The following is a 56697-nucleotide window of genomic DNA, read 5'->3' as shown; positions in this document are numbered from 1 at the left end:
CCGGTCGATCTCGGTGAGGGCCTGCCGCACTCCCCGCTGCACCGTCAGCGCGGCATCGAACTGGTTCAGCTTGTTGTCGAGGCTCACGAGCGAGCGGTTGAGGGCCAGGCTCACGGTCTTCGGTCCGGGCGTTCCGGTCGGCGTCGCGCATCCCGCCGCGGATCCGAATGTGAGGCCGGCTCCGAGCAGGAGACCCGACCTGAGCAGCGTTCTCCTCGAAAAGCGCTGTTCGAAAAGAGAATTGGTCATCATCGACCTCTCGGGACTATGGGTATGGGGCGCAGCGATCAGGCACGGCGCGAGGTGGTTGCCCACCAGACGATGTGATCGCCGGCACATCCGAACTCTACTCAAAGTTGCTTGAGATGCGCAAGATGACGGCAATACTTGCGCACAACGCGCATTAGTGCGATTGTGAGCTGAGTTACAAACGAAGCTGCTGTACCCGACACGCCGCGGTGTCGACACCTCCATCGCCGGCGTTATCGAAAGGTCGACGATGACCCCTCACGCAGACACCGAACGGCCGGTGACCTCATGACGCAGCACGCCGCCGACACGGCATTTGCAGCCCAGCCCACCGGCTCGGCATCACCGGCTCCCCGCCGGACCCCGACCTCCCGTGTCCCGAGGGTGCTGACGGCGGCCATGCCCCGCTACGTCGCAAAACGCCTCGCACAGAGCGCGCTGGCCGTCTTCCTGACACTGACCACCGTGTTCGTCCTCATCCGGATGGCGCCCGGCGACCCCGCCTACTCGATGGCCGGGCCGCTGGCCAGCACCGAGGACCTCGCCCGCATCAGGGCGGACATGGGCCTCGACCAGTCCGTGTTCACCCAGTACCTGCTGTATCTCCGCGGCCTCCTCCACCTCGATCTCGGCACCTCGTACTCGTTCCAGGCACCCGCCTTCGACGTCGTCCTCGCTCGCCTGCCGTACACGATCACCCTGTCCGTCGCGGCGATCGTGCTCACCACACTGGTGGCCATCCCGCTCGGAGTGTGGATGGCGCGCCGCGCCGACACGAGGCGCGAACTCGGCGCCAACGTCGTCACGATCGCCGGTCAGTCCATGCCCGACTTCTGGACCGGACTGATGCTCATCACCGTGTTCGCGGTGCTGATCCCGATCTTTCCCGCGGCCGGATTCACGACCTGGTCCAGCCTGGTGCTGCCCACCGTGACCGTGGCCGTGCTGCAGATCGCCCTGATCTCCCGCATGGTCCGCCGCGAGATGGTCGGCGCGTTCTCCTCGCCGTACATGACCGTGGCCCGCTCGCGGGGCGTCCCGGAGCGCGAACTCATCTGGCGGTACGCCCTGCGGAATTCCGCGATCCCGGTGCTGACCGCTCTCGGTACCCGGTTCGCCTCGATGCTCAACGGCGTCGTCGTGGTCGAGGTCGTCTTCGCGTGGCCCGGCGTGGGATCGCTGGTCGTGCGTGCACTCGAGACGAGGGACTACCCCCTCATCCAGGCCACCGTCCTGGTGACCGCGGTTCTCGCCGTCCTCGTCCAGCTCCTCGTCGACCTCTGCTATCCGCTCCTCGACCCGCGCGTCCGACTCGGAAAGGGAACGACGAAATGACCACCGTCATCGATCCCCCGGCACAGGAGCGGCCGAGCGCCGTGACCACCCGGGACATCGCCCGGGCCGGTGCCACCCGGCGCGCCCGCGACAGCCGCGTGAAGATCTGGGTGGGCACCGTCTGCGCACTCGCCGTCATCATGCCCGTCGCACTGGCGCAACTACTTCCCCTGCCCTCCCCGGACGCCACCGACCTCGCCCAGCGCCGCCTGCCACCGCTGACGGACGGTCACCTCTTCGGGACCGACCAGCTCGGCCGGGACCTCCTCTCCCGCGTCCTCTACGGCGGACAGGTGTCGCTGACGATCGGAATTCTCGCGGTCGTCGTCTCCGGACTGATCGGCCTGTGCCTCGGCGCACTCGCCGGCTACCTCGGCGGCTGGACGGACACGGTCGTGAGCAGGCTGCTCGAGGCCCAGCTGTCGCTGCCGCTCCTCATGATGCTGCTGCTCGTCGTCGCCCTGTTCGGCCCGTCGATCCCGGTCATCACGTTCGTCATCGCGATCGCCCAGTGGCCGGAGATCGCGCGGCTGACCCGCTCACTCGTCCTCGTCGAACGCGAGAAGCCGTACGTGGCTGCCTCCCGGGTACTCGGACTCGGACGCACCGCCATCCTGTTGCGCCACGTGATCCCCAACATCATCAAGCAGGCATCCCTCGTCGTCCTGCTGCTGCTCGCGCAGGCCGTCCTCCTCGAGAGCGCACTGAGCTACCTCGGCGCCGGACCGCAACGCCCCTTCGCCACCTGGGGCCGGATCATCTCCGACGGCCAGGACTACATCACCACCTCGTGGTGGCTCGTGACCCTCCCCGGCCTCGTCATCGTGCTGCTCGTGATCGGCGTGAACCTGCTCGGCGACGGGCTCCGCGACCGCCCGGCTCGGTCGCCCGGGAAGCGACGCGGGCTCCTGCACCGACTCTCGTGGCGGAAGGAAGAGGTCTGACATGGGGAATCTCCTCAGAGTCGACGAACTGCAGATCGAACTCATCACCGCCCGGGGCGTCATCCGCGCAGTCGACGGCGTGTCCTTCTGCATCGACGCCGGCGAAACCGTGACCATCATCGGTGAGTCGGGGTCAGGTAAATCGACCACCGCGATGGGCATCCTCGGTCTGCTGCCCGACGACCTCGCCGTCCTCTCGGGCGCGGTCCGGTTCAAGGACTGCGACATCCTCGGACAGAAGAAGGCTCTCGCGAAGGTCCGGGGACGGCACATCGCCCTGATCCCGCAGGATCCGATGACGGCACTGAGCCCGGTGCACACCATCGGGTCCCAGCTGCGGGAGGCGGTGCGCCACAGCGGCATCACCGGAAAGGCGAAGGAAACCGCGCGGGCCGTGGAACTGCTCGAGCAGGTACGGATCCAGAATCCGGCGGGACAACTCGGGAAGTACCCCCACCAGCTGTCCGGCGGCATGCTGCAGCGTGTACTGATCGCCTGCTCGCTCGCGTCGGGTCCCGAACTGATCGTCGCCGACGAACCCACCAGCGCCCTCGACGTGACCGTGCAGGCGAGCATTCTCGACCTGCTGCTCGAACTGCAGGAGCGCACGGGCGTCGGACTGCTCGTCATCACCCACGACCTCGGCGTCGCCCGGTTGATGTCGGACCGCATCTACGTCATGAAGGACGGCCGGTTCGTCGAGAACGGCGGGGCCGAAGACCTCGTCCTCCATCCTCGCAGCGCCTACACCAAGAAGCTGCTCGACGCCGTGCCGCGGCTCGGCGACTACACCACGACCGTAGGAGCATCGACATGAGCGCACCGCTGCTGTCCGTCGAAGATCTCGTCGTCGAATACCCGGTCCCCGACGGTGTGTTCCGCGCGGTCGACACCGTCAGCTTCGCGGTGGACAAGGGGGCGACGCTCGCCGTCGTCGGCGAGTCCGGGTGCGGGAAATCGACCATCGCGAAGGCGATCGTCCGGCTCCTCACGCCCACGTCCGGCCGCATCCTCGTGGACGGTGCCGACATCGCGCAATTGTCGGAGAAGGCGCTGCGTCCCTTCCGGTCCCGCGTGCAGATGGTCTTCCAGGACCCGTACGGATCGCTGGACCCGCACTTGACCGCCGTCGACATCGTCGGCGAGCCGCTCCGCCTCCAAGGCGTCCGGAGCAAGTCCGAGCGAGCGCGCAGGGCGGCGGCGCTGATCGATCAGGTCGGCCTGCCCACCACGGCGCTCCACCGTCGACCCGCCGAGTTCTCCGGCGGTCAGCGGCAACGCATCGGTATCGCCCGGGCTCTGGCGAGCGGACCGGAACTCCTCGTGTGCGACGAGGCCACCAGCGCGCTCGACGTGTCGGTGCAGGCTCAGGGGCTCGACCTCCTCCGCGAGATCCAGCACGACACCGGCCTGACCTACGTCTTCATTTCCCACAACCTCGGCGTCGTCCGCGAGATCAGCGACACCGTGATCGTCATGTCGCGCGGACGGGTGGTCGAAAGCGGTTCCACCACCGATGTTCTCGAACGTCCCGCCGAGCCGTACACCCAGGCCCTCCGCGCCGCCGCGCTCGATCCCACCACCATGGTCGGGATCAAACCCCGTCACATCGTCTCGCGCCCACCCGGCGCAACCGAGGTTCCCCGAACCGTATCCCGAGGAGTAGCTTGATGCCCGAACTCGACCTGACCTCACTCGTTCTCGGCACGATGACCTTCGGCGACACCGTCGACTTCGACGGTGCCGCCGCAATGGTCGACGCCGCGCTCGACGCCGGCATCACCCATGTCGACACCGCCAACGGCTACGCCGGCGGAGAGTCCGAACGCATCCTCGCCCGACTGCTGGGCACGCGTCGCGACCGGATAACCCTCGCCACCAAAGCGGGAATGCCGCACCCCGACGCGGGCGACAACTCTCCGCTGTCTCCCGCGGGCCTCCGGGCGAGCGTCGAGGCGAGCCTGAAGAGACTGGACACCGACTACGTCGACCTGTTCTATCTCCATCAGCCCGACCGGGCCACACCCCTCGCCGACACTCTCTCCACCGTCGCCGATCTCGTGTCGGAGGGCAAGATCCGCGCCCTCGGTGTCTCCAACTTCGCGGCCTGGCAGATCGCGGAACTGAACCACACGGCCGACGCCGTCGGCGCACCCCGCCCGATCGTGGCCCAGCAGTTGTACAACCTGCTGGCCCGCCGGATCGAGGAGGAGTACGTCGAATTCGCCGCGGTCACCGGACTGGTCACAATGGTCTACAACCCACTCGGCGGCGGTCTCCTCACCGGGCGTCACTCATTCGACGCCCAGCCTGCCGATGGACGCTTCGGTGATTCACGATTGGCGCAGATGTACAAGGAGCGGTACTGGAACACCGCGATCTTCGATGCGATCACGCAGTTGTCCGTGATCGCCGACAAGGCCGGGATCCCGCTCACCGAACTGGCTCTGCGCTGGCTCGTGTCCAAGCCGGCGGCGGGCCCGATCCTCCTCGGTGGATCCAAGGTGGCACACCTGCAGTCGAACATCGCCGCCGTCGCGAAGGGCACACTCGACGACGAACTGATCGACGCGTGCGACGAAGTGGGCAGCGCCCTGCGCGGACCCATGCCCCACTACAACCGCTAGGAGAACGCCCTCATGAGCGCCCAGGAATTCGCCGCCCGATTCCGCGGCCGGGAACGGACCGTCGGCTATTGGTCCGTGATCGACAGCCCGGTGTCGACGGAATGGCTCGCCCACGTCGGCTGGGATTACATCGCCCTCGACCTCCAGCACGGCCTGATCGGATACTCCGGCATGGTCGCGGGACTCACCGCCATCGATGCCTCAGGCTCCACGGTCGGCATGATCCGGGTCGAGTCGAACGATCCGACACCGATCGGCCGGGCACTCGACGCCGGCGCGGCGGGCGTGATCGTTCCGCTGGTGAACACCGCCGAGGAAGCTGCCCGGGCCGTTGCGGCCGCGACATACCCGCCTGCCGGCGTTCGCTCGTACGGGCCGATGCGCTCCCAACTGCGGATCGGCCCGAACCCGGCGGACGCCAACCGCGACACGGTCGTCGTCGTGATGATCGAGACACCGCAGGGACTGGCGAACGTGGAAGAGATCTGCGCCGTCCCCGGACTCGACGGGGTCTACGTCGGGCCGTCCGATCTGCGCCTCGCCGTGGGCGGTGCGCACCCGAATGACCCGAGCGTGGACGACGAGTTCGAGGCGGCCCTGGTCCGCGTCCGTGAGGCTGCCGCGGCAGCAGGCATCGCGGCGGGCATCCACACCCCCGACGGTGCGGTGGCGGCTCGCCGACTCGCGGAGGGATACACGTTCGCGACGGTCGCGTCCGACCTCACCCATCTCAAAGCCGCCTCTGCCGCGCATCTCAAAGCCGCGACCGGGGAACGATAGGCGCTCCGCACCCGTGCGCCTTTTTGGTTGAAAACGCCTACCAAAAAGGCGCACGGGCGGCGAAGCCGCCTGATTCTGAATTCCTTGCCCGAGGAAGAGATGCAACGAAGGATCGAATCATGCCTGACATCATCGAGTTGATCTTCGACGACCACGAGTGGTTCCGACGACAGTTCGCCGCACTGGACGAATTGAAGGCTCGCCGCCGGGTGGATATCACTGCCGTCGAGGCGGTGTGGACACCGTTGGCGAAACGCCTGGATCTGCACGCGGCAGCCGAAGAGGAAATCTTCTATCCCCAGCTTCTCCGCGTCGGCGAGGAGGACGCCGAGGAGGAAACCCTCGACGCGATCGGGGACCACAACGACATCCGCGACGGCGTCCGAGCCGCGGCGGGATACCCCATCCTCTCCGAGGAGTGGTGGGCGGAAGTCGACCGGACGCGCCGGGCCAACGACGAGCACATGGCCGAGGAGGAACGCGAGGGCCTGGCTGACTTCCGGAGCGCATCGGGGGATCTTCGCGAGTCGCTCGGGCGGCGTTTCGCCGAATACTTCCTCGTTCACCGTTCGACGAAGGATGTGGACACCTCGGACAAAGATCCGCAGGAGTACGTCCGGGAGGTCGAGGAGGAACTCGACGAGGACAGCAGCGCGGGATCGCTTCGGATCGGAAGCTTGAAGGGCCGGTAACGACGCACTCCCCCACATCACAGACCGCGCGGTCTGTGTTCTATAGTTCGGCGGTCCGCGGCATCGGGCCGACCGGTTCTGTGGGGAGATGGGGTTGTGGCGCGAGTTTCCCGTCCGATGCCCGATGCGCTTCCTCCGATGTCGTTCGAGCGGACCGTGCCGCGCAGGTACGTCCATCGCCAATCCGTGGCCGAGGTCTTCCTCACCGACTGTGTGTCTCTACCGGGGCCGGATCGGTTCGTGGTCGCCGCGCAGTGGCCCCGCCTGCACGGCTTCTACCGCGCCCGGGGTGGGCGCTACGACACGATGCTGCTGGCGGAAACGCTCCGGCAGACCGCGATCTACCTGGGGCATACCCGCTTCTCCGTTCCGCTGCCGAACCGGTTCGTCATGCAGCACCTCCGGGTCCAGGCGGTGCCCGGCGCGCTCGAGGTGGGCGCGGCGGCAGCCGACGTGATCGTCGAGGTCGCTGTGTCCGAGCACGTGTACCGCGGTGGGGCGCTGTCCGCCTTCCGCGTGGACCTGCGGTTCCGGCTCGACGGACAGGACGTGGGCACAGCGACGGGTCATGCAGCAGTGTTTCCGCCGGCGGCGTACTCGCGGGCCCGGTGGGGTGAGCACGGACCGCGGTCGATCGGGGCGCCGTGGTGTCCCGCACCCGCCCCGGCGGGGCTGGTCGGTCACGTCGACGACGCGCACGTCGTCCTGGGTCCCCGGTGTTCCGAGAACGAGTGGGAGTTGCGGATCGACGACGCGCACCCCGTGCTGTTCGACCATCCGTGTGATCACATTCCCGGGATGCTGATGCTCGAGGTATTCCGGCAGGCCGCCTGCGCCCGGCTCGGCATGCCGGAAGCGCACCTCGTTTCGCTGGGCGCCACGTTCCACCGTTTCGCCGAACTCGACGAGCGGGCCACGATCCGGCTGGACGTGGTGGACGACGGCGCGCTGTCGATCCGCGGATCGTTGGTACAGAGCGGAGTGGCGGTCGTGCGAGGGACCGCGGCGCTGGCGCCTACCGCGGTGAGCGCATGCGCGCGCTAGTCGGCGTCGTCGGGTGTCCAGCGGGCCCGGCGGATCCGGGCGATGTCCTGATGCCGGGTCGCGGGCATGATCCCGGGGAGCAGGAAACCCCACATGTCGTCGACACGTTGTTCGAGGTCCGTGCGCTGTGTCAACACCTGGGAGACGGTCTGGACGCCGGTGAAGGCGCCGATGACGAACCGCGCCAACCTCGGCGGGTCGATGTCAGGGAGGAGATCTCCCTGCTCGACGGCCCGCGTGGCGAGCATCTCGCAACTGTTGATCCAGTCGAGATAGGGATCGGCGGGACCCTGGTCGTCGGCACTGAGTTCGAGGGTGATGCGGATACCGGCCCGCACGATCGGGTCGTTCACGATCTGCCGGGCCATCTCGTGACAGAGCATCACGATCTGCTCGATCGCCGACACCTGCTCGCGGCCGATCGCCTCGACCGACGCGATGGAGATCCGGTGTTGCTCACCGATGATGAATCGCGCCAGATCCTCTTTCGAGCGGAAATGGAAGTACAAGGCCCCCTTCGTGATTCCGGCGTTCTCGACGATGTTGCCGAGTCTGGCTCCTTCGAACCCCGACTTCTCGAACATCTCCGCCGCCCCGCGGACGATCTGCTGTCGGGTCGCCGCAGCACGCGCCTGCTGAACCACGTTCACACCTTTCCCTGCCGCACGAGAGAAGAACGATGACGATGAAAGCACGGACTACGCGCCCATTGCCCGGAGAGACGGTACCAGCGTCGACCGCGACCGACCGCGGTCGAACACGTTCCACGCCGGTCCGTGTCGCGGTGGTGGGAGCCACGGGCTTCGTCGGATCGGCCACCGTGACGGCACTGGCGTCGGCCGGGATCCCCTGCATCGCGGTCGCACGCGCACCTTCACGCTCGGACCTTCCGCACGTGGTGTCCGCCCGGGCGGATCTGACCGACCCGGCGAGCCTCGAAACGGCACTCACCGGCGCCGATGTCGTGATCCATGCCGCCTCCTACACCGGGACCGACCCGGCGCACTGCGCCGCCGTCAACATCGACGGCACCGAAAATCTGTTGGCCGCCGCGGCCCGGAACGGCATCGGCCGGGTGATCTACGTCAGCACCATCGGCGTGTACGGGTCCGGGCCGCACAGCGGAATCGGTGAGTTCGACACCACGCCCGCACCCGTCTCGACGCTGAGCGCGAGCAGGCTCGCCGCCGAACACCGCGTGCTCGAACGGGGCGGTTGCGTCGTCCGGCCCGGCTTCGTCCACGGCCCCGGCGACCGCTGGTTCGTTCCCGGCCTCATCCGGATCCTCGAGGCATTGGGGGCCTGGATCGACGAGGGACGATCCCGGATCTCGATCATCGCAGTGCACGATCTCGCCCGGCTCCTCGCCGCCCTCGCCGCGCAGCCTCCCGCTCGCCCCGGCGACGTGTTCCATGCCTGCCACCCCGACCCCGTGACCGTCCGCGAGCTCGGGGAGGCACTCGCGAACGCGGGCCGTCTCCGGCTGCCGGCCACGAGTCTCACCTTCGACGAAGCGACGACCGCCGGCGCCCGGCGCGGCCTCACCGACCGACACCTCGACCTGATCGGCCGCGACCACTGGTACGACCCGACCCGCCTGTGGACCGCCACGGGTGCGAGCGTCGGCCACGGTCCCCTGGAGCACTTCCCGGCGTGACGGGTTCCGGCCGCTTACAGGCGGAAGTCCGTCGACGCCCGCTCGACGAGTTCCGGAGCCAGCCGCTCGGACGTCACCTCGGCGCCGCCCAGCAGTTCGACGAGTTTCTGGACGCTGCGCCGGCCCATTGCGTGCATCGGTGACCGGATCGTCGTCAGGGCGACGGTGATCTCGGCGGACAGCGGAATGTCGTTGTAGCCGATCACCGCGACGTCCCGGCCCACTTCGCGTCCCGCGTCGCGCAGGGCGCCGTACGCACCGATCGCCGCGAAGTCGTTGGTCGCGAAGATCGCCGTCAGGCCGGGCTCGCGGGCGAGCAGTTCCACTGCGCCGAGGCGCCCGCCTGCCGCGTCGAATCCCGTGTAGACGATGTCCTCTTCGGGCACGGGACATCCTGCCGCCGCGAAGGTTTCGGCGAATCCGCCGGACCGGTCGACGGTCGTGCTGGCGAACGGCAGACCGGCGATGATGCCCACCCGTTCGTGGCCACGGTCGAGGAGGTGCCGGGCGGCGAGGCTGCCCCCTGTTCGATCGTCGCAGGTCACCGACGGGTACTCACCCGAACGCCGGGACACGAGCACGAACGGTGTTCCCCGTTCGGCGACGCTGTCGAGGAAGCGGTGGTCCATGTGCGCATCGCCGAAGATGAGTCCGTCCACTCGCCGCGCCAGGAGCATGTCGGTGCGTGCGGACTGATTGTCCGGTTCGTCGAGGGAGTTCGTGACGAACGTGGACAGGCCGGCCTCCTCGGCCGCTTCCTCGATCCCCTCGTACACGGTGGCGAGCACGTAGTCGGACAGCCTGGGGACGAGGACGCCGATGAGGTTGCTGCGGTTGGTGCGCAAACTCGCGGCGTGCGGGTTCGGCCGGTAGCCGAGACTGTCCGCCAGTGCGCGGATGCGTTCGGTGGTCGCGGCCGACGCGGCGCGTACTCCGGGTTCGGTGGTTCCGTTCAGCACACGCGACACCGTCGAGACATGGACGCCCAGCTCGTCCGCGATCAGGCGCAGTGTGGCGCGCGGCTTCTTCGGATTCCCCACGATGTCGATCCTTCCACGCCGTGTAAACGCTGTGAAACGTAACCCGGGCCCTCTTGACACGTGGCCGCCGTCACGAATCTAATGTACCCAAACGTTTGAGCCAAACGTTTGCGCAACCGAAGGGAAGTCATGAGCAAGGTTGTCGTGCTGGGCACGGGCGGGACCATCGCGTCCCGGAACGACCCGGCCGGAAAGGCCGTGGCCTCCGATCACGTTTCGGTGTTACTCGACGCCGCGGGCACGTCCGCTCCGACGGACGTCGAGATCGAGGGCCGCGACATTCTCACCACGGGTAGCTACCTGCTGACACCGGCCGATCAACTCGTCATCGTGCGCGAGATCGTGGCCGCACTCCGCGACCCGTCCGTGTCCGGCGTGGTGGTCACGCACGGAACGGACACGATGGAGGAGACCGCGTACCTGCACGAACTCCACCACGCCGATCCGCGTCCGGTCGTGTTCACCGGTGCGCAGATCACGGCGGGCGAGCCGGATTCCGACGGGCCGCGCAACGTGCGGGACGCGATCACCGTCGCCGCCGACCACCGCGCCCACGACCTCGGCACGACGATCGCGTTCGACGGCCGGCTCTTCACGGCCGCCGGGACGCGCAAGAGACACACCACCGCACTGGACGCGTTCGACAACGGCCCGAACGGACCTCTCGGCCGGATCGTCGACGGAGTCCTGACGCTCTTCGCCAGACCGGTTCGTCCCCAGCCTCTTCCGATACCGGACGCGCTCCCCCGGGTCGACATCGTGGCCGTGCACCCGGGCGCCGACCGGGCCCTGCTCGACGCCGCCGTCGACGCGGGTTCCCGGGGAATCGTGCTGGAGGCGACGGGGATCGGCAACGCGAACAAGACGTTCGTGGACGGAGCCCGCGACTGCATCGCGGCCGGTATCCCGGTGGTCGTCGCCACGCGCGTCGCCGACGGAGACATCGTTCCCCGCTACGGAAACGGTGGCGGCGCCGACCTCGCCGAGGTCGGCGCGCTCACTGCCGGTCTCCTGCGGCCGGCGCAGGCCCGGGTCCTGCTCGCCACGGCAGTCGCCGTGTCCTCCCCCTCGGACGTCGCCGACGTCGTCCGCACCCATACCCACCCCACCGTGGTGCCCCATGCCACGGCGAACCAGACCGACCAGTAGGAGAGGTACGCATGTCCAAGAAGATCTACGTCAACTTCGGAGTCGACGTCGACGCCGTCGCAGGATGGCTCGGCTCGTACGGCGGAGAAGACTCCCCCGGCGACATCTCCCGCGGCATGTTCGCCGGTGAGGTGGGCGTGCCTCGCCTGGTGAAGATGTTCGACAAGTACGACATCACCACCTCCTGGTTCGTGCCCGGCCACTCCATCGAAACGTTCCCCCGCGAAATCGAGCAGGTCGTCGCGGCCGGGCACGAGATCGGCATCCACGGATACAGCCACGAGAACCCGATCGCGATGACGCGCCAGCAGGAAACCGACATCCTCGATCGCAGCATCGAACTGATCGAATCGTTCACCGGCAGCAAGCCCACCGGATACACGGCCCCGTGGTGGGAATTCTCCAAGGTCACCAACGAACTGCTCATCGAGCGTGGCGTCAAGTACGACCACTCCCTCATGCACAACGACTTCACGCCGTACTACGTGCGCGTCGGCGATTCCTGGTCGAAGATCGACTACAGCCAGCCGGCCGAGACGTGGATGAAGCCGCTCGTGCGCGGCCAGGAGACCGATCTGGTGGAGATCCCGGCCAACTGGCTGCTCGACGATCTGCCGCCGCAGATGTTCATCAAGTCCAGCCCCAACAGCCACGGCTTCGTCAGCCCGCGGCACCTCGAGGAGATGTGGCGGGACCAGTTCGACTGGGTCTACCGCGAGATGGACTACGCGATCTTCCCCGTCACGATTCACCCCGACGTGTCGGGCCGGCCGCAGTCGCTGCTGATGCTCGAACGCCTCATCGAGTACATCAACCAGCACGACGGCGTCGAGTGGGTGACGTTCGACCACATGGTGAACGACTTCAAGGAACGCTTCCCGCGCCAGAGCTGACCCACCGAAAGGCGGTGGGGTGCAGGCCCGCACTCCCACCGCCGCCCCCAGCATCCGACATCATCAGTCCCGGAAGGACACCCATGAGCCAGACAGCCGAGGGAATCCCAGTATCGCAAACCGGCGGTCCCACCAAGCAACTCCCCCGCTTCAGCATCCGCGAAACCCGTAAGTCCACGATCATCGCGTTCCTCGCCTGGACGGTCGCGGTCTACGACTTCATCCTGTTCGGCACCCTGCTCCCCCGGGTCAAGGAGGACTTCGGCTGGAGTTCCTCGCACGCGCTACTCATCTCCACGTTCGTCAGCATCGGGACGGCGATCGTCGTGCTCGGCGTCGGCCCGCTCGTCGACCGGCTCGGACGACGCAAGGGCATGATGATCACCGTCGGCGGCACGGCGCTGTCCTCCGCCGCGACAGCCGCCTCGGGCGGTGCGTTCAGCCTCGTCGCCGCGAAGTCCATCGGCGGCATGGGACTGTCCGAACAGGCCGTCAACGCCACGTATCTCAACGAGATCTACGCGGTCTCCGAGAGTGACGCCGTGCGCAAGCACCGCGGGTTCATCTATTCGTTCGTCCAGACCGGATGGCCCCTCGGCGCACTCCTCGCCGCCGGATTCGTCGCCCTGATGGGTTCGATCGTGGGACCGGACGACTGGCGCATCGTCTTTCTCGTCGCCACCCTCCCCGCCCTGATCATCGCGTTCGTCTGCGCACGGCTGAAGGAGTCGCCGCAGTTCGATCTCCAGGACCGGATTCGCCGGCTGCGCAAGGCCGGAAAGTCCGACGAGGCCCGGGTCCTGGCCGAGGAGTACGGTATCGAGCACTCCGAATCGAGCTCGCTCGCCCGGATCTTCCACGGCGCCAACCGTCGCAATACGATCGTCCTGTCGCTCGCGTGGATGGTCAACTGGTTCGGCATCCAGACGTTCAGTGTGCTGGGCACGACGGTCCTCGAGGACGGCAAGGGCTTCTCGGGCAACTTCACACTGCTGCTCGTCGTGTTCGCCAACGTCGTCGGCATCTTCGGGTACCTCTTCCACGGCTGGGCGGGAGACCGATTCGGACGCCGCAACGCGATCGTGGGCGGCTGGATGGTCGGCGGAATCCTGTTCGCCCTCATGCTGCTCGGGCCGTCGTCCGCGGCATTCGTCCTGCCCACCTACATGTTCGGCCTGTTCTTCCTCCTCGGCCCGTACTCGGCGATGAACTTCTTCATGGCCGAGTGCTACACCACCGATTGCCGCGCCACCGGTGCCACGTTCATCGGCGCCATGAGCCAACCGGGAGCGATCATCGGCGGCTTCCTCCTCACCGCCATGGTGTCGGCCAACGTGGGATTCGGTACCGCGGCGTTCTGGGTCGGCGCTCTCGGCACCTTCGCGTCCGGCCTCGTGATGCTGTTCGCCAAGAAGGTCGCGATCACCGCCGGATAGCGGTGTACCCCGCACTACGACAGGAACTTTCATGCACAATCCGTACGACAATCTGAAGGACCGGGTCGCCGTCGTCACCGGCGCGGCCAGTGGTATCGGCCGCGAGACCGCGGTCGCGTTAGCCGAGGTGGGTGTCCGGGTGGTCATCGGCACCTTCCCCGGCGACCCCCACGACCCGAAGGAGACGCTGCGCCGCGTCGAGAGCGTCGGCGGCGACGGCGTGATCCACGACGTCGACGTGCGGTCCACCAGCGAGGTCGAGGAGTTCACCGACCGGGCACTGACGGAATGGGGGCGGCTCGACTTCGCCGTCGCGAACGCCGGTGTCCTACGCAAGAACGCGATCGCCGAACTCGACGACGCCGCCTGGTCCGACATGCTGCAGGTCGATCTCACCGGTGTGATGCGGACCCTGCGCGCCGCCGCCACCCGCATCGACGGGCCGGGCTCGCTGATCTCCATCTCCTCGATCGCGGGCGGCGTCTACGGGTGGGGCGAGCATGCGCACTACTCGGCCGCCAAGGCCGGCGTGCTCGGACTCAGCCGCGCCCTCGCCGTCGAACTCGCGCCGCGCGGGATCCGCTCCAACGCCATCGTTCCGGGACTGATCGAGACTCCGCAGTCGGCCGATCCGGTCAATTCACTCGGCCCCGACGGTCTGGTGGCGGCCGGGGCGAAGATTCCGTGTGGACGCGTCGGGACGGCCGCCGAGATCGCGACCGTCATCCGGTTCCTCGTCAGCGACGAATCACGCTATCTCACCGGGCAGTCCATCGTCGTCGACGGCGGCCTCACCACCAAGATGCAGGACTAGGAGAACGATCATGGGAGTTCTGGACGGTAGACGGGCGCTGGTCACGGGCGGAGCCAGCGGTATCGGCCGCGCGATCGCCGAGGCGTATCTCGCCGAGGGCGCAGACGTGGTGATCGCCGATGTCGACGAAGCGGCGACGCAGCTGACGGCGAAAGAACTCGGGGCCACGGCCGCCGTCCGAGTCGACGTCGCGGACGAGGAGTCGGTGCGCGCGGCCTTCGCCGGCGCCGTCGAAGCACTCGGACGCGTGGATGTGCTCGTCAACTCCGCGGGGATCCTCGAGGAATCCGAGCTCGCCGACATGTCACTCGACATGTGGCGCCGCACGATCGACATCGACCTGACCGGGATGTTCCTGATGTGCCGGGCCGCTGTTCCGGCGATGGTGGCCGCGGGCGAGGGGCGCATCGTCAACATCGCGTCGCAACTCGGGATCAAGGGCGGGGTGGGACTCGCGCACTACGCGGCCGCGAAAGCCGGGGCGATCGCGCTCACCAAATCGCTGGCACTCGAAGTGTCGCAGCACAACGTCCTGGTCAACGCCATCGCGCCGGGGCCGATCGAGACCCCGCTCGTCGACGGCATCACCGAGGACTGGAAGGTCGCCAAGCGGGCGGAACTGCCCCTGGGCCGATTCGGACTACCCCGGGAGGTGGCACCCACCGCCGTGCTCCTCGCGTCCGACCCCGGCGGGAACCTGTACGTGGGCCAGACCCTCGGCCCGAACAGTGGGGACGTGATGCCCTGATGTGTGGCGGATGCCCGGGAGCGAAGGCGGGCGACTGGCTGAGCCCGGTCATCCGCACACACACTCAGCGGGAGGCGGTGGCCAGGCTCGTCGGGTCGGCCGCGGCGCGGGTCCGCTCCACCCCCAGCGGCTGGACCGTGGCCTCGCCCACCGGGCGGACGATGGTCGCGGCGACGATGACCGAACTGTGGTCGGGCCTGCTGTCGTGCGGGCAGCCCGAGCCCGCCTGGGAAGACGTGCGTCTGCCGGAGTCGTTCGACGAGCCGGAGCCGCTCCCCGACCGGCGGACACCCCTGTCGGTAACCGCCGACACGCCTGCCCTGGCCCGGCAGCAGGTCGGGCAACATCTCGCCGCGCCCCACTGCTTCCACGTGCGAGTCGCCGAGGTGCACGACGGCACGGGAACATCCACCGCGGTCCTCGAATTCGACTCCGCCACCCGCGGCGCGATCGTGCTGTCCGGCATGCTGGCCCACGGCCGCGGAGACGGACGCGGCCTGGACGCCCGCATCACTCTGGCCGACTCGGTGGTCACCCTCCAGACCTGGGACGGGCACGGACTCGGATTCTCCGTCGAGCGGAACGTCCAGTCTTCGTCCGCCGTCCGCGAGCGGGGTGTATACCCGGAGAGAGGATGATGTTCCCCACCTGACGGAGTGTCGAGATGGCCCTTCTCGCCGAGATCGTCGTGGACACCGAAGGCGACAGCCGGGTTGTGGTCCTGTATCCCGTGATGTGGCTGTTCATCGCGGTCCTGGTCACGTTCGTCGTCACCCGGACCATCACCCGCCGTATCCGGTCGCGGTCGGGAGCGGCGCCCACGGACGACGCCACGGAGTCGGGGGGCGGGCTGATCAACGACATCACCGTCGGCGGAGTGCACCTGCACCACCAGGTTTTCGGCATCCTGTTCATGACGCTGGCCGGGCTGGCATTGATCGCCACCACCCCGGAGGGCACTGCACTCAACGTGTTCGCCGCCCTCTTCGGAGTGGGCCTCGCGCTCACCTTCGACGAGTTCGCGCTGTGGGTGCACCTCGACGATGTGTACTGGAGCACGTCCGGCCGGAAGTCGGTGGACGCGATCTTCTGCGCGCTCATGATCACCGGTCTGATGATCGGAGGCGCCGAACTCGTGACCGGCCGGATCGGCACCCCGGAGTGGTGGTCGTCGATCGGCTATCTGGCCATCTCTCTCGCCATCTCGGTGATCTGCATGCTCAAGGGCAAGTTCGTCACCGGGATCGTGGGGATCGTGTTCCAGCCGGTGGCGATCATCGGCGCCATCCGCCTCGCCAAACCCGACTCCTGGTGGGCGATGCGCCGCTACCCGAACAAACCGCGCCGGATGGCCCGTGCCCGGTCACGATTCGGCGAGCGCTACCACGCCCGCTGGAACCGGGCACGCGACTTCGTCGCCGGACCACCGGACGTCCGTGAGGCCGGGATGCGGTGATCTGCGCCGTCAGTCGTCGTCGGCCGTCCGCGACCGCCCCATCATCTCCAGCCCGGCCATCGCCTTCTCGGCGCCCGCCTGGTCCACCTTCTCCATGGCGAAACCCATGTGGATGACGATCCAGTCGCCCGGTTCCAGGCGGACGTCCTCGGGCAGCATGCCGACGTTCACCTTGCGCTGTTCGCCGACGACGTCGACGAGCGCGAGTTGGTTGCCGTAGCCCTCCAGCATGCGCACCACCTGACCGGGAATACCGAGACACATGATTCAGCCCTCCGTCCCGTCCGGTTGCAGCGTTGCCGCGGAGTCGGACTCCAGCAGTTGATCCACGATTTCGAACACCATGTCGACGGCCGGTCCGACGGCGGCCTCGACCCGCGGTGAGAGCCCGATTCCCTCGCCGGTGTTCTCCACCTGGCAGCCGAGGACCACGGTCCGCGGCAGGGTGCCACCGAGCGCGCGCAGACTCCCGAACACCGCCCCCGGATCCATGCTGTGCGCGTCCAGCGGCGCAACCGGGACGGAATCGGGTCCCACCTCGAACGCCCTCAGCGCCCCGGGCTCACCGCGGCCGGGCACCGCATCCACCAGCAGCAGGGCGCCCCACCCGTCGAGCAACTCGTAGGCCAGATGCGTTCCACGAATGCCGAAGTCGACGGCGCGGACGCCCGGCGGCAGCGACCTCGTCGCGACCCCGCGCAGCACCTCGGGTCCGAAACCGTCGTCGCCGAAGAAGATGTTGCCCACACCGGCAACCAGAACCCGCCTGCCCACCGTCACGCGCGTCTCACATTTTCCGGATACGCAGATATCGCCTGATGTCGGGTATCGCGATGACGGCGATCGCGACACCCGCGACCGCAACCAACGCCAGAGCCGCGGTGGTCATCTCTCCGAGAATCTTCATGGCTGTCCATCCTTTCCGGTGTCTGCCGAGACCGGCTCCACCTCGTCCGGGGCGAAATACAGATACCGTCCGTACCACTCGTGCAACTCCGACGCAGGGTCGTCCTCCAGCACGACGCCGACGTGGGTGCCACCGTCGACGTCGGCGTGCACGGTCACCACGCGAGCCAGCTGTCCCGCGAAGAACAGGTCCTGGGCGTCGGCGCGCCGCGACGGGTGGATCCGCACGACGGTGCCCTTCGCCACCCGGACGCCGTTCACGATCACGCCGTCGACGTCGGGGCGAACGGCGGTGTCGGCGTCCGGATCCCACCACGGCGTGTCGTCGGTCAGTTCCGGGACGAGACCCATGTCGGGGAGGCCCGAATCCGGGAGGTGCGGGTCCGGGAGGTGCGGATCTCGGAGGATGCCGTGCATCTGAGCGAGCGTCGCCGGCGACATCTGGTCGCACCGGTCGATGATCTGGGCGGCGAGTGGGTCGGTGGCGCGGGCCTGCCGCTTCTCCTCCTCGGTGAGGGTCATGACGCGGAGTGTGAGGATCTCGTCGATCTCGGTGGCGTCGAACAGTGCCCCGTCGCTCTGCTCGGCCACCTCGGGGTGGTCGTACAGGATGATCGGCGACACCAGGACGAGGTCCGTCTCCCCCGGCAAGCCGGCCAGCACGGGGTAGCACCGTTCGTGCGCGCACGTGCCCGCGAGTTGCTCCGCCTCCGCGGGGGGTTCGAGGAGTGAGACGAACTCGGTGTTCTCGGCCGCCAGGATCAGGTGGGCGCCGATCAGCGACTGCCGGATCGCCGAGTCCTTGTCCCAGCCGGTGACGTCCGGCGCGGCGGTCACGTTCTCGACCGATACCCGCACCCGGCTCAGCCCGTCGACGCTGTCGCTCCCCACCGTCACGACCGCGTGTGCGGGCCACCGGGTGCGCACCACGCGGCCGGCGAGGGATCCGTCCTCGCCCCGAAGTTCCTCCACCTCCGTGCCGCCGTCGATGTGGACGTCGAGTCGGCGTTCACCCGGCCACTCCGCGGGGTGCAGGATGCCGAGATCGAATTCGCGCTCCACCGCCTCGTCCCAGCTGAGCCAGCTCGCACCCGCGACGGTCAGTTCGTCGACGGGAACGAATTCCGCCGAGTCAGCGACCGCGCGTTCGATGCTGCGCACCTGGAGTTGCAGGAATCGGAGGGTGACGTTCACCCCCGCTCCGGTGCCGGCCCGCATCAGGGTCTGACAGGACATGCGCGGTTCCTCGCCGACCCCCGACTCCGCCGCACCCGACGGTCCGAGGACGCCGAACTGCCACCGCGACTGGTTCTTCGACGAACTCGCACGATACGGATACAGAAGGTAGCCCTCGTACAGGACCGCGTCGGCCACGGCACGCACTCGCTGCAGGGACGCCGGGGAGATCATGCGATCACCTCCCCGGCTCCCTGCAGCAGGTCCGAAATGGCGACGTCCAGTCCGATCAGACCGTGCGCCGCCTTGTAGCGCGCCAGCGCGGCGAGCGTGTCGTGGTCGAGGCGCACCCACCCCGTGTTCGGGTAGTGCGCCTGAACCAGTTCGCGCCACACGCCGACCGGCAGGTCGTAGGTCGACTCGCGGTCCCACGGGATCCGTTCCACCCCGAAACCGGCGACCCCGCGGGTGAAGACCGTCCCGCTGAACAGGAACACGAGCGGCACCGTCGACCCGGCCTCGTCCAGGGCGTGCAGATACTTCGATGCCGTCACCTCGAAGTCGTACGTGCACGGCAGCGGCAACTCCACCACACTCGACCCGGTGAACCCCTGGGCCACGGTGCTGGTCTGCATCCATTGGAAGGGTTTGAGCGTGGCCGTCCACCGCTCGCGGGGCCCGAACAGATCGAGGAGGCCCTCCGCCTCACCGTCCGTGTAGCGGCGGCGTTGCGGGTCGATGCGGACCTGGCACCGGACGGCCAGCGCGTGCACGGCCGCACCGCTCGACTCCGTCACCTCCACTCGCGCAGTGAGATTCGGCGCAACCGCGAACGGTTCCGGAAACACGTCCTCCACGTGGAACGACAACTCGGTCACGTCGGCTCCTTCGCGACGCGACTGCGCGCACGCACCGTCTCGAAGAACGTGTCGATGACCCGGCGAGCATCCTGGCCGCCGTCGAACCCCCGCCACACCTGCCGCAACTCGCCCACCAGCTGATAGCAGGCGTCGATGGGGACGAGGTAGCACTCGGGGTCCGCGCCACCGTGCTCCGGGACCCGCAGGAGCAACGCTTCCGTGTCTGCGGACAGCCGGCCGAGCGCCGGGTTGGCCGCGAGGACGCCGTCCCAGGCGTCGAGTGGCAGCTCCGATTCGGTGGCACCTGCCGGACCGGGATAGAAGGCGACGGTCTTGGCCAGCAGCGAGTTCCGGAACACGAAGGCGAGCCCGACGGGGATCTCCAGTTCGTCCCAGCGACCCGGTGCGAGTTCGAAGTCGGGAAACGACAGGTAGCGTTCCGGGACGGCCCGGAAACGCAGTTCAGCGCTCTCGTCGGTGAACAGCAGGTAGCACCCGCGGCACACGCACATCAGTTGCCGGTCCTGGACGTTCACGACGTGCTGATGGGCGTCGGCGATCGGCACGGCGCACATGTCGCACCGTTCCCCGACCACCGGTTTGGGTCGCTCGGACGCGATGCGCTGCAGGATGCGCAGTCCGTTCCCCGACGGGCTCATCACGCCACCTCCGCGGCGGGCACCGCGACGGAGACGACGCCGTCACGCACGAGGACCGGAAGCGGCGACAGCGTTTCGGCGTCCGCGTCACCGTCCAGACGGAGTCCTGCCCGGCGCGGGTCGAAGTGCGCCCGGCACGACGGACAGCGCAGCACCGCATCACCCACCTGCCCGCCCGCCTTTCGTTGCAGCGTGGCCCCGGCCAGCGAGTTGGTGCAGGCGGCGCAGCGGTCGCGGTAGGCGAACAACTGCTCCCCGATCCGGCACACCAGAATCGGGAGCCCGGCGACGGCGAACCCGGCCACCTCCCCGGGCGCGAGGTCCTCGAGTTCGGGCACCGAGATCCACGTCCCGGTGCCACTCGACCCGTCCGTTCCGTTCGGATGAACATGGGAGAACAGAGATTCCGCGGCAATCAGCCCGGAGCCGGCCGCGGGCGTGGCACCCACCACCTCGATGTCCACGGTCTCCGGTGCCGCCGCCAGTACGGCGTCCTTGACGGCGAGTTCCAACGTCACCGCCGAGGATGGGCAGCTCTGACAACTGCCGGTCAGCCGAAGCCGCACCACACCCTCCACCACGCCGAGCAGTTCGACGTCGCCGCCGTGGGAGCCCAGATAGGGGCGCACACTGTCGAGTGCTGTCGCGACCCTCGTCTCGACGTCGTGCGGATGGAGTCCGTTCACCAGCAGCAGACTGGCCACGAGTTCGTCGGCGGCGAGTCGTTCGACGAGATCGTCGTCGCGGTCGCCGATGATCTCGAGGACACGCTGCAGCCCGGCGCCGTAGAGTTCGACCACCTCGCGGACCAATTGCTCGGCGCGATCACGTGCCACCGAACCACCAGTCGAACTCGCGTCCAACAGGCTGTCGATCCTCTCGCCGGCCGTCCGCCACCGATCGGGGTCGTCTCCTACTTCGTCGCTCCCCCACGTCTCCGATCCGCCACTCTCCATGCGTACCCCGTCACTCGCCGGTCACGGACTGGGTGGGCGAATGCAGCTTCTCCAGCGTCTTCCCCTCACCGAGATACATGTGCACACCGCAGGGCAGGCAGGGATCGAAACTGCGGACGGTCCGCATGATGTCGATGCCCTTGAAGTGCTCCCGGTCGTTCTCCTCGAAGATCGGCTGACCCTGCACCGCATCCTCGTACGGCCCCGGTGTCCCGAAGCTGTCGCGGGGGTTGGCGTTCCACGGCGTCGGCGGATACGGGTGATAGTTCGCGATCTTGCCGTCGCGAATCACCATGTGGTGCGACAGGACTCCGCGCACCGCCTCCGTGAAGCCGCAGCCGATTCCCTCGTCGGGGACCTCGAACTTCTCCCACGTCTTCGTGTGCCCGGCCCGGATCTCGGCGAGCGCCTTCTCCGCGAAGTGCAGCGCACACGCCGCCGCGTACGCCTGGAAGTAGGTCCGCGCCCGGTCACGCTCGATGGTGTTGCTGCCGTACTGCGGGATCTTCCATTCGAACTCGACCGGGCCCTTCAGCGCGGTCTTCGGCAGGTTGATCTTCACGCTGTGACCGGTCGACTGCACGTACCCGATGTCGACGAGGCCCGCGAGGGCGGTACTCCAGAGCCGGGCCAGCGGCCCGCCGCCGGTGTCCAGCGCGAGGTGGTCGGTGCCGTCGAACCACCGCGGCGACATCACCCAGCTGTACTTGTCCTCCATGTCGCGTTTCTGCGGGTGCGGGTTGGTGTGCTGGTTCCACGGGTGCCTGCGGTCGACCGGGTTCCCGAGCGGATCGTTCTTCACGAACATCTCCTGGTCGGTCCAGTCGTCGTAATACGAACTGCCCAGCAGGATTCGGATGCCCAGATTGATGTCGACGAGGGACGTCGTGATCAGTTTGCCGTCCACCACGATGCCGGGCGTGACGAACATGGCCCGTCCCCACTTCTCCATGTCCTTGTAGGAGAAGTTGCACACCGCGGGATCCTGGAAGGACCCCCAGCAGCCGAGGAGAGTCCGGCGCAGGCCGACCTTCTCGTAGCCGGGCATGGCCTCGTAGAAGAAGTCGAACAGGTCGTCGTGCATGGGGACGACCTTCTTCATGAACTCCACGTAGCGCATCAGACGCGTCGTGTAGTCGGTCATCAACTGGATCGTCGCGACCGTGCCCACACCACCCGGATACAGGGTGGACGGATGGACGTGCCGACCTTCCATGAGGCAGAACATCTCTCGCGTCCACCGACTGACCTGCAACGCCTCCCGATAGAACTCACCGGTGAACGGGTTGAGCGAACGCATGATATCGGCGATGGTCTTGTAGCCGTGCTCACCGGCGTGCGGCGCCTCGGTCTTCTCGGCCTGCGCGAGCACCCCCGGATTGGTCTCGGAGACCATCTTCTCGCAGAAGTCCACACCGACGAGGTTCTCCTGAAAGATGTTGTGGTCGAACATGTATTCCGCGGCCTCGCCGAGGTTGACGATCCACTCGCCGATGTGCGGCGGCTGCACGCCGTAGGCCATGTTCTGGGTATAACACGAACACGTCGCATGGTTGTCACCACAGATACCGCAGATGCGGCTCGTGATGAAGTGGGCGTCGCGCGGGTCCTTACCCTTCATGAAGATCGAATAGCCGCGGAAGATCGACGAGGTGCTGTGGCACTCCACGACTTCCTTCTGCTTGAAGTCGATCTTCGTGTAGATGCCCAGGCTGCCCACGATGCGCGTAATCGGATCCCACGCCATCTCGACCAGGCCGTCGGATTCCGACTTGTGCGAAGGTTCCGGAATGATCGTTGTCATCGACGTACCTCTCAGTGTTCGAGGCCGGCGGACTACCGCCCGAGACCCCGAGCGGGACTACCAGGTGCGTGTGGCGCCCGTGGTCAGTTTCGTACCGCGACTGCGCCAGTGCGGCTCTTTGTCCAAGGTGGTCTTGGTGATCTTGCGGAGACTCCGAATGGCGGATCCGTACAGTCCGGACGCCGCGGTGGAGATCTTGCCGCCCGGGGGTTCGTCCATGAACGGCATGAACTTGTCCGGGAAGCCAGGCATCGTGCACCCGATGCAGATACCGCCCACATTCGGGCACCCACCGACACCGTTGATCCAGCCCCGCTTCGGGACGTTGCACTTGACGACGGGGCCCCAGCACCCCAGCTTCACGATGCACTTGGGTGAGCCGTACTCGGTGGCGAAATCACCCTGCTCGTAGTAGCCGGCGCGGTCGCAGCCCTCGTGCACCGTGGCACCGAACAGCCATTGCGGGCGCAAAGCGTCGTCGAGCGGGATCATGGGCGCCTGCTCGGTGGCCATGTAGAGGAGATACGTCAGAGTCTCCGACAGATTGTCCGGTTGGATCGGGCAGCCGGGAACGCAGACGATCGGGATGCCCGCCTTCGACTTCCAATCCCAGCCGAGATAGTCGGGAACACCCATCGCACCGGTCGGATTACCCGCCATCGCGTGAATACCGCCGTACGTGGCGCACGTCCCGGCCGCGACGATCGCCGTCGCCTTCGGAGCGAGACGATCGAGCCATTCACTCGTCGTCACCGGCTGACCGGTCTCGGGATTGTTGCCGAAACCGCACCAGTAACCCTCGTCGTGAAGTTGCTCGTTCGGGATCGAACCCTCCACCACCAGGACGAACGGTTCGAGCTCGCCGCGATCCGCCTTCCAGAACCACTCCAGGAAGTCGTCGGCGCCGCCCTCGGGGCCGTTCTCGAAGTCGATCAGCGGCCAGTGAACGGCCACTTTGGGCAGGCCCGGCAGGGCTCCCAGAGCAATCTCCTCGACACTGGGCTGCGTCGCAGCCGTCAAGGCCACCGAATCGCCGTCGCAACTGAGTCCCGCATTGATCCACAGCACGTGAATCAGGGTGTCCTCGGCGTTGATTGCTTCCTGTGTCGGCATATCAGGTCGCTTTCCGGAGTGAACACAACTCCTGTCGCCACCGGAGTCGACCGTCGGCCCACCTGCGTGGCGCTGATATTTATTTAGCTCCGCCGCCGAGCGGATGTCAACGGTCCTCGGCGCGTCGCACCGCGCGGCTCCGCCCGGTCGTGTAGGGGCGTCATTGCTTCGCAATCCAGTCGTACCACTGCGCAATGCCCTGGCCCGTCGTCGCCGACAACGTGATCATCTGCAGGTCGGGGTTCACGGACCGGGCGTATTTCGTGCAGAGATCGACGTCGAAGTCCACGTACGGCAACAGGTCCGCCTTGTTCACGATCACCAGGTTCGCCGCCGCGAACATGTGCGGATACTTGAGCGGCTTGTCCGTCCCCTCGGTCACCGAGATCACCACCACCCTGCTCTTCTCACCGAGATCGAACAGTGCCGGACAGACGAGGTTCCCCACGTTCTCGATGAACAGCAGCGAGTTCGGCTCGGGGTCGAGAGCGGTCAGCGCGTCCCGCATCATCTCGGCGTCGAGATGACACCCGGCACCCGTGTTCACCTGCACCACAGCACATCCCGTCGCCTTGATTCGGTTCGCGTCGAGCATCGTCTCCTGATCACCCTCCACCACCGAGACGCGCCGCTGCCCACCGATGTCGGCGATGGTGCGTTCGAGCAGCGTCGTCTTCCCCGACCCCGGCGAACTCATCACGTTCAGCGCGAGCACCCCACGTCCGGCCAGCCAGCCCCGGTTGCGCTCCGCCGTGAGGTCGTTCTTCGCCAGTACCTTCTGCTCGAGGGTCACCGTCTCGGTCGCGTGCTCGTGGGGGTGTTCGTGAGTGTGGGGGTGGCCGTGGTCGTGCGGGTGGTCGCGTGCGGGTGCTCGTGGTCGTGCGGGTGCTCGTGGGGCACCGTGATCCTGGTTCCGGTCTCGTCTCCGCATCCACAGGTGGCACACATTTGCGTCAGCTCACTTCCATCGAGAGGATTCGTAGTTCCCGACCCGACGTGACCTCCACGTCCGCACTTCCGCACGGGCACAGCAACACCAGGTCCGTGAGCGCGAAATCCTCGCCGCACTCACGGCAGTGCGCACCGCCCGGGGTGTGGTCGATGTCGAGACGGGCACCGTGCGCGACGGTCCCTTCGGTGACCAGTTCGAAACAGAACTGCATCGAATCGGCGACCACGGCCGTCAACGCCCCCACCTGTACGCGCACACTGTGGACCGTCCGTCCCGCGGCGGTCTCGCAGACGGCGTCGACGACGCTCTGGGTGATTGCCAACTCGTGCATCACGGCCCCGTTCAGGACTCGTCACCTGTGGATTCGAGCGTAGCGCTTCCCGCCCGTGAGTACTTATTAACCGCCCGCGGTTAATANNTTCCGCCATCCACTTCAGGGAGGGCGCATGGACGCCTGGACCATCCGAGACTTCGAACCGGAGGATCTCGAGGCTGTCGTGCGCATGGATAGCAGTTCCACCACCACGGACCAGCTGCCCCTGTTCGCGCTCTCGGACGTGGTCGGGAGTCTGCTGAATCGTCACCCCGCGGTCGTCGCGACGAGGGACGGGCACATCATCGGGACGGCGGTCGCTCGCGTCGACGAGGACCGCGCCTGGGTCATGCGGATCTCCCTCGATCCCGAATGGCGTGGGCAAGGGCTCGGCAGCGCCCTGTTGTCGCAGCTCGAGCACCGGCTCCTCGCCAGAGGAGTCCGGCGGGTGACCGCCCTCCTCCCCGAAGGGGAGACCGGTGCGACGGCGTTGACCAATTCGGGATTCACGGCCCGCACCGGAGTCACGTACTACGAGAAGCTCGGGACGGTGTCGCCCCGCACGGCCGGGCTTCTGGCGACGCTCGGCGGTGCGGTGCCGACCGCCGGACTGTGGAAACAGGTCGCCGGCATGACGCGGGAGAAGTCGCTGATCGAACGCAAGATCGTGCTCCCGCTGTCCCGGCCGGCGCTGGCCGCCGACCACGGGGTGGCAGCACCGCGCGCGGTGGTGCTGTTCGGCCCGCCGGGAACCGGGAAGACGACGTTCGCGCGTGCCATCGCCAGCCGGCTCGGCTGGCCGTTCGTCGAACTGTTCCCCTCGCGGCTCGCGGCCGCCGAGAGCGGTCTCGCCGCCGGCCTCGGGGAGGCGTTCGCGTCGATGGGCGAACTCGAGCACGTCGTCGTCTTCATCGACGAGGTGGAGGAGGTTGCGGCGCGGCGCCGGCCCGGGTCGCAGTCCGTCGGGGTGGTGAACGAACTGCTGAAGTCGATCGTCAACTTCCGTGAACGCGGCGGGCGGCTACTGGTGTGCGCCACCAATTCCGTTCGAGCACTGGATAATGCGTTCCTTCGACACGGACGTTTCGACTACGTGCTGCCGATCGGCGCGCCGGACGCGGAGGCCCGTCACGCCCTGTGGGAGCGCTATCTCGGCAACGAGCAGGTCGACGTGTCCGCCCTCGTCGCCGCGACCGAGGGCTACACGCCCGCCGATGTCGCGCACGCGGCACGGACCGTGGCGCAGGCGACCTTCGAGTGCAGCGTCGATTCGGGTGGACGCTGCCATGCCGGCACCCAGGACTATCTGGACGTGATCGACACGGTGCGTCCCACCCTCACCGCCGAGATGATGCAGGCGTTCACGGAGGACATCGCCGGTCATGCCCGCACCTGACCTGTGAGTACTTGTTAACCGCCCGCGGTTAACAAGTACTCACAGGCGTTCGATGATGGTGGCGTTGGCTGTGCCGCCGCCCTCGCAGATGGTCTGCAGACCGTAGCGGCCGCCGGTGCGCTCGAGTTCGTTGAGGAGTGTGGCCATCAGCTTCGTGCCGGTCGCGCCGAGTGGGTGGCCGAGGGCGATCGCGCCGCCGTTGACATTGACCTTCGCCGGATCGGCGCCGATCTCCTTGATCCATGCGAGGACGACCGGCGCGAAGGCCTCGTTGATCTCGATCAGGTCGATGTCGTCGATGCCCAGGCCCGTCTTCTCCAGCGCGTAGCGCGTGGCCGGGATCGGCGCGCTGAGCATGAAGATCGGGTCGGCGCCGCGGGCGCTCAGGTGGTGGATGCGGGCCCGGGAGGTCAGGCCGTACCTCTCGACCGCTTCCGGTGAGGCCAGCAGCACCGCGCTCGCGCCGTCGGAGATCTGGCTCGCGACCGCGGCCGTGAGACGTCCCCCGTCGGTGAGGGTCTTCAGCGCCGCCATCTTCTCGAGGCTGGTCTCGCGGGGACCCTCGTCCGTCGTCACGTCACCGAACGGGACGATCTCACGGTCGAAGCGACCTTCGGCGATGGCCGTCCGCGCCCGCTCGTGGCTCTGCAGCGCCCAGCGCTCGAGTTCCTCGCGGCTGATGTCCCACTTGTCCGCGATCAGTTCGGCGCCGTTGAACTGCGACACCTCCTGGTCGCCGTAGCGTTCCGTCCAGCCCGTCGATCCGCCGAACGGGGTGTCGAATCCGTACTGCTGACCGACCACCATCGCCGATGCGATCGGGATCTGGCTCATGTTCTGCACACCGCCGGCGACGATCAGGTCGGCGGTGCCGCTCAGGATCGCCTGCGCACCGAAGTGCACGGCCTGCTGACTGGACCCGCACTGCCGGTCGACGGTGACCCCCGGGACCTCTTCCGGGTAGCCGGCAGCCAGCCACGCGGTGCGGGCGATGTTGCCCGCCTGCCCGCCGATCGCGTCGACGCAACCGAAGACGACGTCGTCGACACCGGCCGGGTCGATGCCCGTGCGCTCGACGAGGGCCTTGATGACGTGCGCACCCAGGTCGGCGGGATGCACGCCGGACAGGCCGCCGTTCTTCTTGCCGATCGGTGTGCGGACGGCGTCGACGATGTAGGCCTCGGTCATGTGAAACTCCTAGTCAGTGATGGGGACTCGCAAGTCCGTCGAGGACGATCGAGAGGTATTGCTTGGCCACGGTGTCGACCGTGACCGAGCCACCGGGCCGGTACCAGCGGACGGCGACCCAGGCGGTGTCGCGGAGGAATCGGAAGGCGAGCTCGACGTCGATGTCGGACCGGAAGCTGCCGTCCTTCACACCCGCGTCGAGCACACCCATCCACAGCTCGCGGAATTCGGTGTTCAGTTCGGACAGGTACTCGAAACGCTCGTTGGCGACGAGGTGCTTCACCTCGTCCTGGTAGATCGCGACCGCGGAATGCGACGCGTCGATCGCCTCATACGACGTGGTGACCAGTGCTTCGAGGGTCGCGCGGCTGTCGAGTCCGGACGCGACGATCTCGCGGTACTTGCCGAACAGGTCGTCGAGGAAGCCCCGTAGGATCTCGTCGACCATCGACTCCTTCGAGTCGAAGTGGTGGTACAGGCTGCCCGACAGGATGCCCGCGGCGTCGGCGATGTCGCGGACGGTGGTGGCCCGCAGGCCGCGTTCGGCGAACAGGGTGGCCGCGATGTCGAGGAGTTCGGTCCGGCGTCCGGACTTGCCGGACGTGTCGTCGGCGGGGGGTGGCGTCATCGTCACATCCTATCAACCAAGCGCTTGTTAGGGCCTTTGGCCCCGTGCGCGGTTAAGGAGTCCAGACACTCGTTAACCACGCACAGGGCGGCTACGCCCTCTGCGACGAGATCGACACGACCTCACCGGTGAGGTAGGTGGTGTAGTCGCTGGCGAGCATGGCGATGGTGGCGGCGATTTCCCACACCTCGGCGGCGCGGCCGAACGCCTCGTCGGACGCCAGCTTGTCGAGGAGTTCCTCGCTGGTCACCTTCGCGAGGAAGGCGTGCCGCGCGATGGACGGCGCGACGGCGTTGATCCGGACGCCGTACTCGGCGGCCTCGATCGCGCTGCACCGGGTCAGCGCCATGACGCCGGCCTTCGCGGCCGCGTAGTGCGCCTGCGAGTGCTGCGCCCGCCACCCGAGGACGGACGCGTTGTTGACCAGTACTCCGTTGTGCTCGACCCCCTTGAAGTAGCGCAGCGCGGCGCGGGTGGCCCGGAACGTTCCGTTCAGCGTGATGTCGAGGACGCGGTCCCACTCCTCGTCCGTCATGTCGACGAGCGGGGTCTCGCCGCCGAGTCCGGCGTTGTTGACGAGCACGTCGATCCGACCCAGCGCGTCGGCGGCCCCGGAGATCAACGCGTCCACCTGTTCCGTACTGGACACGTCACACGTCAGCGCCTCGACCGCCTGCCCGGGGAACTCGGCGGCCAGTTTCTCCTTGGTCTCGAGGAGGCGACGCTCGTGCCAGTCGGACACCAGCACGTCGGCGCCCTCGAGCAGGGCGCGGCGCGCGGACGCGAATCCGATGCCGGTGCCCGCCGCGGCGGTGACGACGACCTTCTTGCCTTTCAACAGGTCGTGGCCCGGAGTCTCGACGGGCGCGGCGGCGAGCGGAGTAGTAGTCATGAACGGGCCTCTCGGGGAAGTCCGAGCACGCGCTCGGAGATGATGTTGCGCTGGATCTCGTTGGATCCGCCGTAGATGGTGTCGGCGCGGGTGAACAGGAACAGTCGCTGCCACTCGCCCAGTTCCAGATGTTCCGGGTCCGTGACGTCGGACGACGGATCGGCCGGGGCGAGCAGCGACGCCGCGCCCTGCACGTCCATGGCCAGCTGACCGAGGTCTCGATGCCAGTTGGCCCACAACAGCTTCGCGACGGACGCCTCCGCGCCGGAGGTCCCGGCGTCGACCGCTTCCAGGGTGCGCAGGGCGTGCGCCCGCATCACCCGCAGTCCGACCCACGCGCGGGAGATCTTCTCGCGGATGTTCGGGTCGGTCGCCGCACCGTTGGCCTTCGCGAGGTCGACGACGCCCTGCAGTTCGCGGGCGAAACCGATCTGCTGCCCGAGCGTGGACACGCCGCGCTCGAACGTCAGCAGACCCATCGCGACCCGCCAGCCGTCGCCGGGCTCCCCGACCACCAGATCCGCGTCCGTGACGGCGTCGTCGAAGAACACCTCGTTGAACTCGGACGTGCCGGTCAACTGCTGGATGGGCCGGACCGTGACGCCGGGCTGGTCGAGCGGGACGAGCAGGAAGCTCAGGCCCCGGTGCCGCTTGGATCCCGGTTCGGTGCGGCAGAGGACGAACGCCCACTGGGCGACGTGCGCGAGGGACGTCCAGACCTTCTGCCCGTTGATCACCCACTTGTCGCCGTCGCGGCGCGCGGTGGTGGCGACGTTGGCGAGGTCGGAACCGGCGCCCGGTTCGGAGTAGCCCTGTGCCCACAGTTCGGTCACGGTGTTGATCCCGGGAAGGAAGCGGCGCTTCTGCTCCTCGGTGCCGAACGCGATGAGCGTCGGCCCGAGCAGTTCCTCGCCGACGTGGCTGACCCGCGCCGGCGCCCCCGACTTCGCGTACTCCTGATGGAACACCACCTGTTGTGCCAGCGTGGCTCCGCGCCCGCCGTGCTCCTTCGGCCAGCCGAGGCACGTCCATCCCGCCGCGGCGAGATGACGGTCCCAGGCGAGCCGTTCCTCGAAGAACTCGTGCTCGCTGCCGGGGCCGCCTTTGCCTTTCAGCCGGGCGAAGTCGCCGGTGAGGTTGTCGTTCAGCCACGTCCTGACGGTTTGCGCAAAGTCGTCGTCGGTGATCAGCCCGTCCGGGCTCTCGCTCTGGTCCACGTCTGTAAGATAACCTACCAAGCACTTGCTAGGTAGGTAGGGAGCCCAGTGACCGAACAACCGACAACCACCCCGTCCGCCCTGAAACGGGCCGCACGCGAATTCGGCGAGCTCACAGCCGTGGCGGACGGCGACGTCCGTCTGACCTTCACACAACTGCACGACCGTGTCCGCGATTTCGCCGCAGCACTCAACTCACAGGACGTGCGACCCGGCGATCACGTCGCGGTGTGGTCGCCCAACACGTATCACTGGGTGGTCGCGGCGCTCGGCATCCACTACGCCGGCGCGACCCTCGTCCCGATCAACACCCGGTACACGGCCACCGAGGCCCTCGACATTCTCGAGCGCACCAAGACCACCGCACTGGTGGTCGCGGGCAACTTCCTCGGCACCGACCGGTACGCGTTGCTGCGCGACGAGTCGAGCACCCTCGACCTGCCGACCGTCGTCCGGGTTCCGGTCGACGGCGGCGACGCCGAGGTGCCCGGCGTCTTCGACTTCGACGACTTCCTCGCCCTCGCCGACGAGGACACGCGCGCCGAGGCCGACGCCCGCGCGGCCGCCGTCTCCCCCGACGACGTCTCCGACGTCATGTTCACGTCGGGCACGACGGGCCGCAGCAAGGGCGTGATGAGTGCGCACCGGCAGTCGGTGGGCATCGCGCAGGCGTGGGGCGAGTGCGCCGAGGTGACCTCCGACGACAACTACCTGATCATCAACCCGTTCTTCCACACCTTCGGGTACAAGGCCGGGTTCCTGGTGTGCCTGCTGAACGGGGCGACGGTGGTGCCGATGGCGGTGTTCGACGTGCCGAAGGTGATGGCGACCGTGCACGACGAGCAGATCACCGTGCTCCCCGGCGCCCCCACGATCTTCCAGTCGATCCTGGACCACCCGGACCGTCCGAAGTACGACCTGTCCAGCCTGCGGGTCGCGATCACGGGCGCGGCCGCGGTTCCGGTCGCACTGGTGGAACGGATGCAGTCGGAGCTGAGCTTCGACGCCGTCCTCACCGCCTACGGTCAGACGGAGGCGGTGGTGGTCACGATGTGCCGGACCGACGACGACCCGGTGACCGTGTCGACCACGTCGGGTCGCGCCATCCCCGGGATGGAGGTCCGGATCGGCGACCAGGGCGAGATCCTGGTGCGCGGCGAGAACGTGATGCTCGGTTATCTCGACGACCCCGAATCGACTGCCAAGACCATCGATGCGGACGGCTGGCTGCACACCGGCGACGTCGGGACCCTGGACCACCGCGGTTACGTGGACATCACCGACCGCCTCAAGGACATGTACATCTCCGGCGGTTTCAACGTGTATCCCGCTGAGGTGGAGAACGCTCTTGCCCGACTCGACGGCGTCGCGGAGTCTGCAGTCGTCGGTGTGCCCGACGAGCGGATGGGCGAGATCGGGCGGGCCTACGTGGTCGCCAAGGCGGGCGTCACGCTCGCCGAGGACGACGTGGTCGCGTTCTGCAAGGAGCGACTCGCCAATTTCAAGGTGCCCCGGTCGGTGCGCTTCGTGGACTCCCTCCCCCGGAACCCCTCCGGGAAGGTCATGAAAAACGTTCTGCGTGAGGAGAAGAAATGACGGTTCCGGACGAGGGTGACGTCGTCACCTACGAGGTGCGTGACGGTGTCGCATTCGTGACGCTCAACCGCCCCGACTACCGCAACGCCCAGAACTCGGTGATGACGTACGCCCTCGACGCCGCGTTCGAGCGGGCCGTCGAGGACGACGACGTGAAGGTGATCGTCCTTGCCGGCAACGGAAAGCACTTCAGCGCCGGGCACGACATCGGGACCCCGGGCCGGGACCATCACGTGCATTACGACAACAAGGCCGTGATGTGGTGGGACCACGTCGACAAGCCGGGTGGCGACCAGCGGTTCGCGCGCGAGATGGAGGTCTATCTCGGGATGTGCCGTCGCTGGCGCGAGATCCCGAAGCCGACCATCGCGATGATCCAGGGTGCCTGCATCGCCGGCGGTCTGATGCTGGCGTGGGTGTGCGACCTCATCGTGGCGTCGGACGACGCGTTCTTCTCCGATCCGGTCGTACGTATGGGCATTCCGGGGGTCGAGTACTTCGCGCATCCGTGGATGCTCGGACCGCGGTTCGCGAAGGAAATCCTCTTCACCGGCGACCGGTTCACCGCGCAGCGCGCCTACGAGGTGGGCATGGTCAACCGCGTCGTGCCGCGCGAGGACCTGGAGCAGGAGACGCTCGCGATCGCCGGACGCATCGCCGCCATGCCCCGGTTCGGTCTCGCGCTCACCAAGAAGGCCGTCAACCAGTGCGAGGACCAGATGGGCATGCGGAACGGTATGGACTCCGTCTTCGGTCTCCACCACTTCGCGCACGCGCACAACGCCGAGATCGACACCGATCCGCTCGGCGGCATGGATGCCAAGTCGATGGCGGCCAGTGCACGCAACTCGAACGAAGGGGCGAAGTAAGTGGATCTCGAGTTCGACGCCGCCACCGTCGCCTTCCGCGAGGAGGTGCGGACCTTCCTGCGCGACAACGTTCCCGCCGAACCGCTGCCGTCGATGGATACCGCGGAGGGTTTCGAGGCGCACCGCGAGTGGGAACGCACTCTCGCCGACGCCCGGCTGTCGGTGGTGTCGTGGCCGGAGGAACTGGGCGGACGGGACGCGTCGCTGCTGGAATGGGTGGTGTTCGAGGAGGAGTACTACCGCTCGGGTGCGCCCGGACGCGTCAGCCAGAACGGCATCTTCCTGCTCGCTCCGACACTGTTCGAGCATGCGAACGCCGAGCAGTTGGCCCGCATCATGCCGCGGATGGCCCGCGCCGACGACATCTGGGCGCAGGCCTGGTCGGAGCCGGAGTCGGGTAGCGACCTCGCGTCGCTCCGTTCCACCGCCGGGCGCGTCGACGGCGGCTGGGTGCTGAACGGGCAGAAGACGTGGAGTTCGCGGGCGAGCTTCGCGGACTGGGGTTTCGGGCTGTTCCGGTCCGACCCGGACGCCCAGCGACACAAGGGCATCACGTACTTCATGTTCGACCTGCGCTCGAAGGGTGTCACCGTGCGCCCGATCGATCAACTGGACGGCGAGCCCGGTTTCGCGGAGATTTTCCTCGAGGACGTGTTCGTCCCGGACGACCCTGCGAACCCCGGCGAGTCCGGAGTGATCGGCGGCGTGAACGAAGGCTGGCGCGTGGCGATGAGCACCGCGTCCAACGAACGCGGACTGTCGCTGCGCAGCCCGGGCCGTTTCCTCGCGACCGTCGACCGGCTCGTCGAACTGTTCCGGGACAGCGGACTCACCGACGACACGGCCCTGCGAAACAAGGTCGCCGACGCCTGGATCGGTGCCCGCGCCTACCAGCTGAATACGTTCGGCACCGTCACCCGGCTCGCCGATGGCGGGCAGCTGGGCGCCGAATCGTCGATCAACAAGGTGTTCTGGTCGGAATGGGACATCGCCACCCACGAGACCGCACTCGAACTGCAGGGCGCCTCGGCGGAGCTTGCGGACAACTGGATGGACGGCTACCTGTTCTCCCTGTCCGGTCCGATCTATGCCGGCACCAACGAGATTCAGAAGAACGTGATCGCCGAGCGGCTGCTCGGCCTACCGAAGGCGGATCGATGAGATTCACACTCGACTCCTCCCATCAGGACTTCGCGTCCAGCATCGACGCCCTGCTGTCGAAGTCGGACATGCCGGCGGCGATCCGGTCGTGGAACACCGGCGACACGGGTCCGGGCCTGAAGGTGTGGCAGCGCCTCGCCGAGACCGGAGTCAACGGACTGCTCATCGCGGACGAGCACGACGGACTGGGCGCCGACGCCGTCGACCTCGTCGTGGCCGTCGAACAACTCGGCCGCCATGCCGTTCCCGGCCCCGTGGCCGAGACCGTCGCGGTCGTGCCGGCCCTGCTCGCGCAGGTGGCTCCGGACCGGTTGGCGGCGTTGGCATCCGGTTCACTCGCCACGGCCGCGGCCGCGCCGCACGTGCCGTTCGCCGTGGATGCGGACTCGGCCGATCTGGTCGTGCTCGTCGACGGTGCGACGGTGAGCCTCGGGCAGGCCGGGGCGGTGCAGAACTCGGTGGATCAGTCGCGACGGCTGTTCCCACTGACCGCCGGGGACGCCCTCGGCGACGTCGACTTCGGGCCCGCATTCGATCTCGGGGCGTTGGCCACCGCCGCCCAGTTGCAGGGACTCGGGCAGACCCTGCTCGACGTCACCACCGACTACGCCAAGCAGCGCAAGCAGTTCGGCAAGGTGATCGGACAGTTCCAGGCCGTCAAACATCACCTCGCCGAGGTCGCGGTCGGGCTGGAGATGTCGAGGCCGCTGCTGCACGGTGCGGCCATGGCGGTGCGGGACGAGTCCGCCGACAGTTCCCGGGACGTCGCGGCGGCGAAGGTCGCGTGCGGGGATGCCGCCTACCGGGCGGCGCGGGTGGCGCTGCAGGTGCACGGCGCCATCGGCTACACGCAGGAGCACGACCTCTCGCTGTGGCTCACCAAGGTCCGGGCACTGGTCACCGCTTGGGGCAACCCGGCGTTCCACCGCGGCCGCGTCGTCGATTCACTGGTGGGTGTGTCATGAGTTTCGACAACGTGGAGCGGGCCGCACTCAGGTCGTCGGTCCGGGATCTGCTGGGTAAGCATTCCGACTCGGCCGCCGTCCGCCGGGCGATCACCACCGACCACGGCTACGACGACGCGCTGTGGTCCAAGTTGTGCGAGCAGATCGGCGTCGCCGCCCTCGCCGTTCCGGAGAAGTACGACGGTGTCGGGGCGTCGCTGCTGGAAGTCCATGTGGTGCAAGAAGAGCTGGGCCGCACGATGACGCCGTCGCCGATGCTGGGCAGCGCGGTGCTGGCCGCGCAGGCGCTGGTGCTGTCGGGGGACGACGACGCGTGTGCCCGACTGCTGCCCGGCATCGCGGCGGGTTCGGTGGCCGCGCTGTGCTGGGCGGGTGCGGACGGCTGGTCCGGTTTCGGGGTCACCGCGTCGGGCGAGGCGCTGTCGGGGACGGCGTCGTATGTGCTCGGCGGTGACGTCGCGGACGTGCTGCTGGTTCTCACGTCCGAAGGCCTGTTCGAGGTGGACCCGGCGACGGACGGCGTCACGCGTCGTCGCGTCCCGGCGATGGACCCGACGCGTCCGCTGTCGGAGGTGACGTTCGACGGGGCCGCGGCGCGCAGGCTCGTCTCCCCCACCGACCTCGTCGACCAGGTGCGCACGGTCGCGCTGGTCGCGTTGTCGGCGGAACAGGTGGGCGCGGCGTCCGCGGCGCTGGAGCAGACGGTGGAGTACGCGAAGTCGCGCAAGCAGTTCGGCCGGGCAATCGGGTCGTTCCAGGCGCTCAAACACCGCATGGCCGACATGTACGCCCTCGTCGAGACGGCCCGGTCCATGTCGTACGCCGCGGCGCTGTCGGGGACGCACGAGGACGCGGTCATCGCGAAGGTGTACTGCTCGGAGGCGCTGCAGCACGTCGCGGCGGAGGCCGTCCAGCTGCACGGCGGCATCGCGATCACGTGGGAACACGACGCGCAGCTGTACTTCAAACGTGCACACGGGAGTGCACAGCTGTTCGGGCAGCCGCGCGAGTACCTGCCCGAACTCGCCTCGGCGGCCGGACTGTAGGCGGCTTCGCCGCCCGTGCGTGGTTAACGAGTCTCTGCACTCCTTAACCGCTCACGGGCGCAGCCCCTCCAGGTAGCTGGCGACCCCGTCTTCGTCGTTGCTGGGCAGGACGTGGTCGGCGAGGGCGAGGACTTCCGGCAGCGCGTTGGACGGGCAGAGTGCCGTGCCCGCCCACATCAGCATCGGGACGTCGTTGATGGCGTCCCCGGCCACGGCGACCTCCTCGGTCGAGATCCCGTCGACCGCACAGAGCTCCGCGAGTGCACTCGCCTTGGACACGCCGGACGCCGCCATCTCGACGTACGGCGCGCCGGAGTGCGTCAGTTCGACGCCGTCGACGCCGGCCGCCACCGCCGCCCGGTACAGCTCCGCGCTGGGAACCTCCGGGTGCCGGGCGACGATCTTCACCATCGGCTCGTCGATGCCGGGCAGCAGTTCCGACAACATCATCTCGTGCGGGTGCCGGTGGTGGTCGGCGAACTCGCACAACGCCGCGTACGCCGGTTCGGCGACGAAGCGCGTCGGGCCGATGTTCGCGAACACGACACCGGGCATCAACGTCCGCACCCGGTCCATCGCCGCCGCAGCCGACGCCATCGCGATGGTCGTCGTCGCCGTGATCACCGGGGTTCCGTCGGCCAGGTCGAGGACCACCGCCCCGTTCGCGCAGATCGCCTTGCCCCGGAATCCGCACGACTGCGCCAGCTCGTGCACCGAGTGCCGGGCGCGGGCCGTCGCCCACACAATCTCGACCCCCGACAGTCGCGCGTCCTCCATGGCCTGCGCGGTGCGAGGGGAGATCGTGCGGTCCGACCGCAGCAGGGTGCCGTCGAGGTCCGTCGCCAACAGCCGAATTTGCGTCACCTCCGCATGATGCCAGGCAGCGCATGTACCCCTCACGACCCCACCACAGTCGATAGCCTGGACAGCATGAGTCCTCGAGTACCCAGCATCGTGCTGAATTCCGGAACCATCCTCCCGCAGCTCGGCCTGGGAGTCTGGCAGGCGGACAACGACGAGACCGAACACGCCGTCGGGTTCGCCCTGGACGAGGCGGGCTACCGGCACATCGACACCGCCGCCGCATACGGCAACGAGGAAGGGGTGGGCCGTGGCATCGCGAACTCGGGAGTCGCCCGCGAAGACATCTTTCTCACCACCAAGTTGTGGAACGCCGATCAGGGCTACGAACCGGCGTTGAAGGCGTTCGACGCCAGCCTCGGACGTCTCGGCGTCGATTATGTCGACCTGTACCTGATCCATTGGCCGCTGCAGGACGACGACCGCATCCTCCGCACGTGGGATGCGCTGGAGAAGATCGCCGAGTCGGGTCGTGCGAAGGCGATCGGTGTGTGCAATTTCGAACCGCGTCACCTGCAGTTGCTGATCGACCGGGGCGGCGTCGTTCCGGCGGTCGATCAGGTGGAGTTGCACCCGCATCTGGCGCAGCAGGAGATCCGGACGTTCGCCGTCGACCACGGCATCGCCGTCGAATCGTGGAGCCCGCTCGGCGGCACCAGCAATTCGGGGTGGGGCGACAACTCGAAGCCGAACACGCTGCTCACGGATCCGATCATCACCCGCATCGGCGACCGGCACAGCAAGAGCCCGGCCCAGGTGCTGATCCGCTGGCATCTGCAGAGCGGGCTGATCGTCATTCCCAAGTCGGTCCACGAGTCGCGGATCCGCGAGAACATCGACGTGTTCGATTTCGAGCTCAGCGAGCAGGACCTCAGCGAGATCGAGACGATGGACGACGGCGTCCGCGTCGGAGCCCACCCGGACGAGTTGAACATCGGCGCACCGGAGTAGGCGCTTCGCGCCCGTGAGTGGTTGACGAGTCCAGAGACTCCTTAGCCACTCACGGGCACGGAGCGCCTAGAGCTTCACCGGCATCTCCTCGAGCCCCGACACGAAGTTGGCGGGACGACGCCGCAGTGGGCCGTCGTCGACGAGCACCATGTCCGGCAGCCGCGACAGCAGTTGCTCGAACATGATCTTCGCTTCGAGCCGGGCGAGTTGATTGCCGAGGCAGAAGTGGGTGCCGAAACCGAATGCGACGTGCGGGTTCGGCGACCGTTCGATGTCGAACACCTCGGGATGCTCGAACACCGCCTCGTCGAAGTTGGCGGATTCGAAGAGCAGCATCATCTTCTCGCCCTCGCGCAGGTCGGTTCCGAAGAATTCGACGTCGCGGGTGACGGTGCGGCACATGTTCTTGATCGGCGACGACCAGCGCAGCATTTCCTCGACCGCCGCCGGGATGCCGTCGGGGTCGTTCACGAGCCGCTGTTGCTGGTCGGGGTGCCGCATCAGTTGTTCCATGCCACCGCTGAGAACGTGCCGGGTGGTCTCGTCGCCGCCGATCAGGATCAGCAGGGTTTCGCCGACGATGTCCGGGTCGCTGAGCCGGTGACCGTCGATCTCGCTGTGCACGAGGATGCTGGTGAGGTCGTCCGTCGGATTCTGCCGCCGCTCCGCGATGGTGCGGAGCGTGAATTCGTTGAATGCCAGGTAGGCGTTGGCCTGTGCCTGGAGTTCCTCCTGGGTGGCGTTGCTGCCGAGGGCGTTCATCAGGTCGTCGGACCATTGCAGGAACGTGTCGCGTTCCTCGGGCCGCACGCCGAGCATGTCACCGACGACGGCCATGGGGAGCGGCGCCGCCAGATCGCGCACGAAGTCCACTTCGTCCTTGTCACACGCGGCGTCGATGAGGTGATCGCAGATCTCCCGGATCCGGTCGATCTTCGCTTCCACCTGCTTACGGGTGAAGCCGGCGTTGACGAGTCGGCGATGCTGCAGGTGCTGCGGGTCGTCCATGTCGATCATCTGCGGGAGCGGGCCCACCCCGGGCCGGATTCCGCCCGCGTTGGAGAACAACTCCGGATCGCGTTCGGCCGCCAGGACGGCCTCGTACGACGCGGCGCCGAGAATCCCGTCCGCGCGATACACCGGTTCGTGGGCGCGCATCCATGCGTAGGCCTGCCGCGGGTCGCCGAGCTCGCCCGAGTAGAACCGTCCGTCGATCAGATCGAATTTCGGCCTGTCCGTCATCGAGGTACTCCTCAGCATTGAATCCCGCCAATCGTGCCCTGATAATAGAACGTGTTCTTACTATGACGTAGTGGTATAGCGGCAAGTTTCACAGATCTTCGGCTCGAGAAGTGACACGAGTTCTATTACCTGGAGGTGGACGTGGTTACCAACGACGGCAGCAGCGGGCTCGCGAAGACGTCCGTACTCGTCACCGGCGGCGGCAGTGGTATCGGGTTGGGCGTCGCCACCGCCCTGGCGGCCGAGGGAGTGCACGTCACGATCTGTGGTCGCAACGAAGAGAAACTGGCACGCGCAGCGCAGCAGATCACCACCGACAATCCCGCGGGGACGGTCGACACGGTCACCGCCGACGTCACGAACGAGGACGACGTCATCCGCGCGGTCGCCACGGCGAGCGAGCGCACCGGGCAACTCGACGGCGTCGTCACGTGCGCAGGCGGGAACGAAACGGTGGGACCCGTGACCCACCTGGACGTCGACGCGTGGCGGCGGACCGTGGACCTGAACGTCACCGGCACCATGCTGACGATCAAGCATTCCGCCCGGGCGCTCGTCGCCGCTGGCGGCGGTTCGATCGTCACCATCTCCTCGATCGCGAGCAGCAACACCCACCGCTGGTTCGGCGCATACGGTCCGTCCAAGGCGGGAGTCGACAATCTGACGCAACTCGCCGCCGACGAACTCGGGGCCAGCAACGTCCGCGTCAACTGCATCCGCCCCGGTCTGACCCGCACCGACCTCGTCGCGCTCATCACCGACGGCGGACCCGTCCTCGACGACTACATGGCCAACACCCCGATCGCACGGGTCGGCGAGGTCACCGACATCGCCGCGCTCGCCAAGTTCCTCCTCGGCCCCGACTCCACCTGGATCACGGGGCAGATCATCAACGTCGACGGCGGCCAGATGTTGCGTCGCGGGCCCGACTTCACGTCGATGTTCGAGCCCATGTTCGGCGCCGACGGTCTGCGCGGGGCGGTCGCGCCGTGACGTCGCATCAGATTCTCGGCAAGCAGGTCGACATGCCCGTGCAGATCCGGGCCGCGTCGGCGTTCATGGCGATGTATTCGGTGCCGACCGCCGCCGCCCAGTCGCTGATCGACTACACCGGCCTCGAGATCCTGCAGTTCCGGCCCGGACGCGGCATCTGCGTGCTCGTGTTCGTCGACTACGTGGACGGCGACCTCGGGCCGTACAACGAATTCGGGGTGGCGTTCCTCGTCCGCGACCACCGGGCCGACGGCACCTCGGTCCCCGGGGACCTGAAGGCGCTGGCCAAGGGCCGGGCCGGGGCGCTGATCCATCAACTGCCCGTCGACGGCGACTTCACCCTGGCCGCCGGACGCGGCATCTGGGGCTTCCCGAAGGTCCTGGCCGATTTCGACGTCGACCACACCGGTTCCGTCAAGCGCGGTTCGGTGAGCCGGGACGGCCGGCTGATCGCCCAGTTGAGCGTCAAACCGGGCATTCCGGTGCCGGGTTCGGGGGCCGGCACGTCGCTCGCCGCCTATTCGCACCTCGACGAACTCACCCGGTTCACCACCTGGGACATGAACCCGATCGGGGTCCGCTCCCGGCCCGGAGGCGCGGAGCTGAAACTGGGCAGCCACCCGATCGCCGACGAGCTGCGGTCGCTGGGACTTCCGAAACGGGCACTCGTCACATCCTCGATCCCCGAATTGACGATGACGTTCGGGGACGCGCGGCCCGTCTGACCGCACGTGAGTGGCGAAGCGTGCCCGCGCACGCTTCGCCACTCACATGGGGGGTTGCGTCGATCACCGAACTGGGGTCCAATACCGGCTACGGTTCTGGACGCTTGACCAATTCGTGGCACCCCGGGGGGCGGCCGCCGAAAGGACGATCGGTAGTGCAGATCAGACGACGCAGCATGCTCGCGGGGGCGGCCCTGACTCCGGCGTTCGCCGCGCTCGGTTCCGGGACGGCGGCCGCAGAACCCGCCACCGACGGCGACGGCGAATTCCTCGTCGGTGTCGGCATTTCCGACGCCACCGGGCCGGTCGCCGACGTCGGGATGATGGGGTACTCCAGTTTCGAGCAGCGCGCCGAGGGACTGCATCAGCGGACCCGTGCGCGGGCGTTCGTGTTCGCCGAGGCCGGCCGGCAGCGCGTGGTCTACGTGTGCGTCGACGTGTGCATGATCTTCCAGTCCGTGCACGACGCCGTGCTGGCTCGGCTCGCGGAACTCCACGGCGGCCTGTACACGGAGCGGAACGTCATGCTCACGGCGGTGCACTCCCACGCGGCGTGCGGCGGCGCGTCCCACGACTACGCGTACAACCTCGCCGTGCTCGGCCACAACCGTCAGGTGTTCGACGCCGAGGTCGGTGGCATCGTCGAGGCGATCACCGCCGCGCACGCTACCCTCGCCCCCGGTTCGGTGTCGTACGGGCGCAGCGAACTCACCGATGCCAGCGTCAACCGTTCGCGGATCGCCTTCGACCGCAACCCCGCCGAGGACCGGGACTACTATCCCCTGGGCATCGACACCTCGATGCGGGTCCTGCGAATCACGCAGGGCGGCAGAGACGTCGGGGCGATCAACTGGTTCCCGACCCACGGCGCTTCGCTCACCAACACGAACCATCTGATCTCCGGTGACAACAAGGGCGCGGCCGCCTACTTCTTGGAGCACGACTACGAGGGTGTCCGTTACCTCGACGACGACAGGCCGCATTTCGTCGCCGCGTTCCCGCAGACGAACACCGGCGACATGTCCCCCAATCTCGACCTCCGGCCCGGCCACGGTCCCACCGACGACGAGTTCGAGAACACCCGCATCATCGGGCAGCGGCAGGTCGCGGCAGCACGGACGGCGTGGGAGTCGGCGTCGGAGACCCTCACCGGCGGCGTGGACAGCCGAATCATGTACCTCGACATGGCCAATCAGGAGGTCGGCGGCGAATTCACCCCCGACGGCCGCACGTACCGGACGTCCCCCGCGTGCGTCGGGGCCGCCATGAGCGCGGGCAGCACCGAGGACGGTCCGGCCATCCCGATCTTCCCGGAGGGCACCACCAATCCGCTCGTCGACGCACTCGGCGGGATGGACGCGCCGATCCCGCAGTGGCTGCAGGATGCGCAGGCCCCGAAACTCGTGCTGGTGGCCGTCGGTCTGCTGCCACCCGACGGGTGGGTTCCGCACGTGCTGAAGATTCAGATCATTCGCATCGGCGGGGTGTACGTCGTCGGTGGCCCAGCGGAATTCACGATCGTGTCCGGGCTGCGGATCCGGCGCACCGTCGCCGACAGACTCGGTGTCCGGCTGGAGAACGTGATCTTCCAGGGTTACGCCAACTCGTACGCGAGTTACTGCACCACCCCGCAGGAGTACGACGCGCAGCAGTACGAGGGCGGCTCGACCCTGTTCGGCCGATACACACTGCCCGCGTACCAGCAGGGATTCGCGGCGCTCGCGGACGCTGTGCGCACCGGGAGCGACGTTCCCCGCGGACCGGCACCCCGCGACCTGTCGCAGTTCCAGCCCTACCTCGGTCCGGGCATCGACCGCGACGAACCGCCCGCAGGCCGCGTCTTCGGCGACGTGCTGACCCAGCCCGCCGCGAAAGCGTCGGCGGGCGAACAGATCGCGGTCGAATTCGTCACCGGCCACCCCCGGAACGACCCGCGTCGAGGTGGCACGTTCCTCGAGATCCAGCGCCGCGGCGGCGACGGCTGGGTGCGTCACGCCGACGACGGCGACTGGTCCACCAAGTTCCGCTGGACGCGCACCGGGCCGAACCAGTCGGTCGCGCGCATCACGTGGGACGTCCCGGACGGAACACCCGCCGGACACTACCGTGTTCAGCACTTCGGCAACAGCCGCGACGCGGCAGGCGCGATCGCCGCGTTCACCGGGACGTCGAACGAATTCGAGGTCGGTTAGCCGCCGGACTCCGCGCACCTACCGGGTTTCGTCCGTCAGGTCGAGGGACGATGCGACGTCGAGGAAGTGCCGGATCGCCGGGACCTGTTGCCGGTCGGCGCGATACGCGACCGAGACGGTCGACGCCGCCTGCGGATCGGACAGCGCGACGTACCGCAGGTCCGGTAGGTGCAGGGCCCTGAGACTGGCGGGGACGATGGTGACGCCGGTGTTCGCGGCGACCAAACCGAGGAGGGTGGGAAACTGCACTGCCTCCTGGGCGGCCTCCAACCGGAAGCCCGCGTGGTGGCACAGGGCGGCAATGTGGTCGTAGAGTCGCGAAACCTGGCCTCGCGGAAAGGTGAGGAACCGTTCGTCGCGCAATTCGACGAGCCGCACCGACGTCCGGTTCGCGAAGGGATGCGACGAGTGCATCGCGACCAGTAGCGGTTCGCGGGTCAGCGGGCGCACCACGATGCCCTCCGCGCGGTCGACTTCCCGCACCAGTCCGATGTCGAGAATTCCGTCGGCGATCCCGGACAGCTGACGGTCGGTCGTCGACTCGGACAGTTCGACCTGGACTCCGGGCCACGCCTTCTGCAGGGCGAGCACCGTGGCGGGAACGATCCTCAACGCGGCGGAACTGACGAATCCGATGCGGAGCAGCCCGACCTCACCGTGCGCGACCTGCTCCACTGCCGCCAGCGCATGGTCGGCTTCCGCAAGGACGCGTCGGCCCTCGTCCAGGAGGACCCGGCCCGCGTCGGTCAGCTCGACGCGTCGCGTGGTTCGCTCGAACAGAGTGGTTCGCAGTTCCTTCTCGAACTTGCTGATCTGCTGACTGAGCGCCGGCTGTGCGATGTGCAGGCGTTCCGCGGCGCGCCTGAAGTTCATCTCCTCGGCCACCGTGACGAAGTATCGAAGCTGCCGCAGTTCCACGCGATTGATACTTGCAACTTATCAGTCGGTTGACAATAGGTACTTCTGCACGGTGTGTGCCCGGCCTAGCGTTGAGGGCACCGAATCACCATGCCATCGAGGAGTCAGCAGTGGAGCACCACGTCACCGCGCCGGACACGGACAATTTTCTACGCCACCTGATCGGCGGTGACTGGGTGGACGGGGAAGGTCCGGTCACCACGACGACGAACCCGTCCGACGAGACCACCGTCGCCGAATACCACCAGGCCGACACCCGTCTCCTCGACGCAGCGGTGTCCGCTGCAGTCTCGGCCCGGCGGGAGTGGGACGACCGCGGGATCATCGCCCGCGGACTGGTCCTGCGCCGGGCCGCCGAGATCCTGGCCGAGCGTGCGGACGAGATCGCGGAGCTGATGACCCGAGAGCAGGGCAAGACCCTCCCCGAATCGCGCGCCGAAGTCGGGGCCACCGTCGAGACCCTCCACTACCACGCAGCGCAGGCGAGGAACGCCGACGGCGCCACCTACCCTTCTTCTCATCCCGACGAGGTGATTCGGACGGTCCGCCGGCCGCTCGGCGTGGTCGCCGCCATCACCCCGTGGAACTTCCCGCTCCAGATCCCGGCCTGGAAACTGGCGCCTGCACTGCTCTGGGGCAACACGGTCGTCTGGAAACCCGCCAGCGACACCGTTGCGGTAGCCGCGGCCTTCGCCGAAGTCCTTGCCGCAGCTGGTGTCCCGGCAGGTGTCCTCAACATGATCCTGGGACCCGGCCCAATCGGCGCCGAACTGGTTGCCCGGGAGGAGGTCTCCGGAGTCACCTTCACCGGGTCGGTACCGGTGGGCAGGTCGATCCAGGCTGCCGCCGTGCCCCGCGGCGCGAAGGTCCAGATGGAACTCGGCGGCCACAACGCGGCAATAGTGCTCCCCGACGTCGATCCGCACGACGCAGCAGCCGTGTTGATCGCCGGCGCCATGGGAAGCACCGGTCAGAAATGTACGGCGACGAGAAGGATCATCGCGGTCGGCGACGCCTACGACGCACTCGTTCCCGAGCTCGTCGCCCGCGTCGAGGAACTGGTGGTCGGTGACGGACTGGCACCCGAATCGCAGGTCGGCCCGCTCGTCTCGCCCCGCGCGGCAAAGGAGGTAACGGCCGCGGTCGACCAGGCGCTGTCCGAGGGCGCCGAATTGCTGGCGCGCGCACCACTGCCCACCTCGGGTGCTGCGTTCGTCGCTCCCACTCTGCTGGCGGGCAGCACCGAATTGACCATCTGCCGAGAGGAGGTGTTCGGCCCGGTGACCACGGTGTTGCGCGCGAAAGACCTCGACGAGGCCGTCACCATGGCGAACGCGACGCCCTTCGGCCTCACCGCCGCGGTGTTCACCTGTGACGAGCGCGCCGTTCGTCGCTGCATCCGTGACCTCGAAGCGGGACTGATCAAAGTCAACGCCCCCAACACCGGGTCCGAACTCCACGCTCCCTTCGGCGGACTCAAGGACTCGTCCTTCCCTGCTCCCCGCGAGCAGAATGCGGCAACCAGCGCCGAGTTCTTCACGTGGAGCAAGATCGCCTACGCCCGCACCGGAACGCCGAGGAGCGACGCATGAGGCCGACCGACACGCTCCGCCGGACGCAGACCCTGGCACGATCGCCCGAGCAGGTCCTGGACCCGGCCGACATGGGAGCGGCACGCTACACCCGTCACAGCTTCGCCCGGTCCTTCCTCCGAACGGCGGCCGCGCAGAACTGGCGGGTGGAACGCGAGAGGTGGGACGTCGACGGCGCCGGCCGCGGCGACATCGTGTACCGCGTCGTCATCGGTACACACGAGGTGCGCTTCGTCGTGTTTTCGGCGACCCTCACCGAGAGCGATCGAACCGATCGTGTCATCGCCAAGGCCTGGGACGTCACGGGCGCCCTGATCGAGGGACCGCTGACCGAGAGCCGGTTGAACGCATTGCGGGTGCAGGTACCGCGTCAGGAAGAAGGCCGGGCGGACGACGGCACTCTCATCTGGACGCGGGCGAACCGCAGTGCCCGATTCTTCGACTACGTCGTCGACCGCCTCTCCGAGGGCAACCAACCGGACATCACGACCATGGGCGATGCCGCCTACATTCTGCGGAGCACCGCGTTCTACAGCAACGGAAAGTTCGGGCTCGCAGATTTCGATCGGCTCGACGCCGACCATCCCCTGCGTCTGCCCTACCGGGCACACATGCTGACCGCCTGGCTGTTGCGCGAGCTCAGTTACGACCTCGTCGAGCACTGTGCCCGCGCCCGAAACCCTCTGTCGGTGCGGCTGTCCGGAGACTGGCGACGCTACCTCGGGCTGGGCAACGCAACAGGTCTCGGCATGGTGCCCTACGTGATCAACCACCCGCACGTGCTCGACGCCTGGTGTGCCACGCGGGAACTCCCGCTCGCTCACGCGCTGGCACAGGCCACCACGCCCGCCGATCGACGCATCCACACTGCCGGCGACCTGCTCGAGCGAGCCACCCACTACTTCCGCGAACGCGCAGACCTGGCGACTGCACCCTTCGTACCGTGCGGCGAACTCTCGTCCCGACTCGAACCACTCCGGGCCATGCTCGCCGAGTACATCGACAGCGGGACGATCGGCGGGGAGGCCACGACCCATGCGTGGCGGACGCTCCACGAGCACGCGGCGACAATCGGTCCCGAGGCACGCGCCGTCGTGGACAGCGTGATCGTCGAGGTACATCCTCAACTCGACGCCGAGGTCGAGGAGTTGCTGTGCTGCGATCAGCGGCAGGACGTCGATCCCGCACAGACCTGCGCCCAGTTGCGCTCCGCCCTCCGAGAGCGCTACGGGTGGGTGCGGCGCTTCGACTTCGACGATCCCGACGAACTGGCCCATTTCTGGTTCTCCTCGGAGAACAACGAGGAGCCGCGTCGCGGACGCAGGGGCATCGATCCCGGCGAGAACGTCGAGCATCCGATCGACATCGCCCGGTCCGTCGCCTCTCTGGACCGCGATCTCGCGGCGGCACATGACGAAGCGTCCGTCGCCGCCTTTCTCGTCGAGCATCCTCGGCACCGCGGCATCGTCGCCCGAGTCCAGACGCTCGCCGATGTCCCGTATTCGGAAGCACACGACAACCTGCTCGCCGAGAAGTTCCTTCCCCTGAATCTGCAGAGATTCCAACTGGCGATGTACGGGATGGACAACTACAGCCCGCAATCGACCGACTGGCTCCGCGTGACCCTCTACTCGGGAGCCCCACGGGCCGACGACGTCGCCGCCGGAGTCGACGACGACTGGATCTTCACCCGCAAGCCGCGAAAGGATTCCTAGTGCACACGCTCACTCACTCCGACCTGCTGGTGGTGGACGGACTCCAGATCAACAACTGGGATCGGAAGGTCCTCGAGGAACTCCGAGCCGGTGGCGTCACGGGTGTGAACGCCACTTGCGCGGTGTGGGACGGGCCGACCGACACCCTCGGCGCCGTCGCGCAGTGGTATCAACTCGCCGCCGACAACAAGGACATCGTCACCCTCGCGGAGACGTCCGAAGACATTCGCGCTGCGAAGCGGGACAACCGAATCGCCGTACTCCTCGGGTTCCAGAACTCCTCGCCGTTCGGGGACGACTACCGGATGGTAGAGATCTTCCATCGTTTGGGCGTTCGTGTCGCGCAACTCACCTACAACATTCAGAACCTGGCGGGCGGCGCCTGCTACGACGAGCACGACTCGGGACTCACCGCGTTCGGGCGAATCATGGTCGCCGAGATGAACCGCGTGGGGATGCTCGTCGATCTCTCCCACGTCGGCAACCGCACCTGCCTGGATGCGATCGACGCATCCGAAAAGCCCGTCGCGATCACCCATTCGAACCCGACCTGGTTCGTCGACAGCCCCCGCAACAAGCCGGACGAGGTCATCGACGCGCTGGCCGCCCGCGGCGGCGTGATCGGCTGCTGCCTCTACCCCAACGTTCTCGGAGGGGAAGCCACCTCCAGTTCCGACTTCGCGGTCATGGTCGCGCGACTCGTGGATCAGATCGGACCCGACCACGTCGCGATCGGGAGTGACTGCACCCGGAACTGGTCGGAAGACTACGTCGCGTGGTTGCGCAACGGTCGCTGGCGACCGCCCAGCCAGAATCCCGTCGAACCCGAGTGGCCCATGTGGCCGAACTGGTTTTCGGGCCCGTCCGACTTCCCGGTTCTCACCGAGTGCCTGCAGGAGGTCGGACTCGACGACGAGACCATCGCGAAGATTCTCGGTGAGAACTGGCTGCGGATCTTCGACGAAGTCTTCCCCGGCCTGCAGAAGACACAGGAACGCCGATGACCGACATGCTCACCCACACATCCGAGCAGGACGCATTCCCCACCACGAACAACCGAATCAGGTTGGCGGTACGGGAGGTTCGCGAGACCGCCTTCCGAGCGCTGTACGCGGCCGGGGTCAGCTCCGGCGAGGCCGCCGCCGCGGCCGACACCGTGACGGCGATGCAACTCCACGCGCGTACCGGGATCGACACTCTCCTGGAAACGCTGGACCGGCTCGATTCGACGAGCAGTCCCGCCGGTGTGTCGCTGTCGAGAAATTCCGCCGTCGACATCGTCGACCACTCGCCCCGGAGCGGTCTGCTGTCGGGACCCCTCGCGGTCGACCTCGCGCTGTCGCAATCACGACCGGTTCTGCTGTCCCGGATCGACGACCACGAGGCCGTCGACTGGTACGCCCTGCGCGCCGCGTCCCGTTCCGGCACGACGCTGTGGCTGGTCACTCTCGATGACCGTGGGCGGCACACGAGCGCGACGGTCGTGACAGCAGCCGGCGACATGCACCGCGACGTCGCTGTCACAACGGCGCTCGAACCCGACGTGACAATCCACGATGAATACGGCGGAGGCACGCTCGTCCTGACCGCACCACACGCCACGGACGCGTCCCGTCCCGTCCACACCGCGGTCGAACGCGAGACGCGATACCGCCACGCCGTCTCGTACGGCGTCTTCGTCGACACTGCGAAGTGGTCGCGGGCGTACGCGCTCGGCAGGCGATTCCTCGTTCCGGAGGCAAACCATGACTGACCAGCGTGAACTCGTCGCACATCCGCGCGGCACCGAACGACCGTATTCGAGAGCCGCAGTGTTCGCCGGCACCATCTGGGCCTGCGGGCAGATCCCCACCACTGCGGACGGACAGACCCCGGCCGCGATCGGAGATCAGGTGAAGGTCGCACTGGACAATCTGGAAGCGACGCTCCTGGCTTCGGGCGGCGGGCTGCACACGCTCCTGAAGACCACCGTGTACCTGGCGGATCTCTCGGAGTTCGACGAATACAACGCCGCGTATCTCGACCGGCTGGAAGGGATTCCACTACCACCACGGACAACCGTGGAGGTCGCGCGCTTCCGCGGCAGCAAGAGAATCGAAATCGACGCGGTTGCCGCCGTCGACCAACGAATTGATAAGCACGAAGCATGAATTGGTAGGAGATTGGTAATTCCGCGCCGCCGATTCACTTCCTAATGTGGCAGCAACCACATCACGTGGGGACCGACCCTCAAGCCCACACCTCCGATGGGATTCCTCAGATGAACCTCGACACCACCGTCACCGCCCGATCGGGCGTCACACTGGACAACGCCAGGCTCAACGGCTTTCACGCCAAACTCGCCCTCTTCTCCTCGGGCGGCCCCTTTCTCGACGGCTACATCCTCAGCATCATCGGCATCGCCATGGTTCAGATCCAGGCGCAATGGGACATGAGCGCACTGTGGGCCGGCCTCATCGGGTCTTCGGCTCTCATCGGCGTCTTCCTCGGCGGTGCCGTGTTCGGCGCAGTGACCGATCGGATCGGCCGAAAGTTGATGTACACCATCGACCTGATCGTGATCATCGTCTGCTCGGTGCTGCAATTCTTCGCGGCGGACGAAATGCAACTGTTCATTCTGCGCTTGATCATCGGCATCGCGGTCGGCGCCGACTACCCCATCGCCACCGCCCTCGTGACGGAGTTCGCACCGAAGGCCTGGCGCGCCAAACTCGTCGGCGGCCTGAACGCCATGTGGTTCGTGGGCGCAACCACCGCCGCGTTCGTGGGTTACCTTCTGCTCAGCCATCCCGATGGATGGAAGTGGATGCTGCTGTCCTCGGCGGTTCCCGCCACCCTGGTCGTGATCGCGCGCACGAGTATCCCCGAGTCGCCGCGCTGGCTTCTCAGCAAGGGACGTTCAGCGGAGGCGCTGACGGTGTTGCGCAAGACGATCGGAAACGATGCGACTCTGGACGATCTGCCCGACGAGGAAGGGACCACATCGATTCGCGGACTGATGCGCGGAGGGTACCTGCAGCGGGTCGTCTTCATTTCGATCTTCTGGACGTGCACGATCGTGACCCTGTTCGCCATCTACGCATTCGGGCCGCAGATCCTCGAGCTCTTCAACCTCGGTTCCGGAAATCTGGCCCACATCGGCTACGGGCTCATCAACCTGTTCTTCCTCATCGGCAATGTCGTCGCGCTGCTGCTCGTCGATCGGCTCGGTCGCCGGCCGATCTTGATCTGGGGGTTCGTCCTCTCCGGTCTCGGATTGCTCTTCCTCGCGATCAAGCCGGACGCAGGCCTGTGGGTGATCGCATTCGCATTCGCGATCTACGCACTCTTCAACGGCGGACCCTCCATCCTCGAATGGATCTACCCCAACGAACTGTTCCCCACCGAGGTGCGGGCCACTGCGGTGCGGGCCACTGCGGTCGGCCTCTGCACGGGGATCAGCCGGATCGGCGCGGCGATCGGCACCTTCGCCACCCCGTGGGCGCTGTCCAACCTCGGACTCTCCGCAACGATGTACATCGCCGCGGGCATAGCCGCGGTGGGAGCACTCGTCAGCTTCCTCATGGCCCCGGAGACCCGGGGAACGGACCTGAGCGACGCCGCCGCACTGCGCTGAGCGCTCCGAATAACGCCGCTGCTGCCGGGCGCCAGTCCCCGGCGGCAGCGGCGTCACCATGTCCACGCGCGTATCGGCGACCCAGGAGGGTGCCCCCGCTCACAAGCGGCGCCGCAGTGTCTAGCCCACCACATCGACGTTGCACCCCAACGCATTTCACGCTCATCCGTCACACCACCGACCGTGCGATGAAACTACCCGGCAATACTTCCGGACGACAGTGGGCGCATGAACGATGCCGCGAGAGAACCCGGAGTTCATGTCAACGCGTGCGAGGCGTGCGGTCGGCTTCCGCACCCCCGTCGCGTCCGCCTGGCGCTCGCGAAACTGTGCGCCGTCTTTCCCGTCGAACTATTGCTCCATGCCTTGGTCATTCATTTCCACGTCTCCTACCTGATGACCGTCACGGTCCTGACCGTCAGTACCACGGTGTTGGTGATCTGGGTGGTGGAGCCGTCGGCGATGAGACTGCTCGGCGGCTGGCTGCACGGTCCGCCCGACGGCAGACACGGCGATCTCCCGACCGGACAGTCGCTCTGGCGCATCCGTGTCCGGGTGAGCGACCAACCGGGACAGCTCGAATCGCTGGCGCGCAACCTCGCGAAGCTGGACGCCAACATCCTGACCGTGCACGTCCATCACCTGGACGGCGGTTCGCTCGACGAGCTGATCGTCGGCGCGGACCGGGAGACGCCACCGGACGCGCTGTCGCATGCCGTCCGGGCCGGGGGCGGTCGCAGTGTGGGCATCTGGCCGGCGTCGGCGCTCGCGCTGATCGACGGACAGACGAAGGCGCTGACGTTGGCGTCGCGGGTGGCGGCCGATCCGTCCGAACTACCCCTGTCGATCGCGGAGCTTCTCGGCGCCCAGTACGTCGATTCGCGAGTGAGCGACCATCCGACCACGGCGGCGTCCGTCGCGATCCCGTCGGGCGAGGGCGAGCCGCTCGTCTTCGTGCGGCCGGCCGACGAGCCGTTCACTCCGGCCGAGATCGCGCGTGCCCGTCGCCTCAGCGAGTTGGCGCAGCGAACACGCGAGACCGCGAACGCGGGGGGACTCGCCGAGCCTGCCACGTGATCTTGCGGACGTCCCCGACGGCGGCCTGGGTGCGAGAGACACTACGACGGTGATGTTCGCCCGCACTTCGACCGTCCTGACGATCGGCGCCGCCACGCTCGGCCTGCTGGCCACCACCGCCGGCGCGGCGCCGACGTACGCCGTCACCGCCACCGTCCCCGTCGGGCAGACGCCGATGCAGGTGGCGGTCGCACCCAACGGCGCCGTCACGTACGCCACGAACTCCGGGGCCAACAGCGTCTCCGTCATCGACACCGCGACGAACGTCGTCACCGCCACCGTCCCGGTGGGCGGCGGCCCCACCGGGATCGCCGTCACCCCGAACGGTGCGCGGGTGTTCGTCGTGAACACCGCCGACCGGACGGTGTCCGTGATCGACACCGCCACCAACACGGTGGCGGCGACGATCCCGGTCGGCGAGTTCGCCTTGGCGGTTGCGGTTTCCGCCGACGGCGCCCACGCCTATGTCACGAACGGCGTCGAGAGCACCGTCTCCGTGATCGACACCGCCACGAACACGGTGACCGCCACGGTTCCGGTCGGCGCCTTCCCCATCCAGCTCGCGGCCAACGGCACGCACGTGTACGTCACCAACTCCTCCGACAACACGGTGACGGTGATCGACACGGCCACGACGACCGTCGTCGACACGATTCCCGTCGCCTCCCATCCCAGTGCCGTGACGGCGACGAACGACCGGGCCTACGTGCGGAGCGGCGCGGAGATGTCGGTGATCGACGCCGCCACCAACACGGTGACCGCCACGTTCGGCGTCGACGGGATAATGGGCGGCGCCGCGGTGACCGGGGACGGAAACACGCTGTACGTCATCGACTCCGAGGGCGGGTCCGTCACGGTCTTCGATCCGGGCACCAACGCCGAGGTGACGTCGCTCGCCGTCGGTGGCAGCGCCGGTGGCGTCGCGGTCTCCGCCGACGGCAGGAAGGCCTACGCCACCAGCCAGAACGACAACACGATCGTCACCATCACGCGCGCAGCGGGCGACGCGACGCCGCCGCGCTGACGCTAGACCGACACCACCGCTGGATCCTCCTCCACCGACTGATCTTTCGACCGACGGTCGAGTGCGGTGGCGAGGACGAGAACGGCGAGCGCGCCCACGGTCAGTGCGGCACCCATCCAGATCGGGGACGTGAAGCCGAGTCCCGCGGCGATGGTGATGCCGCCGAGCCAGGCCCCGAGTGCGTTGCCCACGTTGAAGGCGGCGATGTTCGCGCCGGACGCCATGGTCGGCGCCTGTGCCGCGTAGTTCATGATCCGCATCTGCAGCCCGGGGACGGTCGCGAAACCGAAGAGCCCCATGAAGAAGAGGGCTGCGATCGTCATCGGCTTGCTCCCGGCGGTGAGGGCGAACACGACGAGCACGACGGTGAGCACGGCGAGGATCGTGATCAATGTGCGGGTGAGTGCCTTGTCAGCGGCCCGCCCACCGAGGACGTTGCCGACGAACAGACCGCCGCCGAAGAGCACGAGGAGCCACGGGACGCTGGTCGACGCGAATCCGCCGACCTCGGTGAGGGTGAACGCGATGTACGTGAACGCACCGAACATGCCGCCGAATCCGAGGATGGTGACGGCGATCGAGAACCACACCTGCGGAGACCGGAAGGCCTGCAGTTCGGTGCGCAGACCGTCGGATTCCGGTGCGTCCGCCGGACGGGACACGGACGGCACCAGCGTTGCGATGCCGATCAGCGCCACGACGCCGATGACGGTGATGGCCCAGAACGTGGAGCGCCAGCCGAACTGCTGGCCGAGGAACGTGCCGAACGGGACGCCGAGAACGTTGGCGATGGTCAGTCCCGCGAACATCGTCGCGATCGCGCCTGCCCGCTTGCTCGCGGGCACGAGGTCGGCGGCGAGGACCGAGCCGATGCCGAAGAACGCGCCGTGGCACAGGGCTGCGAGGACGCGTCCGCCCATCATGACCTCGTACGTCGGGGCCAGCGCCGACAGCAGGTTGCCGCCGATGAACAGCACCATCAGCGCCTGGAGCACGCGTTTGCGGTCGAAGCGGGTGACGGCTGCGGTGATGACGATCGCCCCGATGGCGACGGAGAGGGCGTAGCCGGAGATGAGGTAGCCGGCCACCGACTCGCTCACCTGGAAATCGGCCGACACCTCCGGCAGCAATCCCATGATGACGAATTCGGTGAGACCGATCCCGAAGCCGCCCATTGCGAGGGCGAGCAGACCCAGTGGCATCGCAGCCACTCCTTTCGTACAGACTGGGAGATAAGAGCGCTAGCTCGAATACCGCGTCTGCATTAGTTGCAGGCGCGCCATAAATAGTTGCACACGCCTGCTATGTGCGCAAGCTGGTATTCTGACCTGGCAGTCGTATCCACAGGAGGTGGCCCATGGCAGTCGCTGACGACGCCGTCGAGATCCGGTCGCAGGGATGGCGCACGCTCGCGGCCCTCCACGGGCTGCTCGAGGCGGAGCTCGAGCGCGCCCTGCAGCGTGGGCACGATCTCTCGGTGGTCGAGTACACGGTGCTCGACGCACTCAGCCGTCAGGACGGGTGGCACATGCGCATGGCGCAACTCGCCCGCGCGGCGGCGCTGAGCAGCAGCGCCACCACCCGGCTGGTGAACCGCCTGGAGAACCGCGGACTGCTCACCCGCATTCTGTGCGACGACGACCGTCGCGGCATCTACACCGAGCTCACACCCGCGGGCCGGGCCGCACTGGACGAGGCGCGTCCCACCCACGACGCCACGCTGGAAGCGGCGCTCGATCGGGCCGCCGTGATTCCCGAGCTCGCCCACCTCGCCCGGGCCCTGCACGAAGTCCCCGCATAGGTGAGTGCCAAGGCGTGCCGGAGCACTCCTTGCCACTCACGTCAGGACAGCGGGGTGAAGTCGCGCGACGCGATGTACTCCGGCCGCGGACGCGCCGCGGCGAACGGCTCCACGAGGGTGTTCTCGACACTGTTGAACACGAGGAACAGGTTCGACCGCGGGTAGGGCGTGATGTTGTTCCCCGACCCGTGCATGACGTTGGAGTCGAACCACAGCGCGGTGCCTGCGGCACCGGTGAACTGGTCGATCCCGAACTCCGCCGCCATCCGCGTCACGTCCTCGCGACGTGGGACCCCGACCTCCTGCGCGACGAGAGACGACGTGTAGTTGTCGTCGGGGGTGGCGCCGACGCACTGGACGAACCGCTTGTGCGAACCGGGCATCACCATCAACGACCCGTTGAACGGGTAGTTCTCGGTGAGCGTGATCGAGCAGCTGACAGCCCGCGGGACGGGAAGACCGTCCTCGGCGTGCCAGGTCTCGAAGTCCGAGTGCCAGTAGAAACCGGTGCCCTTGAAACCGGGCATCGAGTTGATCCGGCTCTGATGGATGTAGACATCGGAACCGAGGAGTTGTCGCGCGCGGTCGAGGATCCTGCCGTCGCGGATCAGCTCGGCAACCACGTCACCGCGCCGGTGCACGTCGAAGACGGAACGCACCTCGTCGGTGCCGCGTTCGCAGATGACGCGCCCGCTGTCGCGCATCGCGGGGTCCCGGGACAGCCGGTCGAGCTCCTCCCGGCACGACATCACTTCGCTCGCGTTCAGGAAATTGTCGATGATGGTGAAGCCGCGTGACTCGTGTCCGGCGAGGGCCGACGAATCGAACGGCCCGTCGGCGGGTCTGCCCCACACGGCGGGTTCGCTTCGTTGGAGCATCGACGGCTCGGCGGCGATCCGAGTCGGGTAGCGATCGTGGCGGTTGGTGTGTCCCTGAACCTCAGCTACCTGGGTCATTGGCCCTCCTCGGCACTTACCTCTACTTCTCCGTCGCTACGACGACAGAGTCTTCTGATCGGCGCGGAGCCGCTGGACAGCGTCGTCCAGGTGTTCGGCGAGCAGTTTCTGCACCTCTCCAGCTGTACCCGACCGGATCGCCTCGCGCAGGGTCGCGTGTTCCTGCGCCTGCTCGCGGATGTCGTCGTAGGTGGTCTGCAACGCACCCAGGCACATCCGGGTCTCGATCAGCAGTGTCCGCGCCGCCCGAATGAGCCGGGGGCTCTCCGAACTCTCCACCAGGATCTGATGGAACTGCTGGTCGGCGTCCGAGACGGCGGCGGCGTCGCCGCGCTCGGCCGCGGCCTGCATCACGAGCACGGTGGGTTCGAGCGCCAGGTAGGTGGCTTCCCGGCGGCCGTCGTCGAGAATCATTTCGAGCGCCCCGCGCTCGATGACCGAGCGGCTGCGGTACACGTCGACGACGTCGTCGA

At 67.5% G+C, this 56697-nt stretch carries 58 protein-coding genes and 1 pseudogene (1 of these 59 only partly in view); 35 read left to right on the top strand and 24 right to left on the bottom strand.

The annotated features are described in order from the left end of the window. Window positions 1-249, bottom strand: the 5' end (the start) of a protein-coding gene (locus AZG88_RS10975) for an ABC transporter substrate-binding protein (protein ID WP_061042384.1). It extends 1332 nt beyond the left edge of the window; 249 of the gene's 1581 nt are visible here — the first part of the coding sequence; its start codon is at window positions 247-249; its stop codon lies beyond the left edge, outside the window. Between the two features lie 288 nt (window positions 250-537). Here AZG88_RS10975 and AZG88_RS10970 point away from each other — a divergent pair, with 288 nt between their 5' ends. The 8 genes from AZG88_RS10970 (at window position 538) to AZG88_RS10935 (ending at window position 7671) form a co-directional block, all read left to right on the top strand. Then, window positions 538-1584 (top strand): ABC transporter permease, encoded by a 1047-nt coding sequence (locus tag AZG88_RS10970; RefSeq protein WP_231913930.1) that lies wholly within the window; start codon window positions 538-540, stop codon window positions 1582-1584. Beyond that, entirely contained in the window at window positions 1581-2528 is a 948-nt protein-coding gene (locus AZG88_RS10965) for an ABC transporter permease (RefSeq protein ID WP_061697690.1), read from the top strand. The genes AZG88_RS10970 and AZG88_RS10965 overlap by 4 nt, the downstream gene beginning before the upstream one ends. Before the next feature lies 1 nt (window position 2529). Continuing rightward, a complete protein-coding gene (locus AZG88_RS10960) occupies window positions 2530-3345 on the top strand; it encodes an ABC transporter ATP-binding protein (protein WP_005244654.1) in 816 nt (271 codons plus the stop codon). Further along, entirely contained in the window at window positions 3342-4199 is an 858-nt protein-coding gene (locus tag AZG88_RS10955) for an ATP-binding cassette domain-containing protein (RefSeq protein WP_061697689.1), read from the top strand. The genes AZG88_RS10960 and AZG88_RS10955 overlap by 4 nt, the downstream gene beginning before the upstream one ends. Next, window positions 4199-5155 (top strand): aldo/keto reductase, encoded by a 957-nt coding sequence (locus AZG88_RS10950; RefSeq protein WP_061697688.1) that lies wholly within the window; start codon window positions 4199-4201, stop codon window positions 5153-5155. Before AZG88_RS10955 ends, AZG88_RS10950 begins: the two co-directional genes overlap by 1 nt. A gap of 12 nt (window positions 5156-5167) precedes the next feature. Then, window positions 5168-5935 carry an HpcH/HpaI aldolase family protein gene (locus AZG88_RS10945; RefSeq protein ID WP_061697687.1) on the top strand — a complete coding sequence of 256 codons (768 nt, stop codon included), beginning with the start codon at window positions 5168-5170 and terminating at the stop codon, window positions 5933-5935. Window positions 5936-6054: 119 nt separating this feature from the next. Next, the gene (locus AZG88_RS10940) at window positions 6055-6627 is read left to right on the top strand and encodes a hemerythrin domain-containing protein (RefSeq protein ID WP_061697686.1); all 573 of its coding nucleotides are present in this window, start codon (window positions 6055-6057) and stop codon (window positions 6625-6627) included. 96 nt (window positions 6628-6723) lie between these two features. After that, a complete protein-coding gene (locus AZG88_RS10935) occupies window positions 6724-7671 on the top strand; it encodes a ScbA/BarX family gamma-butyrolactone biosynthesis protein (RefSeq protein WP_082833279.1) in 948 nt (315 codons plus the stop codon). Here the strand turns inward: AZG88_RS10935 and AZG88_RS10930 are convergent. After that, the gene (locus tag AZG88_RS10930; protein WP_005244660.1) at window positions 7668-8315 is read right to left on the bottom strand and encodes a ScbR family autoregulator-binding transcription factor; all 648 of its coding nucleotides are present in this window, start codon (window positions 8313-8315) and stop codon (window positions 7668-7670) included. The two genes, AZG88_RS10935 and AZG88_RS10930, sit on opposite strands and share 4 nt — an antisense overlap. Before the next feature lie 35 nt (window positions 8316-8350). On the opposite strand from AZG88_RS10930, the gene AZG88_RS10925 reads away from it, so the two are divergent. Next, complete coding sequence (locus tag AZG88_RS10925) at window positions 8351-9328, top strand: NAD-dependent epimerase/dehydratase family protein (RefSeq protein WP_061697684.1); 978 nt, start codon at window positions 8351-8353, stop codon at window positions 9326-9328. 14 nt (window positions 9329-9342) lie between these two features. Here AZG88_RS10925 and AZG88_RS10920 read toward each other — a convergent pair whose 3' ends face one another. Next, complete coding sequence (locus AZG88_RS10920; protein WP_005244662.1) at window positions 9343-10368, bottom strand: LacI family DNA-binding transcriptional regulator; 1026 nt, start codon at window positions 10366-10368, stop codon at window positions 9343-9345. 129 nt (window positions 10369-10497) lie between these two features. Between AZG88_RS10920 and AZG88_RS10915 the strand changes: the two genes are divergently transcribed. The 7 genes from AZG88_RS10915 to AZG88_RS10885 all read left to right on the top strand — a co-directional run bounded on the left by AZG88_RS10915 (window position 10498) and on the right by AZG88_RS10885 (window position 16864). After that, the gene (locus tag AZG88_RS10915) at window positions 10498-11517 is read left to right on the top strand and encodes an asparaginase (RefSeq protein WP_061697683.1); all 1020 of its coding nucleotides are present in this window, start codon (window positions 10498-10500) and stop codon (window positions 11515-11517) included. 11 nt (window positions 11518-11528) lie between these two features. After that, complete coding sequence (locus tag AZG88_RS10910; protein ID WP_005244664.1) at window positions 11529-12410, top strand: polysaccharide deacetylase family protein; 882 nt, start codon at window positions 11529-11531, stop codon at window positions 12408-12410. Between the two features lie 83 nt (window positions 12411-12493). Further along, window positions 12494-13846: an MFS transporter gene (locus AZG88_RS10905; protein WP_005244665.1), complete on the top strand. Its 1353-nt coding sequence runs from the start codon at window positions 12494-12496 to the stop codon at window positions 13844-13846. 31 nt (window positions 13847-13877) lie between these two features. Further along, window positions 13878-14660 carry an SDR family NAD(P)-dependent oxidoreductase gene (locus AZG88_RS10900; RefSeq protein ID WP_061697682.1) on the top strand — a complete coding sequence of 261 codons (783 nt, stop codon included), beginning with the start codon at window positions 13878-13880 and terminating at the stop codon, window positions 14658-14660. A 10-nt stretch (window positions 14661-14670) separates the two neighbouring features. Next, entirely contained in the window at window positions 14671-15408 is a 738-nt protein-coding gene (locus tag AZG88_RS10895; RefSeq protein WP_061697681.1) for an SDR family NAD(P)-dependent oxidoreductase, read from the top strand. Beyond that, on the top strand, window positions 15408-16046 hold the full coding sequence (locus AZG88_RS10890) for a hypothetical protein (RefSeq protein ID WP_005244668.1): 639 nt from the start codon (window positions 15408-15410) through the stop codon (window positions 16044-16046). The genes AZG88_RS10895 and AZG88_RS10890 overlap by 1 nt, the downstream gene beginning before the upstream one ends. 26 nt (window positions 16047-16072) lie before the next feature. Further along, on the top strand, window positions 16073-16864 hold the full coding sequence (locus tag AZG88_RS10885) for a hypothetical protein (protein WP_061697680.1): 792 nt from the start codon (window positions 16073-16075) through the stop codon (window positions 16862-16864). 9 nt (window positions 16865-16873) lie between these two features. Here AZG88_RS10885 and AZG88_RS10880 read toward each other — a convergent pair whose 3' ends face one another. From AZG88_RS10880 to hypA, 11 genes and pseudogenes are all read right to left on the bottom strand, one after another. Next, window positions 16874-17128: a HypC/HybG/HupF family hydrogenase formation chaperone gene (locus AZG88_RS10880; RefSeq protein ID WP_061697679.1), complete on the bottom strand. Its 255-nt coding sequence runs from the start codon at window positions 17126-17128 to the stop codon at window positions 16874-16876. 3 nt (window positions 17129-17131) lie between these two features. After that, window positions 17132-17644: a hydrogenase maturation protease gene (locus tag AZG88_RS10875; RefSeq protein WP_061697678.1), complete on the bottom strand. Its 513-nt coding sequence runs from the start codon at window positions 17642-17644 to the stop codon at window positions 17132-17134. Between the two features lie 7 nt (window positions 17645-17651). Then, window positions 17652-17771, bottom strand: coding sequence for a DUF6893 family small protein (locus AZG88_RS55515; protein WP_397517833.1), 120 nt, complete (start codon window positions 17769-17771; stop codon window positions 17652-17654). Further along, complete coding sequence (locus AZG88_RS10870) at window positions 17768-19180, bottom strand: hypothetical protein (protein WP_061697677.1); 1413 nt, start codon at window positions 19178-19180, stop codon at window positions 17768-17770. The genes AZG88_RS55515 and AZG88_RS10870 overlap by 4 nt, the downstream gene beginning before the upstream one ends. After that, entirely contained in the window at window positions 19177-19824 is a 648-nt protein-coding gene (locus AZG88_RS10865; protein ID WP_061697676.1) for a DUF6084 family protein, read from the bottom strand. The genes AZG88_RS10870 and AZG88_RS10865 overlap by 4 nt, the downstream gene beginning before the upstream one ends. Then, complete coding sequence (locus AZG88_RS10860) at window positions 19821-20465, bottom strand: DUF5947 family protein (RefSeq protein ID WP_005244674.1); 645 nt, start codon at window positions 20463-20465, stop codon at window positions 19821-19823. Before AZG88_RS10860 ends, AZG88_RS10865 begins: the two co-directional genes overlap by 4 nt. Beyond that, window positions 20465-21421, bottom strand: a complete 957-nt coding sequence (locus tag AZG88_RS10855; RefSeq protein WP_061697675.1) for a NifU family protein — start codon at window positions 21419-21421, stop codon at window positions 20465-20467. The genes AZG88_RS10860 and AZG88_RS10855 overlap by 1 nt, the downstream gene beginning before the upstream one ends. 10 nt (window positions 21422-21431) lie before the next feature. Further along, complete coding sequence (locus tag AZG88_RS10850) at window positions 21432-23225, bottom strand: nickel-dependent hydrogenase large subunit (protein ID WP_005258616.1); 1794 nt, start codon at window positions 23223-23225, stop codon at window positions 21432-21434. 57 nt (window positions 23226-23282) lie between these two features. Then, on the bottom strand, window positions 23283-24338 hold the full coding sequence (locus AZG88_RS10845) for a hydrogenase expression protein HypE (protein WP_005244678.1): 1056 nt from the start codon (window positions 24336-24338) through the stop codon (window positions 23283-23285). A 160-nt stretch (window positions 24339-24498) separates the two neighbouring features. Then, window positions 24499-25286, bottom strand: a pseudogene (gene hypB, locus AZG88_RS10840) (hydrogenase nickel incorporation protein HypB). Window positions 25287-25291: 5 nt separating this feature from the next. Further along, window positions 25292-25621, bottom strand: coding sequence for a hydrogenase maturation nickel metallochaperone HypA (gene hypA, locus AZG88_RS10835; protein WP_005244680.1), 330 nt, complete (start codon window positions 25619-25621; stop codon window positions 25292-25294). Window positions 25622-25736: 115 nt separating this feature from the next. Here hypA and AZG88_RS10830 point away from each other — a divergent pair, with 115 nt between their 5' ends. After that, complete coding sequence (locus tag AZG88_RS10830; RefSeq protein ID WP_061697674.1) at window positions 25737-26999, top strand: ATP-binding protein; 1263 nt, start codon at window positions 25737-25739, stop codon at window positions 26997-26999. Between the two features lie 39 nt (window positions 27000-27038). On the opposite strand, the gene AZG88_RS10825 is transcribed toward AZG88_RS10830, so the two are convergent. The 4 genes from AZG88_RS10825 to AZG88_RS10810 form a co-directional block, all read right to left on the bottom strand. After that, window positions 27039-28187 carry an acetyl-CoA C-acetyltransferase gene (locus AZG88_RS10825; RefSeq protein ID WP_061697673.1) on the bottom strand — a complete coding sequence of 383 codons (1149 nt, stop codon included), beginning with the start codon at window positions 28185-28187 and terminating at the stop codon, window positions 27039-27041. Window positions 28188-28200: 13 nt separating this feature from the next. Next, window positions 28201-28815: a TetR/AcrR family transcriptional regulator gene (locus tag AZG88_RS10820; RefSeq protein WP_061042321.1), complete on the bottom strand. Its 615-nt coding sequence runs from the start codon at window positions 28813-28815 to the stop codon at window positions 28201-28203. 91 nt (window positions 28816-28906) lie between these two features. After that, on the bottom strand, window positions 28907-29707 hold the full coding sequence (locus AZG88_RS10815) for an SDR family oxidoreductase (RefSeq protein ID WP_005244684.1): 801 nt from the start codon (window positions 29705-29707) through the stop codon (window positions 28907-28909). Then, window positions 29704-30924, bottom strand: coding sequence for an acyl-CoA dehydrogenase family protein (locus tag AZG88_RS10810; RefSeq protein WP_061697672.1), 1221 nt, complete (start codon window positions 30922-30924; stop codon window positions 29704-29706). The genes AZG88_RS10815 and AZG88_RS10810 overlap by 4 nt, the downstream gene beginning before the upstream one ends. A 48-nt stretch (window positions 30925-30972) precedes the next feature. Here AZG88_RS10810 and fadD3 point away from each other — a divergent pair, with 48 nt between their 5' ends. The 5 genes from fadD3 to AZG88_RS10785 are packed head-to-tail and all read left to right on the top strand — an operon-like array spanning window position 30973 to window position 36561. Next, window positions 30973-32520, top strand: coding sequence for a 3-[(3aS,4S,7aS)-7a-methyl-1,5-dioxo-octahydro-1H-inden-4-yl]propanoyl:CoA ligase (gene fadD3, locus AZG88_RS10805; RefSeq protein ID WP_061697671.1), 1548 nt, complete (start codon window positions 30973-30975; stop codon window positions 32518-32520). Next, the gene (locus AZG88_RS10800; RefSeq protein WP_005254492.1) at window positions 32517-33389 is read left to right on the top strand and encodes an enoyl-CoA hydratase; all 873 of its coding nucleotides are present in this window, start codon (window positions 32517-32519) and stop codon (window positions 33387-33389) included. The genes fadD3 and AZG88_RS10800 overlap by 4 nt, the downstream gene beginning before the upstream one ends. Further along, window positions 33390-34550, top strand: coding sequence for an acyl-CoA dehydrogenase family protein (locus AZG88_RS10795; protein ID WP_061697670.1), 1161 nt, complete (start codon window positions 33390-33392; stop codon window positions 34548-34550). Then, window positions 34547-35515: an acyl-CoA dehydrogenase family protein gene (locus tag AZG88_RS10790; protein ID WP_061697669.1), complete on the top strand. Its 969-nt coding sequence runs from the start codon at window positions 34547-34549 to the stop codon at window positions 35513-35515. Before AZG88_RS10795 ends, AZG88_RS10790 begins: the two co-directional genes overlap by 4 nt. Beyond that, entirely contained in the window at window positions 35512-36561 is a 1050-nt protein-coding gene (locus AZG88_RS10785) for an acyl-CoA dehydrogenase family protein (protein ID WP_061697668.1), read from the top strand. The genes AZG88_RS10790 and AZG88_RS10785 overlap by 4 nt, the downstream gene beginning before the upstream one ends. 51 nt (window positions 36562-36612) lie before the next feature. Here the strand turns inward: AZG88_RS10785 and AZG88_RS10780 are convergent, their stop codons facing one another. After that, window positions 36613-37425 (bottom strand): HAD family hydrolase, encoded by an 813-nt coding sequence (locus AZG88_RS10780; RefSeq protein ID WP_061697667.1) that lies wholly within the window; start codon window positions 37423-37425, stop codon window positions 36613-36615. Between the two features lie 66 nt (window positions 37426-37491). On the opposite strand from AZG88_RS10780, the gene AZG88_RS10775 reads away from it, so the two are divergent. After that, window positions 37492-38373, top strand: a complete 882-nt coding sequence (locus AZG88_RS10775; RefSeq protein WP_025431798.1) for an aldo/keto reductase — start codon at window positions 37492-37494, stop codon at window positions 38371-38373. A gap of 66 nt (window positions 38374-38439) precedes the next feature. Here the strand turns inward: AZG88_RS10775 and AZG88_RS10770 are convergent, their stop codons facing one another. Beyond that, window positions 38440-39615, bottom strand: coding sequence for a cytochrome P450 (locus AZG88_RS10770; protein ID WP_061697666.1), 1176 nt, complete (start codon window positions 39613-39615; stop codon window positions 38440-38442). A 141-nt stretch (window positions 39616-39756) separates the two neighbouring features. Here AZG88_RS10770 and AZG88_RS10765 point away from each other — a divergent pair, with 141 nt between their 5' ends. The 3 genes from AZG88_RS10765 (at window position 39757) to AZG88_RS10755 (ending at window position 43525) form a co-directional block, all read left to right on the top strand. Next, window positions 39757-40608 carry an SDR family oxidoreductase gene (locus AZG88_RS10765; RefSeq protein ID WP_197487801.1) on the top strand — a complete coding sequence of 284 codons (852 nt, stop codon included), beginning with the start codon at window positions 39757-39759 and terminating at the stop codon, window positions 40606-40608. Beyond that, a complete protein-coding gene (locus AZG88_RS10760) occupies window positions 40605-41333 on the top strand; it encodes an acetoacetate decarboxylase family protein (protein ID WP_005244695.1) in 729 nt (242 codons plus the stop codon). Before AZG88_RS10765 ends, AZG88_RS10760 begins: the two co-directional genes overlap by 4 nt. A 155-nt stretch (window positions 41334-41488) precedes the next feature. Further along, the gene (locus AZG88_RS10755; protein WP_061697664.1) at window positions 41489-43525 is read left to right on the top strand and encodes a neutral/alkaline ceramidase; all 2037 of its coding nucleotides are present in this window, start codon (window positions 41489-41491) and stop codon (window positions 43523-43525) included. 18 nt (window positions 43526-43543) lie between these two features. Here the strand turns inward: AZG88_RS10755 and AZG88_RS10750 are convergent, their stop codons facing one another. Beyond that, the gene (locus AZG88_RS10750; RefSeq protein WP_005244697.1) at window positions 43544-44443 is read right to left on the bottom strand and encodes a LysR family transcriptional regulator; all 900 of its coding nucleotides are present in this window, start codon (window positions 44441-44443) and stop codon (window positions 43544-43546) included. 110 nt (window positions 44444-44553) lie between these two features. Here AZG88_RS10750 and AZG88_RS10745 point away from each other — a divergent pair, with 110 nt between their 5' ends. The 8 genes from AZG88_RS10745 to AZG88_RS10710 all read left to right on the top strand — a co-directional run bounded on the left by AZG88_RS10745 (window position 44554) and on the right by AZG88_RS10710 (window position 53467). After that, on the top strand, window positions 44554-46035 hold the full coding sequence (locus AZG88_RS10745) for an aldehyde dehydrogenase family protein (RefSeq protein ID WP_005254482.1): 1482 nt from the start codon (window positions 44554-44556) through the stop codon (window positions 46033-46035). Beyond that, complete coding sequence (locus AZG88_RS10740; protein WP_061697663.1) at window positions 46032-47750, top strand: hypothetical protein; 1719 nt, start codon at window positions 46032-46034, stop codon at window positions 47748-47750. Before AZG88_RS10745 ends, AZG88_RS10740 begins: the two co-directional genes overlap by 4 nt. Then, on the top strand, window positions 47750-48754 hold the full coding sequence (locus AZG88_RS10735) for a membrane dipeptidase (RefSeq protein WP_061042331.1): 1005 nt from the start codon (window positions 47750-47752) through the stop codon (window positions 48752-48754). Before AZG88_RS10740 ends, AZG88_RS10735 begins: the two co-directional genes overlap by 1 nt. Further along, window positions 48751-49503, top strand: coding sequence for a hypothetical protein (locus AZG88_RS10730; protein ID WP_061697662.1), 753 nt, complete (start codon window positions 48751-48753; stop codon window positions 49501-49503). Before AZG88_RS10735 ends, AZG88_RS10730 begins: the two co-directional genes overlap by 4 nt. Next, window positions 49496-49900, top strand: coding sequence for a RidA family protein (locus tag AZG88_RS10725; RefSeq protein ID WP_005244702.1), 405 nt, complete (start codon window positions 49496-49498; stop codon window positions 49898-49900). The genes AZG88_RS10730 and AZG88_RS10725 overlap by 8 nt, the downstream gene beginning before the upstream one ends. A 110-nt stretch (window positions 49901-50010) precedes the next feature. After that, window positions 50011-51366: an MFS transporter gene (locus tag AZG88_RS10720; RefSeq protein ID WP_061697661.1), complete on the top strand. Its 1356-nt coding sequence runs from the start codon at window positions 50011-50013 to the stop codon at window positions 51364-51366. Between the two features lie 228 nt (window positions 51367-51594). Then, window positions 51595-52443: a hypothetical protein gene (locus AZG88_RS10715; RefSeq protein WP_061697660.1), complete on the top strand. Its 849-nt coding sequence runs from the start codon at window positions 51595-51597 to the stop codon at window positions 52441-52443. Window positions 52444-52495: 52 nt separating this feature from the next. Then, complete coding sequence (locus AZG88_RS10710) at window positions 52496-53467, top strand: YVTN family beta-propeller repeat protein (protein ID WP_061697659.1); 972 nt, start codon at window positions 52496-52498, stop codon at window positions 53465-53467. Window positions 53468-53469: 2 nt separating this feature from the next. On the opposite strand, the gene AZG88_RS10705 is transcribed toward AZG88_RS10710, so the two are convergent. Continuing rightward, window positions 53470-54669 carry an MFS transporter gene (locus AZG88_RS10705; RefSeq protein WP_025431793.1) on the bottom strand — a complete coding sequence of 400 codons (1200 nt, stop codon included), beginning with the start codon at window positions 54667-54669 and terminating at the stop codon, window positions 53470-53472. A gap of 155 nt (window positions 54670-54824) precedes the next feature. On the opposite strand from AZG88_RS10705, the gene AZG88_RS10700 reads away from it, so the two are divergent. Beyond that, entirely contained in the window at window positions 54825-55268 is a 444-nt protein-coding gene (locus AZG88_RS10700) for a MarR family winged helix-turn-helix transcriptional regulator (RefSeq protein ID WP_061697658.1), read from the top strand. A 41-nt stretch (window positions 55269-55309) separates the two neighbouring features. Here the strand turns inward: AZG88_RS10700 and thpD are convergent, their stop codons facing one another. Further along, on the bottom strand, window positions 55310-56224 hold the full coding sequence (gene thpD, locus AZG88_RS10695; protein ID WP_061042335.1) for an ectoine hydroxylase: 915 nt from the start codon (window positions 56222-56224) through the stop codon (window positions 55310-55312). 36 nt (window positions 56225-56260) lie between these two features. Next, window positions 56261-56697 (bottom strand): FCD domain-containing protein (locus AZG88_RS10690; RefSeq protein WP_061697657.1); only part of this gene is annotated, 437 nt, incomplete at its 5' end.

The sequence above is a fragment of the Rhodococcus sp. LB1 genome, from assembly GCF_001583455.1.
Lineage (GTDB): Bacteria > Actinomycetota > Actinomycetes > Mycobacteriales > Mycobacteriaceae > Rhodococcus_F > Rhodococcus_F opacus.
The sequence above is the reverse complement of the archived record's forward strand: the minus strand, read 5'-3'. Positions and strand labels throughout refer to the sequence as shown.

Coding starts and splice junctions, on each gene's coding strand:
- AZG88_RS10940 (WP_061697686.1), top strand. CDS start 6,055: ATGCCTGACATCATCGAGTTGATCTTCGACGACCACGAGTGGTTCCGA.
- AZG88_RS10790 (WP_061697669.1), top strand. CDS start 34,547: ATGAGATTCACACTCGACTCCTCCCATCAGGACTTCGCGTCCAGCATC.
- AZG88_RS55515 (WP_397517833.1), bottom strand. CDS start 17,771: ATGAAGATTCTCGGAGAGATGACCACCGCGGCTCTGGCGTTGGTTGCG.
- AZG88_RS10890 (WP_005244668.1), top strand. CDS start 15,408: ATGTGTGGCGGATGCCCGGGAGCGAAGGCGGGCGACTGGCTGAGCCCG.
- AZG88_RS10845 (WP_005244678.1), bottom strand. CDS start 24,338: ATGCCGACACAGGAAGCAATCAACGCCGAGGACACCCTGATTCACGTG.
- AZG88_RS10965 (WP_061697690.1), top strand. CDS start 1,581: ATGACCACCGTCATCGATCCCCCGGCACAGGAGCGGCCGAGCGCCGTG.
- AZG88_RS10715 (WP_061697660.1), top strand. CDS start 51,595: ATGAACGATGCCGCGAGAGAACCCGGAGTTCATGTCAACGCGTGCGAG.
- AZG88_RS10925 (WP_061697684.1), top strand. CDS start 8,351: ATGACGATGAAAGCACGGACTACGCGCCCATTGCCCGGAGAGACGGTA.
- AZG88_RS10855 (WP_061697675.1), bottom strand. CDS start 21,421: ATGGAGAGTGGCGGATCGGAGACGTGGGGGAGCGACGAAGTAGGAGAC.
- AZG88_RS10915 (WP_061697683.1), top strand. CDS start 10,498: ATGAGCAAGGTTGTCGTGCTGGGCACGGGCGGGACCATCGCGTCCCGG.
- AZG88_RS10815 (WP_005244684.1), bottom strand. CDS start 29,707: ATGACTACTACTCCGCTCGCCGCCGCGCCCGTCGAGACTCCGGGCCAC.
- AZG88_RS10945 (WP_061697687.1), top strand. CDS start 5,168: ATGAGCGCCCAGGAATTCGCCGCCCGATTCCGCGGCCGGGAACGGACC.
- AZG88_RS10970 (WP_231913930.1), top strand. CDS start 538: ATGACGCAGCACGCCGCCGACACGGCATTTGCAGCCCAGCCCACCGGC.
- AZG88_RS10860 (WP_005244674.1), bottom strand. CDS start 20,465: ATGAGCCCGTCGGGGAACGGACTGCGCATCCTGCAGCGCATCGCGTCC.
- AZG88_RS10770 (WP_061697666.1), bottom strand. CDS start 39,615: ATGACGGACAGGCCGAAATTCGATCTGATCGACGGACGGTTCTACTCG.
- AZG88_RS10800 (WP_005254492.1), top strand. CDS start 32,517: ATGACGGTTCCGGACGAGGGTGACGTCGTCACCTACGAGGTGCGTGAC.
- AZG88_RS10900 (WP_061697682.1), top strand. CDS start 13,878: ATGCACAATCCGTACGACAATCTGAAGGACCGGGTCGCCGTCGTCACC.
- AZG88_RS10955 (WP_061697689.1), top strand. CDS start 3,342: ATGAGCGCACCGCTGCTGTCCGTCGAAGATCTCGTCGTCGAATACCCG.
- thpD (WP_061042335.1), bottom strand. CDS start 56,224: ATGACCCAGGTAGCTGAGGTTCAGGGACACACCAACCGCCACGATCGC.
- AZG88_RS10870 (WP_061697677.1), bottom strand. CDS start 19,180: ATGATCTCCCCGGCGTCCCTGCAGCGAGTGCGTGCCGTGGCCGACGCG.
- AZG88_RS10705 (WP_025431793.1), bottom strand. CDS start 54,669: ATGCCACTGGGTCTGCTCGCCCTCGCAATGGGCGGCTTCGGGATCGGT.
- AZG88_RS10910 (WP_005244664.1), top strand. CDS start 11,529: ATGTCCAAGAAGATCTACGTCAACTTCGGAGTCGACGTCGACGCCGTC.
- AZG88_RS10880 (WP_061697679.1), bottom strand. CDS start 17,128: ATGTGTCTCGGTATTCCCGGTCAGGTGGTGCGCATGCTGGAGGGCTAC.
- AZG88_RS10885 (WP_061697680.1), top strand. CDS start 16,073: ATGGCCCTTCTCGCCGAGATCGTCGTGGACACCGAAGGCGACAGCCGG.
- AZG88_RS10710 (WP_061697659.1), top strand. CDS start 52,496: ATGTTCGCCCGCACTTCGACCGTCCTGACGATCGGCGCCGCCACGCTC.
- AZG88_RS10730 (WP_061697662.1), top strand. CDS start 48,751: ATGACCGACATGCTCACCCACACATCCGAGCAGGACGCATTCCCCACC.
- AZG88_RS10820 (WP_061042321.1), bottom strand. CDS start 28,815: ATGACGCCACCCCCCGCCGACGACACGTCCGGCAAGTCCGGACGCCGG.
- AZG88_RS10700 (WP_061697658.1), top strand. CDS start 54,825: ATGGCAGTCGCTGACGACGCCGTCGAGATCCGGTCGCAGGGATGGCGC.
- AZG88_RS10830 (WP_061697674.1), top strand. CDS start 25,737: ATGGACGCCTGGACCATCCGAGACTTCGAACCGGAGGATCTCGAGGCT.
- AZG88_RS10850 (WP_005258616.1), bottom strand. CDS start 23,225: ATGACAACGATCATTCCGGAACCTTCGCACAAGTCGGAATCCGACGGC.
- AZG88_RS10905 (WP_005244665.1), top strand. CDS start 12,494: ATGAGCCAGACAGCCGAGGGAATCCCAGTATCGCAAACCGGCGGTCCC.
- AZG88_RS10720 (WP_061697661.1), top strand. CDS start 50,011: ATGAACCTCGACACCACCGTCACCGCCCGATCGGGCGTCACACTGGAC.
- AZG88_RS10960 (WP_005244654.1), top strand. CDS start 2,530: ATGGGGAATCTCCTCAGAGTCGACGAACTGCAGATCGAACTCATCACC.
- AZG88_RS10825 (WP_061697673.1), bottom strand. CDS start 28,187: ATGACCGAGGCCTACATCGTCGACGCCGTCCGCACACCGATCGGCAAG.
- AZG88_RS10740 (WP_061697663.1), top strand. CDS start 46,032: ATGAGGCCGACCGACACGCTCCGCCGGACGCAGACCCTGGCACGATCG.
- AZG88_RS10785 (WP_061697668.1), top strand. CDS start 35,512: ATGAGTTTCGACAACGTGGAGCGGGCCGCACTCAGGTCGTCGGTCCGG.
- AZG88_RS10895 (WP_061697681.1), top strand. CDS start 14,671: ATGGGAGTTCTGGACGGTAGACGGGCGCTGGTCACGGGCGGAGCCAGC.
- AZG88_RS10725 (WP_005244702.1), top strand. CDS start 49,496: ATGACTGACCAGCGTGAACTCGTCGCACATCCGCGCGGCACCGAACGA.
- AZG88_RS10950 (WP_061697688.1), top strand. CDS start 4,199: ATGCCCGAACTCGACCTGACCTCACTCGTTCTCGGCACGATGACCTTC.
- AZG88_RS10775 (WP_025431798.1), top strand. CDS start 37,492: ATGAGTCCTCGAGTACCCAGCATCGTGCTGAATTCCGGAACCATCCTC.
- hypA (WP_005244680.1), bottom strand. CDS start 25,621: ATGCACGAGTTGGCAATCACCCAGAGCGTCGTCGACGCCGTCTGCGAG.